A 57,671-nucleotide genomic window follows, 5' to 3' on the forward strand; every position below is an offset into this window, starting at 1 on the left:
ATGCTCCTTCAAGATGCCAATGATCTGTTCTTCTGAGAACCGTGACCGTTTCATTGCCTGTCTCCTTCGTTGAGGAACAGGCTAACCCAAAATCGGGAACATCTCAGGGGAGCAGGTCACCCGCTTTCAAGGAAAGCCTGCGCCTCTTTGCGTGTAGCAAAGCTCTTGTAGGCGTATCCGGACTTGGTTGACCTGTCGGAATAGCGAACTTGATAGGTGGTGCCTTTGGCCCCTTTTCTTTTTCTAATATCGGACATTCGAATATTATTGTATTATATATTACAGAACACAAAGTATTAATTCAGTTTTTCTCAGCTTCTATATGCAACTCGCGATATATGCGCACAAGCGTACCGCGCTCTATTTTCAGACGCCCTTCAATCGGATCGACGAAGAATGGCAATTTACGTTTGCCGTGAGCGTCCTTGTCGGCAGCGCGCTTCATCTGCCGTTCGCTGAGGTCAACGCCCATTTCTGAGAGCAATGCGCGGGCTTCGTTCAGGTCGATGTAACAAGGTAGCTTCATCAAGGCCTCCTATAGATCGTAGTCTTTGCAGGCTGGCCGATAATGGTGGGTGTCGAGATAATGCACGCTGCCTCCGGTTGGACGGATCACGTTCAGCTGCTCGCCATATTCGTTGGTGGCGATGATTTTGAGGCGTGAGCCGCGCACATACTGGATATTGTAAATGTCGCGAAGCGCGTGAACGTCTTCGAGAACCGCATGCGCCAGCTCTTGAATGCTGATTGTTCCTAACGCAGCATAGTTCACAGTAAGGCCGTGCAGACCGAATGTATTTTTCCCTTTGCTCATTCCTACCTCCAAGCGAAGCGGCACCCCTCTCTCCATAATACAACTAATAGTTGTATATACATACGGATGTATTCTAAGGGCGCAGGCGGTGACCAATGCGTGCTCACGCCCTTCTCGGCGTCTGCTGCGATGCTGCGCGCAGCACTCAGCGAAAGCCGACGTCATGGAATTACGAACGAAACTGCTATTCACCTACGAGGAAGCGGCTGCCGCACTCGCAATGTCGCGGGCGGCCCTGCGCGATCTCGTCTACAAAGGGCGTGGCCCAATCGTAACGAAGATCGGTCGCAGAACGTTCTTCGCGCTGAGTGACCTCGAAGCCTTCGTCACCAAACACCGGGTTCTAACGGGACCGGTTATTGAACACCACGTCGAACGGTCGCGCCGCAAGCGTGGCCGCCCGACTATCGCTGAAATGATGCAATCCCAATCCGTTGTCCTGCACTAGCCCGATTGCGCTGCCTGTGCCACTTTCCCTGCGCCACCGAGCTTGGCGAGTTCGTCGGCAAGATGCTCGGTGGTCAGGTTAGCGTAGCGCTTAACCGACTTCGGGTCCTTATGCCCCGTCTGGGCCATCACCTGAACCATCGACCAACCTGCCTCGAATAGGCTCGATGTGCGCTCGTGCCGGGCGTCGTGAAGCCGGAAGTGCGGAACACCGGCGCGCTCCCGTGCCCGGTTGAATGCAAGGCGGAGGGCATTCGCTGTGATTGGGAACACCCGGTCGTTGTCATTGGCTGCGCCGCTCATGCTACGGAGCTGGTCAAAAACCTCCACGGCGCGGGGCGATAAGGCAACCGGATGGTCAATGACCGTTTGGGGGGGGCGGCTGTTCTTGACCCCGCGCAAGAGTGCTCTGCGAGCCGCGATGTCCACGTCCTTCCATTCAAGCCGCAGCAGATTGCCGCGCCGCGCGCCTGTCTCGAATGCTAACTCCACAAACGGCCGGAGCCACTTGACACGGGAGTTAGCGCAGGCGTCGAGAAAGCGCTCGATCTCCTGTGGTGACAACCTGATATCACGCTCGTCGTTGACGGCCGGACGCTTCACGTCGTCAGTGTTGACCGGATTGACCAAAATGCCGAGACGGCGCTTGCGGTAATCGATCACGCGCTTGATGAGTGTGAGTTCGCGGCGAACGGTTCCCGGCGCTATTGTTTTGGGCGGCTTGCTCGACTTCTTGCCCCTGCTCACGGTCTGTCTCAGGCGACGATCACGATAGGCTTCAAAATGCTCCGGCGTCAGGTTTGCGACGGCATAGGAGCACAACTCCTTTTCCTCCCGCAGAAGGCGCTTAAGGCGTGCACGTTCCGCAACGCGGGAGTCTTCTCCAGGGCGCTGGGCCGTGACCTCCCGCAGGTAGATTTCAATGAGATCGGCCAGCGTCGTGCTTTGCGCGGCGCTCTGGTCGATGAACTGGCCCCGGTCCATTTCGGACTCGACCTTTCGTGCCCAGGCCTGCGCGTCCTTCTTGGTTCGGAAGGTTGCGCTCTGGTTCGGCCAGCCTTTGCGCCGGATTTGTACCGCCCACTGGTAAGGGCCTTTTTCGCGGATACTCGCCATCTGGATCGCTCCCGTGCTGTGACGGGTGTGCCAAATGTGTGCCAGAAAATCGTGAGCACGGTCTGGTCACGCCAGACGCATCATGCAAAATATTGATTTTCATGGGGTTTTTGGCGCACCCGACAGGATTCGAACCTGTGACCTCTGCCTTCGGAGGGCAGCGCTCTATCCAGCTGAGCTACGGGTGCTGGCCGTGGCGGAGGCGGCGAAGCGCCAGCGCGTCGCTTTCATAGCCGAAGCATTCGCATGCATCAACGATGAAATGAATGTTCCGGCAATCCGATTGAAAAGTCGGGGCAGGGCGCGTGGATTTTCTCAATCCGCGTGGGACGGGCTGACCGACAGTCGTTTCCTCGATGCAGGAAGCAGTGTCAGCATTCCTGTTCGGGCGTTTGAGCGTTGACCAAGAAACGGAAGCCGGTTTTCGGGCATTCCGGTGTCCGGTTGATCGTTCAACTTGCCCTTGGCGCGCCCAAACGGACGGTGGCGATCTAGCGCTCGGCCTGTTCCATCATCATGAAGTCAACCAGCCGGTCGGGGTCGCAGATGTGGCGGCGCATTTCGGTGGCTGCGCGGGCGCCGTCGCCGGCCTCGATTGCTTCGAGGATCACCGCATGCTCGTTATGCGACTGGCGCATGCGGTCGAGACGGCGCAGAAGCCAGCGGCGGTAGGGGGCGAGCTTGGTGCGAAGCCCCTCCAGCTGCTCCAGCAGATAGGGATTGCCCGCGCCTCGATAGATAGCCTGGTGGAACTGGAAGTTCAGCCGGTCGAAACCATCCCGGTCGCCGGCATCCACGATGGCCGCCGTTTCCTCGTGTATGGAGCGCAGCTGCTCGATCTGCTGCTGGTTCATGCGCCGCGCCGCGCATTCGGCGGCGAAGGATTCGAGCCCGGACAAAACCTCGAACATCTGCGCCAGGTTCTGCGCCGTGAGCGAGCGCACGATGGCGCTGCGGCGCGGGCGAAGCTCGATCAGACGCTCCACGCCAAGCCTGCGCAGCGCTTCGCGGATCGGCGTGCGCGACACGCCAAAACGCTCCGCAAGCCGGCGCTCGTCCAGCTCGTCGCCCGGCCTGATAACGCCGTCGATGATTTCCTGTTCAAGTTGCCGCGCCAGCCCCTCGGCCAGCGGCTTGTCGTCGGAAACAGTCCTGTGCCTTGCCGTCACCTTGCACCCGCCACCTTGCACCCGCATCCATACCCGGTTTCGAATCTCTTGGCCCTTCTTCCGGCTATTGACAAGCCGGAGCGCCCCAAACTACGTTTTGGTATACCAGATTTAATATCTGGTGTTCAAATGGGAGCGAGAGCCGGGAAACCGGCGGGAGGAGATTTATGAACAGATTCATGGCGGCAGCGCTTGCCTGCGCCGCTTCGGTCATCGCCGTGGAGGCGGCGTCGGCCGAAACCGTTCTGCGGCTCAGCCATTCCTACACCGATGGCGACACACGCGATCTGTGGGCCGATCGAATCGCCGAAATCGTGGCCGAGAAGACCGGTGGCGAGGTGAAGGTCGAGGTCTATCCCAACCAGCAGCTCGGCAAGGCGCGGGCGCAGGCCGATTTCGTGGCGCGCGACCGGATCGATATGGCGATCTACCCGCTGCCCTGGCTCTCGGGAAAAGTGCCGATGGCGGAAATCGGCGCACTTCCGGGCCTCGTCGCTTCCCCGCAGGACGGGCTGGTGTGGCGCGAGCGGGCGATCTGGCCGATGCTGGAGGAGGCAGTGTCGGAAGCAGGTCTGGTGTTCGCCGGCGGTGGCTGGGCCATGGGCACGATCGGCAACAAGGGCGAGGCAATCGTCCTGCCCGAGGATCTGAAGGGCCACAAGGTGAGGGGACTTGGCAAGGCCACCGAGATCATGATGAACGGCTATGGCGCGACGATTACATCGCTGCCAGCGTCCGAAATCTACCAGTCGCTGCAGACCGGTGTTCTGAGCGGGGTGCTGACGATCTATGCGTCCTTTGAAGGGTACAATCTGCAGGAGGTGATCGATCACCTGATGGTCGGGCCGGGTTTTGTGGGCGCGATGCATTCGGTGCTTCTGTCGCCGGGCGTGGAAGAAAAGATCGGCGAGGCGCATTACGCAGCCCTTCTTGAGGCGATTGCCGAATCCGAGGCCTGGTTCGCCGACCAGACAATCGCGGACAACAGGCAGATTGCCGATGCCTTCCGGGAGGCCGGTGTCAGCGTGCACGAGCTCACGGAAGAGCAGGTGGCGCAGTGGCATGATGCGGCGCGTGAGCACGCCTGGGCCTATTTCCGGGAAAGCGTGCCCAATGGCGATGCCGTTCTGAAGGCGGTGGACCAGCCGCGGCAATGAACGCGCTCGATGAAGCAAAGTCAGATTATGGCGGTGCGCCCGAAGGGGCGCCCGCAGCGCAGTCGCCGTTCCTGAAGCTGCTTTTCAGGGTGCGTGCAGTGCTGCACCGCGTGTCGGCCGCCGCAGCCATGGTGTCGGCGGTCGGCGTCGTGGTGGCGTCCGTGGTCATTACCTGGGCCGTGTTTGCGCGCGGCCTGCTTGGCGTCAACACGATCTGGGAGCTGGAATTCAGCGTCTACCTCCTGATCTATGCGGCCTTCCTGTCGGCGGCCTTTACCGATCGCAGCGGCGGTCAGATCAGCGTCCAGATTCTTGCCGGATATCTGAAGGGCCGCGCCGCGCGGGCGCACACCGCCCTGCTTGAGTTCCTGGCGCTCTGTCTTTTCGTGCTGGTCACCTATTCCGGCTGGAACATGTTTCTCCATTCCTGGGAAACCGGCTGGCGCTCGGAAACCCTGTGGGGGCCGCCGCTCTGGGTGCCGCATCTGGCGATCCCGCTCGGCGGAACGCTTCTGGTCATGTCGCTGGCAGTGGATCTGACGATCCGGCTGTGCGGCGGGCGGCTTGATGTGCCGCAGGGAGGGCATCACTGATGGATCCGGTCACGCTTGCCTTCGTATCGGTTGGCATTCTTCTTCTTCTCATTCTGGCAGGGCTGCCCATCGGCTATGCGCTGCTGGGCGCGATGGTGGCCTCTTCCGTTATGGTGGGGGAGCCGCGGGAACTGCTCTACATCGCGGAAACGGCCTTCCAGTCGCTCGATTCCATCGAGCTGGTGGCATTGCCCATGTTCATCTTCATGGGCGCGGTGGTGGCGGTCAGTCCGGCCGGCGCGGATATCTATTCCGCCCTGAGCAGGCTTCTGCCCGTGCCGGGCGGTCTTGGCATGTCGACCATTGCCGGCTGCGCCATGTTCTCGGCCATTTCCGGGTCGTCACCGGCCACGGTGGCGGCGATGGGCTCGTCGGGCGTGCCGGAAATGCTGGCGCGGCGTTATCCGCCGGGGCTCGCCTGCGGCATCGTCGTCGGTGGTGGAACGCTGGGCATCCTCATCCCGCCATCCATCGTGCTTCTGCTTTATGGCGTGGTGACGAAAACCTCCATTGGTCAGCTCTTTCTTGCCGGCATTCTGCCGGGGCTGATGCTGGTGGCGCTGTTCTCGCTCTACACCTGGTTCGTCATGTGGCGGCACCTGAAGCGGCTGACGCCCGGGCAGCGCGCAGAATTCGAAGCACTGGGCGCAGAGCGCGCGGCGAATGGCGGGAATGGCAGCTTTGGGCGTGTCATTCCGTTCTTCGCGCTGATGGCCGGCATCATGCTGGCGCTCTATGGCGGCTGGGCCACGCCTTCCGAAATCGCCGCCGTGGGGGCCACCGCCTCCATCCTCCTGGTTCTGGTGATCTACCGGATCACGAGCTGGTCGGTATGGCGCGAGCTTTTGCTCAAGACGGTGCAGGACACGTCGATGATCCTCATCATCGCCGCCTTCGCCTACACGTTCTCGCAGTTTCTCGCCTTCCACGATGTCGTTTCCGCGATCACCAGCCTGCTGGTCGATGCGTTCGACAATCGCTGGGTGACGCTGTTTGCCCTGTGGTGCGTGATGCTGGTTCTGGGCTGCTTCCTGCCGCCCTTTGCCATCGTCGTGATCGTGGCGCCCATGTTCCTGCCCTTCGTGCTCAGCGCCGGTTTCGACCCGGTCTGGTTCGGCGTCTTCGTGACCCTGAACATGGAGATGGGCTGCATCACACCGCCTCTGGGCATCAATCTGTTCGTGGTCAAGGCCATCGCCCGCAAGGTCGACATGCGCGAGATCATGATGGGTTCGCTGCCCTTCCTGGCGATCCTGGGCATCGGCACGCTGCTGATCACCCTGTTTCCAGAGATCGTCCTTTTCCTACCTTCGCAGATGATGAGATAACCATGTTGCAGTCGCCTTCGGCACAAGCGCGCGCCATCACGCGCATCCAGAGCTACGCTCTCAACATACCAGCCGAGATCACGGCGGCGGGCGTGACCCGCAGTCTCGATCTCTCCGCCGTGGTCTGTACGGTGGAAACCGCCGATGGCCATGTGGGGCACGGATTTACCGCCATCACCGAGGAACGCACCGTCGCCGAGGCCATTCGCGAAGTGGCGGCGCCCGCGCTGGAGGGCATGGACCCGCTGGCGATGGAGGCGATCTGGGAAAAGCTCTTCTGGCTCATGAGCCCGCGCGGCCAGACTGGCTATGCAGCGCATGCGATCTCCGCCGTCGACACGGCGCTGTGGGATCTGAAGGGAAAGATCCTCGGCCAGCCAGTGTGGCGGCTTCTGGGCGGCGCGCGCCGGGACGTGCCGGTCTATGTGACCTGCGGCTTCAATTTCCTCAGCATCGACCAGCTGGTGCAATCGGCGCAGTTCTGGGTGGATGCCGGCTTCAAGCGTCTCAAGATGACGGTGGCGCCCGAGGCGACCCGCCGCCGCGATGTGGTCGACGTTGCCGAAATGATTGCGGAGGATGCGCGCCGGGTGGCCGCAGTGCGTGAGGCGGTCGGGCCGGAAGTGCAGCTTTTCATCGACGCAAACTGCAATCTCGATCCGCACAGCGCGTTCAAACTGGCGCAGGCGGTTGCGCCCTACAGGGTCGACTTCTTCGAGGAGCCGCTTTTGAAAAACGACATCGGCTGGCTTGCGGATCTGCGCCGGCGCTGCCCGGTGCCGCTGGCAGGCGGGCAGAATGAAGGGCTTTCCTACCGTTTCCGCGATCTGCTGGTCGAGAAATGCGTCGACGTTTTGCAGCCGAATGTGGTGATCGGCGGTGGTTTTACGCAGGCCCAGAAAATCGCGGCGATGGCCGACGCCTTCGCAACGCCCATCGCCAATGGCGGCGGCTGGCCGTTCCACAATGCGCATCTGCATGCCGGTGTGTCGAATGGCGGGCTGGTCGAGTATCACGTGCCGGCGGTCAATGTGTGCGAGAAGATCTTCACCGGGCTACAGAAGCCGGAACGCGGCAGGATGAGCCTTTCAGAACGCCCGGGCCTCGGCTTCGATCTGAACATGGAGGCAGTCGAGGCGTTCGCTGCGAGACCGTCGGCTGCCGGTCATGGCAAGGGGTGAGGGGATGGGCGGCAAACCGGTAATCGGCATGATCGTTCCACCGGCGGCGGGCGCTGTGCCGCCGGAACCGCTGGCGCTTTATGCGGGACGGGCTGAATTCATCGCCGAGGGGCTGGCGCTGAAGGCGCTCTCGCCGGAAGGCTATGATGCGGTGATCGAGCGGGTGGAGGAATTGTCCGCGCGTCTGGCGGAGCGGGGCGCGCAGGCAATTTCGCTGATGGGCACATCGCTGAGCTTTTATCGTGGCGCTGCATTCAATGCGGAGCTGATCGCGACGATGGAGAAAGCGTCGGGATTGCCCGCAACAACGATGACCGACAGCGTGCTCGAAGCGCTTGCGGCCCTTGGCGTGCGCCGGCTCGCGGTGGCGACTGCCTATCGCAGCGCCGTCAATGACCGCCTGAAGGCCTATCTGGAGGCCGCCGGATTCGAGGTGACGGTTCTGCGCTCACTCGACATCGAGGATGTGGACGCGATTGCATCCGTGACCAGTGAAACGCTGATCGATCTGGGAGCGGAAACCTGCCGGGCTGCGAAAGACGCAGAGGCGCTCTTCATTTCATGTGGCGGTCTGCAAACGCTTCCGGTGACGGAGCCGATCGAGCAGCGTTGTGGCCTGCCGGTCGTCTCGAGCGCTCTGGCCGGGGCCTGGGGCGCGATGGGGCTTCTTGGCCTTGACCGGCGCGCCGACGGGGCCGGGCGTCTGTTCCAGACCTAGCCTGTCGCAGAAACGAAAACCGCCCGCGAGGCTCGACCACGCGGGCGGTTTGCAGTCTGAAAAGGCCTGTGCCCAGGGTCCTGTCTCTAGAGTGCGTTCACCGCTTCAAGGGCGCGGGCGAGGTCGGCCTGCAGGTCCTCGACATCCTCGAGCCCGATTTGCAGGCGCATGACCGGGCCTTCCTTGGGCGCATGCGCCACGGTGCGGTCGTTGAGCTGCACATGCACGGCGAGGCTCTCATAGCCGCCCCAGGAATAGCCGAGACCGAAATATTGCAGCGCGTCGAGGAAGGCATGGGCTTCCTTCTCGCCCCCGCCATCGAGCACGATGGAGAAGAGGCCGCTCGCGCCGGTGAAGTCGCGCTTCCAGATTTCATGGCCCGGATGCGATTCGAGGCCCGGATGCAGCACGCGCGCCACGCCTTTCTGGCCTTCCAGCCAGCGGGCGAGCGTGAGCGCGCTTTTCTGGTGGCGTTCAAGGCGCACGCCCATGGTGCGCAGGCCGCGCAGCACCTGATAGACATCGTCGGGCGCAGCACACATGCCGAGCGCTCCATGCGTGTCCAGAAGCTGCTCCCAACAGGCTTCATTGGCCGAAACCGTGCCGAGCAAAATGTCCGAATGGCCGCCCGGATATTTGGTCGCTGCCTGGATCGAGATATCGACACCGTGATCGAGCGGACGGAAGAAGAGGGGGGTGGCCCAGGTGTTGTCCATCATGACGATGGCGCCGCCCTTGTGCGCAGCCTCGACGATTGCCGGGATGTCCTGCATCTCGAACGTGCCGGAGCCGGGCGCTTCCGTCAGAACCACCTTGGTGTTCGACTGCATGACCGAAGTGATGTCGGCCCCCAGATGCGGATCGTAATAGGTGACCTCCACGCCAAGCCGCGCCAGCATCGTGTCGGCGAAATAGCGGGTCGGGTGATAGACCGAATCGACAATCAGCACATGGTCGCCCGCCGAAAGGAAGGCGAGCATGGGCACCGTTACGGCCGCAAGCCCCGTGGGGACGATGACGGTTCCGGCAGATCCTTCAAGCTCGTTCATGGCCGCTGCAAGCGCGTCGCTCGTCGGGGTGCCGCGGGTTCCATAGGTGTATTTCTGGTTCCGCGTCGCCATGGTGTGTGCGTCGGGGAAGAGCACGGTGGAGGCGTGCACCACCGGCGGATTGACGAAGCCGTGGAAGTCGCGCGGATTGTTGCCCATATGGGCAAGGCGCGTGTTGTCTCCGACTTTAGTATTAGTCTTGTCGTTCATGGAACCCTGTCGCTTGATTGTCTGCGGCGCTTGCCGGAAGGCCAGGAGCGTTGAAATGCGCCGGAAAAGGCGGGCGGATGGAACGCGATTGTGCGCTGCACGTCAACCGCAAACGGGCGTCTCCTTTGCTTCTGGAACAAGCCTCTTTCACACTTGACCCAAAAGAATTTATCGCATTCGATGGCTGCAGTGCGTGGGAGAGGAAGCGCGTGTCCGTTCGCCTTTTGGGTATTGAAGCTCCACTTCTGGAGTATGCTGCCCGAAGAGCCCGGTGGTCGGCATTCGCCTGCTTCCGCACTGAAAAGTGTCAGGGGATAAGCCCAAAAACAGAAAAAGGGTTCTGAATCATGAAGAAATTAGTCAAAGCGTTGCTCGGCTCTGCCGTGGTCGCAGTCATGGCCGCGCCGGCTTCTGCCGCTACGCTCGACGATATCAAGGCGAAGGGCCATGTGCAGTGCGGTGTGAACACCGGTCTGATCGGCTTCAGCGCGCCCGATGATGATGGCAACTGGACCGGCCTCGATGTCGATTTCTGCCGTGCGCTGGCTGCGGCCATCTTCGACGATCCGGACGCCGTTCAGTTCTCGCCGCTCTCCGCAAAGGACCGTTTCACCGCGCTCCAGTCGGGTGAGGTGGACGTTCTTTCGCGCAACACGACCTGGACCATCAGCCGCGACACCGCGCTGGGTCTCAACTTTGCCGGCGTCACCTATTATGACGGCCAGGGTTTCATGGTGAACGCCAAGAACCTGCCCGACATCAAGTCCGCGCTGCAGCTTTCCGGCGCGACGGTCTGCGTGCAGGCCGGTACCACGACGGAGCTGAACCTCGCCGACTACTTCAAGGCCAACAACATGGAATACAATCCTGTTGTGTTCGAGAAGTTCGAAGAGGTGAATTCGGCCTATGACGCAGGGCGCTGCGACGTCTACACGACCGACCAGTCGGGCCTCTATGCCGTGCGCCTGAACCTGGCCAGCCCGGGTGATCACATCGTGCTTCCGGAGATCATCTCCAAGGAGCCGCTTGGCCCGGCAGTGCGCCATGGCGACGATCAGTGGCTCGATATCGTCAAGTGGACCTATTACGCGCTCGTCAATGCTGAAGAGCTGGGCGTGAACAAGGACAATCTCGAAGAGAAGATGCAGTCCGACAATCCGGAACTGCGTCGTCTTCTGGGCACCGAAGAAGGTGGCAAGCTCGGCACGGATCTCGGCCTGACGAACGACTTCGCTGTCCGGATCGTCAAGCATGTCGGCAACTATGGCGACATCTTCGAGCGCAATGTTGGTGCGGAAAGCCCGCTCAAGATTTCGCGCGGCATCAACGCCCTTTGGACCAAGGGTGGCCTCCAGTACGGCATGCCGATCCGCTGATCGCAGATCGGATTCCGTCAACATAATGCGTGAAAGGCGGTACGCACCGCCTTTCACCATTCCTGGTGAGGATAGCCATGGCCACCCAGCACTCAACTGCGGAGGGCGCGGCGCCTCGTGTGCCGCTGCTCTATGATCCGCGCGTTCGAGGAATTGCCTATCAAGTCCTGGTGTTCGTAGGCCTGTTTGCCCTGGTCTACTGGATCGTCGGCAACACGACAGCCAATCTTCAACGCGCCAACATCGCTTCCGGTTTCGATTTCCTCAAGGGACGCGCCGGCTTCGATATCGGCGACAGCCTGATCGAGTATTCATCCGATTCCACTTATGGCCGCGCGCTGTTCGTCGGCTTTCTCAACACGCTGCGTGTTGCGATTGTGGGCATCATTACAGCGACCGTGATCGGTTTCATCATCGGTATCGGACGTCTTTCGAAAAACTGGCTGATCAACCGGATCTGCCTCGTCTATGTCGAGGTTTTCCGCAACATTCCGCCGCTTCTCGTCATCTTCTTCTGGTATTTTGGCGTTCTTTCGGTGCTGCCGCTGCCGCGTGAGAGCATCGACCTGCCGCTCGGATCCTACATCAACGCACGTGGTCTCTTCGTGCCTGCCTTCCAGTGGGGGCCGGGCGCATGGCTCGTTCTTGTGGCTTTTGCGGTGGCGCTTGTCTTCGTCTTCTTCGTGCGTCGCTGGGCACACAAGAAGCAGATGGCGACCGGCGAACAGTTTCCGGTGTTCTGGACGAGTGTCGGCCTGATCATCGGGCTTCCGGCGCTGGCGTTCATCGTCACCGGTTTCCCGCTGAGCTTCGAGTTCCCCCAGCTGTCGACCTTCAATCTGCGTGGCGGCATGCAGATAAGGCCTGAGTTCCTGTCACTCTATCTGGCGCTGTCGTTCTACACCGCGGCTTTCATTGCGGAGATCGTGCGCGCCGGTGTGGTCGGCGTGAACCGGGGGCAAAGCGAGGCGTCGCATGCGCTGGGCCTGCGCTCGGGCCAGACAATGCGGCTGGTCATCATTCCGCAGGCGCTGAGGATCATCATCCCGCCGCTCACGAGCCAGTATCTCAACCTGACGAAGAACTCTTCGCTGGCGGTGGCCATCGGCTATCCGGATCTGGTTGCAACGGGCGGCACCACGCTCAACCAGACAGGTCAGGCCATCGAGGTCGTCGCGATCTGGCTGATTGTCTATCTCGGGCTCAGTCTGGGAACGGCAGGTCTGATGAACTGGTACAATGCGCGCATGGCGCTGGTGGAGCGGTAAGATGCAAGAACACGATCTTTCCTTCGTCCGCGCCGAAATGGTCGCGAACCAGCCACCCCCCGCCTCCAATCAGGGGGTGGGCTCGTGGCTGCGCAAGAACCTGTTCGCCAACCCCGTTGACACGATTTTCACGCTCATCGGCATCATCCTGGTCCTGTTGATCGTGCCACCGATCATCCAGTGGGCGTTCATCAACGCACAATGGACGGGTTCGGACCGTTCCGTCTGCGCCACGGTGGCGCAGGGCGGCGTCCAGCCGGATGGCTGGAAGGGGGCCTGCTGGGCGTTTGTCGACGCCAAGTTCAAGCAGTTCATGTTTGGCCGCTATCCGGTGGATGAGCGCTGGCGCGTTTATCTGACGGGCGCGATCTTCATCTCGCTCCTGACGCCCCTTCTGCTTCCCAGCGTGCCGCGCAAGGGGCTGAATGCGCTGCTGCTTTTCGTGGCGTTCCCGATTGTGGGCTTCTTCCTGCTTTCGGGCGGCATCTTCGGGCTGACGCCCGTGCCGACGCCGCTGTGGGGCGGGCTTCTGGTGACGTTGGTGCTGGCCTATGTGGGCATCGCCGTTTCCTTCCCGCTCGGCATTCTGCTGGCGCTCGGGCGACGGTCGAAAATGCCGGTGGTGAAGCTTGTCTGCGTGGTCTTCATCGAGACCATTCGCGGCGTGCCGCTGATCACCATCCTGTTCATGGCGAGTGTCATGCTGCCGCTCTTCCTGCCGCCGGGCACCTCGTTCGACAAGCTGCTTCGCGCACTGGTCGGCGTGGCGCTGTTTGCTTCCGCCTATATGGCCGAGGTGATCCGCGGTGGCCTGCAGGCAATCCCGAAAGGGCAGTATGAAGGTGCGGATGCGCTGGGTCTCAGCTTCTGGAAGAAGATGAACCTCGTCGTTCTTCCACAGGCGATCAAGCTGGTCATTCCCGGCATCGTCAACACGTTCATCGGCCTGTTCAAGGATACGAGCCTGGTCTACATCATCGGCATGTTCGACCTTCTGGGGGCGGTGCGTCAGAACTTCTCGGATGCGAACTGGGCGTCGCCCCAGACGCCGATTACCGGTCTGGTATTTGCCGGTTTCGTGTTCTGGCTGTTCTGCTTCGGCATGTCGCGCTACTCTATCTTTATGGAACGCCGGCTCGATACCGGTCACAAACGCTAGAGAGCAATTCCGGGAAAAGCGGGAACCGGTTTCCCGTCCGGAATTGCGCAAGGACCAATAAATTGGAGCGTTTTCGCGATTCAATAAAAAGCGGAAACGCTCTGGGCCGAGAGCCAAGGGGAATTGAACAAAATGGCATCAGAAAACGCCGTTAAAGCAGACGAGCTCCATGCTGACCGGAGCAAGATGCAGATCTCCGATACCGACGTCGCAATCGATATTGTGGGCATGCACAAATGGTATGGCGATTTCCACGTTCTCAAGGACATCAATCTGCGCGTGATGCGCGGTGAGCGCATCGTCGTGTGCGGTCCTTCGGGGTCTGGCAAGTCGACCATGATCCGCTGCATCAACCGTCTGGAGGAGCATCAGAAGGGCAAGATCGTCGTGGACGGGATCGAGCTCACCAACGATCTGAAAAAGATCGATGAGGTGCGGCGCGAAGTCGGCATGGTGTTCCAGCACTTCAACCTGTTTCCGCATCTGACCATTCTGGAAAACTGCACGCTCGCCCCGATCTGGGTGCGCAAGACGCCCAAAAAAGAGGCCGAGGCGACCGCGATGCACTTTCTGGAGCGGGTCAAGATCCCTGAACAGGCGAACAAGTATCCGGGCCAGCTTTCGGGCGGCCAGCAGCAGCGCGTGGCGATTGCCCGCGCGCTGTGCATGAACCCGCGCATCATGCTGTTCGATGAGCCGACCTCAGCACTTGATCCCGAGATGATCAAGGAGGTGCTCGACACCATGGTTGATCTCGCCGAAGAAGGCATGACGATGATCTGCGTGACCCACGAAATGGGCTTTGCCCGTCAGGTGGCGAACCGCGTGATCTTCATGGATCAGGGGCAGATCGTCGAGCAGAACACCCCGGCGGAGTTCTTCGACAACCCGCAGCACGAGCGCACAAAACTGTTCCTGTCGCAGATCCTGCACTGACCGCAGGCGCTCCGGCGCAGACACCAAACGCCGCGTTTCCTCACGGGAGCGCGGCGTTTTGCATTTTGGGGGATGAACCGGGAAGAGAGCGGCGGGCAGGGGCTGTCAGCCCGCCTCAGCTTTCAGGAGCCGCTTCTGCGTCGAAACCGTAGAGCCAGTCGAAATCCGCCATCAGCGCTTCCTGGCTGCGTGTCTTGAGCACAGCATCGCGCACAAGCGCCACGGGACCGCTGGCGTGCCAGGTGAAGCGGTTGAACGCGCCGCGTCGGGCGACGCGGCTCACGCGCGGTTTGCGCTGCGCCTCATAGGCCGCAAGCGCCACAGAAGGCGCATCGCGGTGCTTCGCGACAAGATTGGCAAGCACGGTCGCATCTTCAATCGCCATGCCGGCGCCCTGCGCCGCAAAGGGCGGCACCGCATGGGCGGCATCACCGATCAATGCGAGGCCCTCGGGCTTTGTCCAGGCATCGGCCGCGTCCACCTGATGGATGGGCCAGACGGTCCAGGAGGCATGTCTGCTGGCGGCCAGCCGGGCAAGGGCGGGATTGGCGCTGGCGAGCGTCTTTTTCAGCGGCGCGTCGTCAGCATCCTGCGCCCAGGCGTTGAGCGGCACTTCGCCCGGCACAATCGCAACCAGATTGATCGCCCTGCCGCCACTGATCGGATAGGCGACCAGATGGAATTTCGGGTGCATGAATGCCGTAACCTGGTCAGGCTGGATCGCACCGTCGCCGGCAGCCAGCGCCTCTTCGACGGGGACTGTCGCGCGCCAGGCGACGTAACCGGTAAAGCGGCTGCGCACGGCGGTGCGGGCGAGGCGACGCAGATGCGACCAGACCCCGTCTGCCGCGATCAGGAGGGGCGTGTGCACCTCTTCGCTTTCGCCGTCCCGCAGGATCTGAAGGCGTGGACGACCGGCGTGGAAAACGGCTTTCTCGGCCAGTGCGCCGGTGACGATCTCGATCAGCGGTTGCTGGCGCGCACGGTTCAGAAGGGCTGCCTGCAGATCGGCGCGGTGCACCACAAGATAAGGTGCGCCCCAGCGGGCCTGTGCGGCCGCACCGAGCGGAACATGGGTGAGGGGGGCGAGTGTCGCAGCCTTCTTGAGAACGACGGCCTGCGGCTCCACGGCCGAAGCGCGCAGTTCCTCAAGCACGCCCAGCCTGTCGAGCAGGCGGGTCGCGTTGGGCGAAAGCTGAAGGCCGGCCCCCACTTCGTGGAGTTCCGGCGCACGCTCATAGATGCGCGAGGCAAGACCATGCCGCGCCAGGGCAAGTGCTGCCGTCAGCCCGGCAACGCCGGCGCCGACGATGATTGCTGCTGGTTCGTCCGTCATCGGCCTGCGGGCCGATCAGGCCGCTTCGTCGTAAATGCAGCCCTCGGGCTTCGTGTCCGTCGCCTTCAGCGCCGGATTGTAGCGGTAAAGCGTCGAGCAATAGGGGCAGACCCGCTCGTTCTCATCGCCCATGTCGATGAACACATGCGGATGATCGAAGGGCGGATTCGCACCGACGCACATGAATTCCTTCACGCCGATTTCGATTGCCTGGTGTCCGTTGGTGTTCTGGAAATGGGGAATGGCTGATCCGGCCATCATCTTCTCCCGCTTGGAATGCGTTGGAAAGTCGCTTGCGTTTGTAGCATAAACTGCGTCTTTGCAAGCCTCTGATATGAAACTGTCATAAAACCATGTCACGAGGTACACTGGGCCACCAGTAGACAACGGCCCGTGCTGTGGAAATCAAGGGGCGCAGGCAGGATCATGAACCAGTTGAAGCCGGTCACGAAAGAATTTTCCGTTGATGGCGGACCGACTGGGCAGATCGCCGCCGTGGGGCCGGACCGTTTCGTCAATCGCGAATTCTCCTGGCTACAGTTCAATCGCCGTGTTCTCGGCGAGGCGCAGAACGAAAACCATCCGCTGCTTGAGCGGCTGCGTTTCCTGTCGATCTCGGCCGACAATCTCGATGAGTTCTTCATGGTGCGCGTCGCCGGTCTTGCCGGTCAGGTGCGCGAGCACATCGCCACGCGCAGCGCCGATGGCCGCACGCCGGAAGAGCAGCTTGAGCATGTGCTGCGCGAGGTGGCCGGACTGCAGAACGACCAGCACGCCAGCCTGAATGCACTGCTTGACCTTCTGCGCAAGGAAGGCATTGAACTGGTGCGCGCCGATGCGCTGAACCCAGTCGACATGCAATGGCTCGAAGATCACTTCATGGAAGCGATTTTCCCGGTTCTGACGCCGCTTTCCATCGACCCGGCGCACCCGTTCCCGTTCATCCCGAATCTCGGCTTCTCCATTGCGCTCGAACTCCAGCATGAGGGCGAACTGGAGCCGATGACGGCGCTTCTGCGCCTTCCGGTGGCGCTCAAGCGCTTCATCCAGCTTCCGGTGCACAATGGCACGGTGCGTTTCATCACGCTGGAAGATGTCGTCAACCTGTTCATCGGCAAGCTGTTCCCCCGTTACAAGGTCATCGGTTCGGGCACGTTCCGCCTCATTCGCGACAGCGATATCGAGGTGGAGGAAGAGGCCGAGGATCTGGTGCGCCTCTTCGAATCGGCGCTCAAGCGCCGCCGCCGCGGCTCGGTGATCCGGATCGAGTTCGACGACGAGATGCCCGAAGGCCTGCGCGACTTCGTCGCCAGCGAGCTGGGCGTTGCCGAAAACCGCATCACGGTTCTGGAACGGCCGCTGGCGATCAACCAGATTTCCGAGATCGTGAAGGTGCCGCGCGAAGACCTGCTCTTCTCGCCCTACAATCCGCGTTTCCCGGAGCGCATTCGCGAGCATAATGGCGACTGTTTCGCCGCCATCCGCGAGAAGGACCTTATCGTCCACCACCCGTATGAATCCTTCGATGTCGTGGTGCAATTCCTGCGCCAGGCGTCGCTGGACCCGGAAGTGGTGGCCATCAAGCAGACGCTTTACCGCACCTCCAATGACAGCCCCATCGTGCGGGCGCTCATCGAGGCGTCGGAGGCCGGCAAGTCGGTCACGGCGCTGGTGGAGTTAAAAGCCCGCTTCGACGAGGAAGCAAACATCCGCTGGGCGCGCGATCTGGAGCGTGCCGGCGTGCAGGTCGTGTTCGGCTTCCTCGAACTGAAAACCCACGCCAAGATGTCGCTCGTGGTGCGCCGCGAGGAAGGCAAGCTGCGCAACTACTGCCATCTGGGCACGGGCAACTATCACCCGATCACCGCGCGCATCTATACGGATCTGTCCTATTTTACGGATGATCCGGAAATCGCGCGCGACGTGGCGCAGGTGTTCAATTTCATCACCGGCTACGCCGAGCCCGATGGCGAAATGCGCATTGCCGTGTCGCCATTCTCGCTGCGCAACCGATTACTGGACCACATTCAGGCAGAGATCGAGCATGCCCGGTCGGGCCGTCCGGCGCAGATCTGGATGAAGATGAACTCGCTGGTTGATCCGCTGGTGATCGATGCGCTCTATGAAGCAGGGCAGGCGGGTGTCGAGGTGGATCTCGTGGTGCGCGGCATTTGCTGCCTGCGCCCGCAGGTGCCGGGGCTGTCCGAGCGCATTCGCGTGAAATCCATTGTCGGCCGCTTTCTGGAGCACAGCCGGATCTACTGTTTCGGCAATGGCCACGGCCTGCCGTCGGATGAGGCGATCGTCTACATCTCGTCCGCCGACATCATGCCCCGCAATCTGGATCGGCGGGTAGAAACCATGGTGCCGATCACCAACCCCACCGTGCATGAGCAGGTCATCGGGCAAATTATGCTCGGAAACATCATGGACAATCAGCAAAGCTTTGAAGTATTGCCGGATGGAACTTCGCGGCGCATTATGCCCGACGAGGGAGAAGAACCGTTCAACGCTCAGGAATATTTCATGACGAATCCGAGCCTATCCGGTCGCGGCAATGCCTTGAAGTCCCATGCGCCGAAGCGGATCACCGCTTTCAGAAAGCGCAGGAAAGCGGACGTCGGGCCCGGTTCACCAACGGACTGACGAGCGCTTACTCTTGGGCATAGCTAATTCTCAGGGCCGGCTTCAGGACCGGCGTCCCGTTTCGGTCATCGATATCGGGTCAAACTCGATTCGCCTCGTGATCTATGAGGGAATCGCGCGCTCTCCGAGTGTGTTGTTCAACGAAAAAATGCTTGCCGGCCTCGGCAAGAGCATCGTCACGACCGGGGAACTGGATCCCGAAGGCGTGACAAGGGCTGTTGGCGAATTCCGCCGCTTTCGCGCGCTGTCCGAGCAGGCCGGCGCGCAGTCTCTCCATGTGCTCGCCACCGCGGCTGCGCGTGAGGCGAAGAACGGTCCGGACTTCATTCATCGGGCCGAAGAAATCCTGGGCACGGACATTCGCGTGCTCACGGGCCGCGAAGAGGCGAAATACTCCGCCTACGGCATCATGTCTGGCTTCCACAAGCCAAGCGGCATTGTCGGCGATCTGGGCGGCGGCAGTCTCGAACTGGTGGATGTCGAGGGCTATGACCTGGAAGACGGCATCACATTGCCGCTGGGCGGCCTCCGGCTCAAGGAGATGTCCGACAACTCCGTCGCCAAAGCGGCGCGTATCGCCCGCGATGAGCTGGCCCGCGCCCCGTGGATGACAGACGGGGCCGGGCGACCCTTCTACTGCGTGGGCGGCACCTGGCGAAATCTCGCCCGCCTGCACATGCTGGAGACCGGCTATCCGCTCGAGGTGATGCACCACTACGAGATGGACATCGAGCAGTCGGTCGATTTCCTCAAACGCGTTGCCGGCGGTGTGGACCGTTTTGCCGGCATCAGCCACATCTCCAAGAACCGCCGCGCGCTTCTGCCTTATGGCGCAACGGTGCTGCAGGAGATCATCCGGTCCTCGCAGCCTTCCAAAATCGTTTTCTCCGCGCTCGGCGTGCGCGAGGGGTATCTCTATTCGCTGCTCGAAAAGGAAGACCGCAAGCGCGATCCGCTGCTTTCGGCGGCCGAGGAGCTGGCGGTGCTGCGTTCGCGCTCTGTCACCCATGCACGGGAGCTCGCGGAGTGGAGCGGACCGGCGATGAAGGCGCTCGGCATCGAAGAAACCGAGGAAGAGGCGCGCTACCGCAGGGCCGCCTGTCTTCTAGCCGATATTGGCTGGCGGGCGCACCCCGAATATCGCGGCACGCAGTCGCTGAACATCATCGCCCACGGCTCCTTCATCGGCATCGATCATCCGGGGAGGGCCTTCATTGCGCTTGCCAATCTGTTCCGGCATGAGGGGCTGTTTGACGATGCGCTGTCACCGCGCATGCGCCAGCTTGCAACGCCGCTTTATGTGGAGCGTGCGCGCATTCTGGGCGGCCTGCTGCGGGTGGTCTATCTGCTCACGGCCTCGATGCCGGGCATCATGCCCAAGCTGAAATGGGAAAAGCGCGATGACGGCACAACCGTGCTTCTCATCCCGCATTCGCACAGGGCGCTGATGGGTGAGCGCCCGGTCGGCCGCATGGCGCATCTGGCCAGGGTGACGGGGCTCAAGCTCGCGCTGGAAGTGGCCGAAAGCTAGAGTTTTTGCAGTCAGACGGTTTTGCCTGAAACCTGCATAAATTCGGAAAATCAAAAAGATAGAGCGGAGAGCTGAATCAACTCTCCGCTCGCAATATTCCTTGGGACAGGACGTCCGTTGAGGTGCCTGGACTATTCAGCCGGTTCGCGCTGAGCGCCCGCCGCAGGCTCGAATATCTCGATCTTGCGCCTGTTGAAGCGCAGGGCGAGTTCGCCGCGCACCAGTTTCAGTGCTTCATCGCCGAACACTTCGCGCCGCCAGCCGGACATGGCCGGAACGTCGGCATCCTCGCCGTCAGCGGCAATGCGGTCGATATCATCGCTGGAGGCCAGCATCTTGGCGGCAACGCCCTGACGGTCGGCGACAAGCTTCAGGAAGACCTTTAAGAGCTCTGCTGCGGCTGCGGCGCCTTCCGGCGCCTGCGGTGGGCGCGGCAGGCGGGGAAGCTCTTCCTTCGGCAGCGCCATGGCCTTGGCGACCGCGCCCAGAAGACCGGCGGCAGCGCCCGAGCGCTCCCAGCCTCTGGGGATCGTGCGAAGCCGGCCGAGTGCTTCCGCATCACGCGGCTGCTGCTGTGCCACTTCGTAGAGCGCATCGTCCTTCACGACACGGCCGCGCGGCACATTGCGTTCGCGCGCTTCGCGTTCGCGCCAGGCCGCAACGTGCTGGAGAATGGCCAGCTCGATGGGTTTCTTGACGCGCAGCTTCAGGCGACGCCAGGCGTCGTCCGGATGCGGATCGTAAGTCTCGCGGGCGGTCAATACGGCCATCTCCTCATTGAGCCAGTGGGCGCGGCCCTCGCGCTCCAGCTGCCCCTTGAGGTGCTGATAGACATCAATCAGATGCGTGACGTCGGCCAGCGCATAGCTGAGCTGCTTGTCGGAGAGGGGGCGTCTACGCCAGTCGGTGAAGCGCGACGACTTGTCGATGCGCGCACCGGTGATCTTGGCGACGAGCTGATCGTAGGAAACGCTGTCGCCGAAACCGCAGACGGATGCCGCCACCTGCGTGTCGAACAGCGGGTGCGGGATCAGCTTGCCCAGATGGTAGACGATCTCCACATCCTGACGCGCGGCGTGGAACACCTTGACGATGTTCTCGTTGGCCATCAGCTCGAAGAAGGGTTTCAGATCCAGCCCGTCGGCAAGCGGATCCACCAGCGCCGTGACACCGGGTGCGGCCATCTGGATCAGGCAAAGCTCTGGCCAGAAAGTCGATTCGCGAATGAATTCGGTGTCGACGGTGACGAAATCGGACTGCTTGAGCGCGGTGATCGCGGCTTCGAGGTCTTTTTGCGTAGTAATCAGCTGCATTCTGCTTCTTTAGGTCATGCGGAGGAAAAAGGAAAGAAAACGCTGTGCAACACGGCTTATCCGTCGTTCGCAGGGCGGGAGTTCCGGCTGCGCCGGGCCATGCGCATGAAAATGGGCGAGGTGCGCAGGAGCGCTGCAAAGCGCGGGCGATGCGCCCTCGGCACGGCCGGGCGCGCGCGCATCCGGTAGATCGTGACGACGATGAGAACCGCATAGATGAGGGCGGTATAGGCAAACAATGCATGCGGGCCGAAACGCTGCATGAGAAGCGAGGCGAGCAGCGGGCCTGCCATGGCCCCGACCGAATAGAAGAAGAGCAGTCCGGCCGCCAGCTGCACGAACTGGTCCTTCTTGGCGTGATCGTTGGCATGGGCCACGGACAGCGAATAGAGCGACATGGCGAACGCGCCGAACAGGAAGACGAGCAGCATGTTCGCCGTGCGGTCATCGCCCGCAAACCAGACGATGATGAGCGCGGAGATCAGCGCACCAATGGTGGTTCCCAGCAGGATCTGCCGCCGGTCGCGCCGGTCTGAGAGCGCGCCCAGCGGATATTGCATCACCGCGCCGCCGATGATGCCCGCGCTCATGAAAGTGGCGATCTCCGACACGCTCAGGCCGATGGACTGGCCGTAAATCGGGCCGACGATGCGGAAGGCGCTGTTGGTGAGACCGACGGAAAGGCAGCCAAAGGCGGCAAGGGGCGAGATGCGCCAGACGGCCGGCAGGTTCAGGCTGAACTCGGCCGGGGGCTTGGGGTTGGAGCGGTCGGCCATGGAGACCGGCACCAGCGAAAGGGTGATCATCATGGCCATCACCGCGAAGACCGTGAACCCCTCAATGCCGAGCGCGGGAAGCATGTATTGCGAGCCGGTCACAGCACCGATGTCGATGATGCGATAAACGGCCAGAAGGCGGGCGCGGTTGCTGTTGCTCGCAGCCGAGTTGAGCCAGCTCTCGATGGTGGTGAAAAGGCTCGAAAAGCAGATCCCCGAGAGAAAACGTATGGCGATCCACGCGATGGGATCGACGAACAGAATGAGAAGCAGGGAGCCTGCCGCTCCCATCGCCGCGAGCGCCGCAAAGGCGCGGATATGGCCGACGGCCCGCAACAGGCGCGGCACGCACAGGCAGCCAATCAGAAACCCGGCGAAATAGGCGCTGCCCATAAGGCCGATCAGCGTTTCGGAAAAACCTTCTTCCGCTCCGCGCAGCGCGATCAAAGTGCCCTGAAGCCCGTTGCCCGCCAGCAGGATGCCTGCAGCGATGAGAAGCGGGATCAGCGGGCGAAGGCTGGACATGGCGGAAGGCCCGGTATTGGCGGCGCGGCCGGTCGCGCCCTTCATGATCGAGCTATAGGCCGGGCTGTGCCAATTCTCTTGAGCCAGGCGGGTGGGCCGATCATCCCAGCCGCCTCATTCGCGTCAAACGTCGCCGTGCGTCGTCGGGCGTCAGTCGTCGTCGGCGTCCGCCAGCATGCCGTCCACCAGATGGATGCGCCGGTCCATGCGCGCCGCCATGTCCAGATCGTGCGTTACAGCCACGACCGTCTTGCCGCGCTCGGTAACCAGGTCGCGCAGGGTCTGGAACACCTGTTCGGAGCTTTTCGAATCGAGGCTGCCTGTCGGTTCGTCGGCGAAAACCATGGGCGGATCATTGGCGAGCGCCCGGGCGACGGCGACACGCTGCCGCTGGCCGCCGGAAAGCTGGTAGGGTTTCTTGTCGCAATGGTCGGCGAGGCCGAGCATGGCAAGCAGATCGCCGGCGCGGTCGCGCATCTGCCGCCGCGAGAGCCTGCCGAGCTTGCGCATCGGGATCTCGACATTCTGACGGGCGGTGAACTCGGGCAGAAGGAAGTGGAACTGGAAGACGAAGCCGAGCATCTCCAGCCGTGTGCGGGCAAGCTCGGCATCGTTCATGGGGCCGGTGTCGCGGCCCTCGATGGTGAGCGTACCACTGGTTGGCCGGTCGAGCAGGCCAAGCAGATAGAGAAGCGAGGATTTGCCAGAGCCGGAGGGGCCGGTAATGGCCACGAATTCGCGCTCGGCAACGGTTAGCGAGACATCCCTGACCAGCGTCACCGGGATGGTTTCCGGCAGGATGCGGGTCAGATTGCGGGCTTTCAGAAGCGCGGTCATGAGGCCCCCCGAATGATGTCGACCGGATGAAGCCTTGCCGCCTTGCGCGCGGGCAGATAGCCGGCAATCGCAGCCGAGCCCAGCGCGAAGGCCGAGGCGATGGCATAGTGCAGGGCGCTCCAGGCTATCGGCAGTTCGGTCATCTCCTGGCCGCCGGCATCGAGTTCGAAACGGATTGAGGAGAGGGCGTAGGTGAGGGCAAAGCCCAGAACCCAGCCCAGAATGGAGCCGGCAGCGCCAATGGCGATGCCCTCGATCACGAACATGCGCTGCATGTCGCTGCGGCTGAAGCCGAGGGATTTCATGATGGCGATGTCGCGCGCCTTCTCATGGGTGATGGTGGAGACGATGTTGAAGATGCCGAAACCGGCCACCAACAGGATTGCCGCCACCACCGCATACATGATGACATTGCGCACCACGAAAGCCTCCATGATGGCCTCGTTCGCCTCCTGCCAGGAAACGGCCTTGTAGCCGAGTTCCGCCTCAATGCGCTGGGCGGCTGTCGTTGCGGCGTAGGGATCGCGCAGTTTGATGCGAATGTCGTTGATGGCGTTGGTCCGCTCGGAGAGGATCTGAGCATTCTTCAGGAGGAGATAGGCCTCGCCCTCGTCGCGGGCCGTGGTGCCGGTGTGAAACAGGCCGGTGATGCGGAAATTGCGCGTCAGGCCCGAAGACGAGACCGCCGTGACCGTGTCGCCGAGATCCGCCCCCAGCTTGTCGGCCATGCGGTCGCCCATGACGATGTTGTTGCCGCCTTCGGACAGGGTGGCGAAACTGCCACGGGTGAAATCCTCGACAATGGGCGAGATGGTGCGTTCCGTTTCCGGTTCGACCCCGACAAGGGCGGCGCCCGCCTCGCGGCCCTGATAGCGCACCACGCCCTGTGTTCTGAGGCTCTGCGCGACATTGCCGGGCACCCAGCCTTCCAGCCAGGCCAGCGCCGCAGTGGGGTTGATGATGCCGCGCCGGTCGTCGGGCGGGCGCAGGCCGGATATCGCGGCCGCATCGAACGCATCTTCGGCCGGCTGGCGGCGGGCGCTGCGGCGCTCGTCGGTGATCTGCACATGCGGCATGGTGTCGATGAGCTGTTCGACGAAATCGTCCTGGCCACCCTGCATGAGCGCCGCCATGGCGATGGAAAAGCCGACACCGACCGCCACACCGATCACCGCCACGAGCGTCTGTCGCCCGCGACCGACGATGTGGGTCATCGCGATGTCGAGGATGAGGCGCATGTTATTCGGCCTCTATGGTGACGGGCGTTCCGTCTTCCAGCGTATCGGGGTAGGGGGTGATGATCTGCGCCCCGGCATCGAGGCCGGAGAGGATCTCGATCCGCTCGGTCCCGCGAATGCCGGTCTCGACCGTCACCCGCTTCGCTGCGTCATTCTCGACGACGAAAAGGTCATTGCCATGGAGCGTCAGCGCCGGCACGAGGAGCGTGTCCTTCACCACGCGGGTGATGATGTTGGCGTCGACGGACATGCCGATCATGAGCGGCGTGTCGTCCGGCAGGGCGAGGCGCACGCGATAGGTGCGGGTAACGGGATCGCCCTTGGGGGTAATGCTGTCGACTATCGCTTCCAGTTCGCGGCCCGGAAAGGCGTCCGAGCGGATCAGCACGTCCTGATCGGGCTCTATGCTCGGAATATCCTCCTCATTGACCTCGGCCACCACAATGCGCGGCGTGAGCCGTCCGACCCAGAACAGGACATGGCCGGGCTCGGCAATCTCGCCGATTTCCACGTCCTGACGCAGAACCATGCCGTTGCTTGGTGCGCGCAGCGTGTAGTCCTCAAGACGCGCGGTCTGGCCGGCGATCAGCGCTTCCACCTGACTTACTTCCGCGCTGGCGCGTTCCAGCGCCGTCACACTGGTGACATTGCGTTCCACGAGCAGGGTCAGCCGGTCGCGCTCATCCACCGCCAGCTTGTAGCGGGCCTTCAGTTCGGTGAGGATGGCTTCGGCCTCGGTGGCGTCGAGCCGCGCCAGAATGTCGCCGGTCTCAACGCGCTCGCCCTCGCAATTGCAGACTTCGACGATGCGTTCGCGCACCAGCGAGGTTACCTTGGCCCAGTTGCGCGGCTCCACCACCCCGGAAGCGAACACGATGTCGGCGGCGCTGCCCCTTTCAGGACCGGTCACTGCGACAGGGGCGGGCTGGTTGTGATACCAGAAAGCCGCACCGGCAGCCGCGGCAAGCAGAATGGCTGCTAGAAAGAGGCGGAGGAATGTCACGTCGTTCTCCCTGACAGCCGCAGGAGGCGGCAAAATAAATACGATGCATATCTGTATCGAAATTATTTCGGTCGTACAATTGCCTTTCTCATGCTGAGAGAGGCTTCGCTTTGATCTGACGCAACGATGGAGAAGAACCCTGTCCGGCGACACGCAAAATTCGCAGGGTAAGGCACGCGGCCCGGGCCGCCCCCGCGATCCGCAGACCGACGCGGCCATACTCGATGCCGCGCTCGGGCTTTTCGTGGCCAACGGGCTCGATGGCGCGAGTTTTGAGAAGATCGCGCGCGAGGCCGGTGTAACCCGCGCCACCATCTATCGGCGCTGGTCGACGCGCGAAACGCTGATCGCCGATGCGCTGGGGCGGCTGAAGGAAAATGCCGAGCAGGATTTTGGCGAATGGCGGGCGCTGCCGCTGGAGGTGCTGGTCGGCATGATGATCGATTACGGGCCGAAGGGGTGGGTGGAGCACGATGCGCGTCGGCTTCTCGCCCGCATCATCGGTTCCGTGCCGGATGCGCCCGACCTGCTCGGCGTCTTCTGGGAGGTTTATCTCGCGCCACGCCGCGCCGCCTTCAATGTGATCGTGGAGCGCGCACGCGATGAAGGCGCGCTGCCGGCCGACACGGATGTGGACATGTTTCAGGACATGTTCAGCGGCGCACTGATGTATGAGCTTCTCTTGAAGCCCGGGGCGAAGACGGAGGAGGGGCTGCGAAGCTACTTCACCCGCCTTCTCAAGGAACTCGGTCTGGGCGATGCGGTCGCCCGCCATCTGGCGAACGCACAAAGTGCTTAAAGCGCCCCCTCATTCACCATCGACATGACCTCGGAGACGATGCCGCGCGACACCAGACAGCGCCATGGCGCGCGATTGGGGCCGACGCCGACCATGACCAGCGTGTTCGCTTCGGAGAATTCCGAGCTCAGCACCGTCACCGTGTTGTTGGTCTGTTGAGCCACGGCGGCGAGGCAGGCCTGCTCGTCCTGCGGGCTGCCGGTGCGCATGGCGGCAGCCGTGCTGCCCGACATTGATGTGCTTTCGGATTGTGTCGTCTGGTTGCATCCGGCGAGCCCGGCAGCCAGTGCTGCGAGCGCGGCTACTCTGTAGAGTGCATGCATTGTCCCGGTCCCTTCATCGCTTGTTGTTGAAGTCTCTCCTCAAGGACACGGGGGCAAGTGTCGCATGGGGGCAGGGGACCGGCAATTCCTGCATTCGTAGGATGCAGGCTCCGGCGGGGAAGCGGAATGGCGCGGGCGGCGGAGGTTTTACGGGCGGGTTTTTGGCCGGCGCAGTGCCCGCGCGGGCGCGACACCTTGACAAATCGCACCTCCCATGCGCTTTTCCCGCCGACCTTCTGGCCCTTTTTCCACGGGGCCTGAGCAAGAATTCCAAGACACGGATGATATGACCATGCATCGCTACCGCAGCCATTCCTGCGCCCAACTGAGAAAATCCGATGTCGGCGCCAATGTGCGCCTGTCCGGCTGGGTCCATCGTGTGCGCGACCATGGCGGCCTGCTGTTCATCGACCTGCGCGACCATTACGGCATCACCCAGATCGTCGCCGATCCCGATTCTCCGTCTTTCCAGGTGGCCGAGACCGTGCGTGGCGAGTGGGTCATTCGCGTCGACGGCGAGGTGAAGGCCCGCACGGACGAGACCATCAACGCGAATCTCCCCACCGGTGAAGTCGAAATCTTCGCCCGTGAGATCGAGATTCTGTCCTCGGCCAAGGAACTGCCGCTGCCGGTGTTCGGCGAGCCGGACTATCCGGAAGATATCCGCCTCAAATACCGCTTCCTCGATCTGCGCCGCGAAACGCTGCACAGGAACATTGTGCAGCGCACGAAGATCATCGCCGAGATGCGTCGCGCCATGGGCGAGGTCGGCTTCACCGAATATTCGACGCCGATCCTGACGGCATCCTCGCCGGAAGGCGCGCGCGACTTCCTCGTGCCGTCGCGTCTGCATGAGGGCCAGTTCTACGCGCTGCCGCAGGCGCCGCAGCAGTACAAGCAGCTCATCATGATGTCGGGCTTCGACCGCTATTTCCAGATCGCGCCGTGCTTCCGCGATGAGGACCCGCGCGCCGACCGCCTGCCGGGCGAGTTCTACCAGCTCGACCTGGAAATGAGCTTCGTCGAGCAGGAAGATGTGTTCCAGACGATGGAGCCCGTCATGCGCGGCATCTTCGAGACGTTTGCCAATGGCAAGCCGGTCACGGATGTCTTCCCGCGCATTCCCTACGACGAGGCCATGCGCAAATATGGTTCCGACAAGCCGGACCTGCGCAACCCCATCGAGATGGAAGACGTTTCCGAGCATTTCCGCGGATCGGGCTTCAAGGTGTTCGCCAACATTCTGGCCAATGACGAAAAGGCCGAAGTTTGGGCCATTCCGGCCAAGACCGGCGGCAGCCGCGCTTTCTGCGACCGCATGAACTCCTGGGCGCAGGGCGAGGGCCAGCCGGGTCTGGGCTACATCTTCTGGCGCAAGGAAGGCGAGGGCCTTGAAGGCGCTGGTCCGATTGCCAAGAACATCGGCCCGGAGCGCACCGAGGCGATCCGCACCCAGCTTGGTCTGGAAGACGGTGACGCCTGCTTCTTCGCCGCTGGCGATCCGCGCAAGTTCGCCGGCTTTGCGGGCGCTGCGCGTACGCGCGCCGGTGAGGAGCTCGATCTGGTCGACCGCGAGCGTTTCGCCCTCGCATGGATCGTGGATTTCCCCTTCTACGAATGGAACGAAGACGAGGACAAGCTCGACTTCGGCCACAACCCCTTCACCATGCCGCAGGGCGGCCTTGAAGGGCTGGAAGGCGATGACCCGCTGTCGCTCAAGGCCTGGCAGTACGACCTCGTCTGCAACGGCTTCGAGATCGCATCGGGCGGCATCCGCAACCATCTGCCGGAAGTCATGGTCAAGGCGTTCGAGAAGGTCGGTTTCGATCAGCAGGAAGTGGAGGAGCGCTTTGGCGGTCTCTACCGCGCGTTCCAGTATGGCGCACCGCCCCATGGCGGCATGGCCGCCGGCATCGACCGCATCGTGATGCTGCTTCTTGGCGCGAAGAACCTGCGTGAGATTACCATGTTCCCGATGAACCAGCAGGCGCAGGATCTCCTGATGGGCGCGCCTTCCGAGGCAACGCCGGCGCAGCTGCGCGAGCTGAACCTGCGTCTCGCTCCGGTCAAGAAGGACTGACGCGCAGGGCGCTAAACCGCGTCTCCCAAACATCTTGAAAACGGCCTCGCCTTCACTGGCGGGGCCGTTTTCGTTTCCGCCCTGCTTCGGCTGCAGGCACAAAAAAGCCAGGCAGCTTGCGCTGCCTGGCCCGTTGGAGCGCCGTGCGTCCATTCGGATGCACAAAGGACGCCCTACCTATTGAATCGGCACATCGTGCTTTCCGAAAATCGATTTCGATTTTCGGGCCGATGCGTCAGGCGATGAGACGCCTCTTACTGGTTTGCCAGAACCTGCAGGCCAACCTGCCTGACGAACGCTTCAGCCGAGCCCATGTCGAGATCCTCCAGGATGGACAGCGATATCGGCTCTTCCGGCGCGATGCTGATCGTGAGGTTGCGCGGATCATCAACATAGGTGGTGACCGCCTTGGTGAGGCTCAGGGTCAGGTCCGGGCCGAGATACTGGCCGGCCATGAGCGGCACGATGGCTTTTGCCTGATTGGCCACATCTTCCGGCTTGGCGCCCTGCAGCGCAGCCAAATAGGCGATCAGCTTGCCGGTCAGCGACGCATCGGAAAAGCGGAAGGACGCGCCATGCAGGCTAATCTGCCCTAGGAGATTGGACATGGCCAGTTCAAGGGCCTGCCGCTCCTCCTTCGCGCTGTGTATAATCCGCCTATCCAGCCTATCCAAGTATACATCCTCGCGTGCCACATCTGCTGTGTAGCCGTCGAGTTCGAACTCGAGGGACAGTGTGCCTACATTGTCGAACTTGGTATCGAAGCGATCAAGGAGACCGCGACCGTTCTCCGTATTCCAGCTGCCAGCCACGTCAATACGGCCGGTCAGCTCACCATAGTCGTTCTCGTTCAGGAAGTTGCGAACAACATCATCGTCTGCGAGACTGGAGAGGTTGAGCCAAACCATCTCTGCTGCGCCGTCATAGGTGAGCGTCTCCCTGTCATCACCAAGTCGCGTATTCAAGCGCGCGTCCTTGATCACAAGGAGTGGTTTCTCGCCAATCTTGCCGACGCGCGCCTCCTCAAAGGTCAATTGGCGAACGTGCATAAAGCCGCCATAAGGCGGTTTCTCGATCGCTTTGGGCAGAACAACACCATTGAGGGAGAGGCCGATTAGCGCTTGATCATGCCGGGGGTTGGGAACGTCCATATCGCCCAGGGAAATATGGCCGATCTCGTAAAAGCTGTCGGTTTCGCTGACATCCTTCAAGACCAGTTCATCATATATCTTTGCAATGCGGCCGGACGGCAATGCGAGTGATGCACCCTCCAGAACAATTGAAGTGCCGTCCCTGCGGACGGAAGACCAAACCAGTTCTTTACCCTGATCATCGGTCAGCCTCTGGTAGCGGGCGGCAACCTCTTCCGCTTCCCATGCTTTCGCTGAGTGTAGTGCAGTTGCTGAAACGAGCGCGGTGAGTGCAAGCGATTTCAATATCTGTGCGTCGATGCGCATGAATAAAGCCTTCAATATGGATGTAAAATAATTAATAAAAAGAATGGTTTATGTTATTTTAGGAGCGTCGGTGACAATGCGCGCCCTCAGCCATGGTGTCAATTTCCAATGGACTGGATCAACTAGAAAAGAAGCAAATTTTGGAGAAGGCGCGGTACAAAAAAAGCCAGGCAGCTTGCGCTGCCTGGCCCGTTGGAGCGCCGATGCGCCAGGCGGTGAGACGCCTCTTACTGGTTCGCCAGAACCTGCAGGCCAACCTGCTTGGCGAGTGCTTCCGGTGAGCCCATGGCGGTGCCCATCAGAACGGCGAACGGCATCGGCTCTTCCGGCGCGATGCTGATCGTGAGGTTGCGCGGGTCATCAAGATAGGTGGTGACCGCTTTCGCGAGGCTCTGGGTCAGGTCCGGGCCGAGATACTGGCCGGCCATGAGCGGCACGATGGCCTTTGCCTGATTGGCCACGTCCTCCGGCTTGACGCCCTGCTGCGCGGCCACATAGGCGATCAGCTTGCCGGTCAGCGATGCATCGGAAAAGCGGATGGACGCGCCATGCAGGTTGAGCTGCTGCATGAGGCCGAGCATTGCGAGGCCCTGTGCCTGCTGCTGCTCTTCCGTGCCGTTCTCCATCTTCTCCTGCATTTCCTGCAGCGTGCGCAGGAATTCCGGCGTGTAACCGCTGATGTCGGCGGTGATGGCCAGCGTGCCGGCATTGTCGAGCTTCAGGTCGTAGCGGCTGACCTGCATGCGGCCGTCGTCCAGCGTCCAGCTGCCAGCCATGTCGACGCGGCCGGCAAGCTGTTCGTAGCCATATTCCTTGAGCTGCTCGTGGGCTTCCCTGCTGTCGGTGAGTTTCGACAGATCAAGCGAGAAGCTTTCTGCCGAGCCCTCGAACGACATTTTGTTGGCGCCGTCGCCGAGATCCGTATCGGCCACCAGATTGCCGAGCGTGAAGATCGGTTCATCGCCATTCTTGCCCACGCGGGCGCTTTCCAGCGCGAAGCGGCGATACTGCATCAGGCCGCCATAGGGAGCGTCTTCCGCTTCCTTGGGCAGAATCAGCCCCTCGATGGACACGCCCTTCAGAGCGATGTCGAAATCATCCTCGGACTGCTGGAAATCATCAACGGCGACGCGGCCGATCTCGTAGACGGTGTCGGTTTCGCTGACGTCTTCAAGAACCAGATCGCCAAGGTTCGCCTTTTTGTCGACGTCGGCGACACCGAACGACGCGCCCTCAAGCACAATCGAATCGCCGTCCTTGCGTGCGGCGGTCCATTCCGCCTCGACGCCCTGATCGCCGAGCAGCGTCTTGTAGCGCGCGGCAACCTCATCCGCTTCCCAGGCCTGGGCGGACTGCAGCGCCGTGGCCGAAAGCAGGGCGGCGAGCGAGAGGGTCTTCAGCTTGGTTGCATGGCTGAGCATGGGCAATTTCCTTAAAGTAACGTAAGATAACGGTTATCTGCTGGCATGGAGGCCGAGAATTACGGTCGGAGGATGGCCTTTGGGTAAACCTGTGTCAATTTTCACAGGCCAGTATTGCGTGTTATCCATGACGCTATGGTTGCTGAACCCTTGGAAAACGGGAGAGAGGTTGGGAATGCGGGCATTCGGGCATTTTGGGGCGAGCGCCTTTCTTTTGATTCTCTTCTCGTTCGCAGCGCAGGCGGTGGAGCTGCATGAAGGCATCACCTACCGAAGTGGCCTGAAACTCGACATTCACGCACCCGACACGCCCGGCCGGACCTCCCAGGCCGGCGTGGTGCGCATGAACCTGTTCTCCTTCGGCAGCCCCAAGGTTCCCGTGGTGATCTACGCCCATGGCGGCGGCTGGGTGAAGGGCTCGCGCAAGAAGGTCTATTCGCTTCCCGAATGGCTCACCCAGCGCGGCTACATGCTGGTCGCCATCGACTATCGAAAAGTGCCGCAGACCAACATTGACGGGCAGGTCAACGATCTGTCGGCGGCCATCTCCTGGGTGCGCTCCAACATTTCACGCTATGGCGGTGATCCGTCGCGCATCGTGCTGATGGGCCATTCGGCCGGCGCGCATCTGGTGGCGATGGCGGCGGCGCGCAATGTCGCCGGCGATGTGCGCGGTGTGATTCCCAACGACGTGCAGGCCTATGACATGGTGGCCTATGCCGGCATGCGCGGTTCGCTCGGCTATCCCTATATCAATGCCTTCGGCTCGGACCCGAATGACTGGGTGCGCTGGTCTCCGGTCACCTATGCGCGCCGCGGCTCGGGCTTTCCACCGCATCTCTTCCTTCACTCGGGTTCCAATGGCGAAAGACGCAGGGCGCTGACCAATGGGTACGCCAATCTGCTCAAGGCGCGCGGGGCGCGGGCGGCGGTTTTCGACGGCGGGCGCTACACGCACGGGTCGATTGCGCGCAAGCTTGGGGCTTCTGGCGATCCGGCCACGGTCACGATTGAGCGCTTTCTGGCGCAGGTCACGCGCTGACAGACGCAAAAACCAGGTCGCCCAGCATGCATAAGGACGATCTGCACTTTTAGTGGAGCACCGGAACAGACCGAAAACCGGTTTCCACTTTTCTGTCCTGTGGTCTAGCCACAGCCCTTTTGCCATAAAGGCTTGCCGCGAATCACCCGCTGGTCTAACCGGAAACCATGGGAAAAGATATGCTTCCGCCCGGTGGCGACGGTGGTGATGCCGTAGAGCCGGTCGATCTGAAAAAAGCGCTCGAAGAGCGCTACCTCGCCTATGCGCTGTCGACGATCATGCATCGTGCGCTGCCGGATGTGCGCGACGGGCTGAAGCCCGTGCATCGGCGCATCGTCCACACCATGCGTCTTCTGCGCCTCAGTCCCGATCAGGGTTTCGCCAAATGCGCCCGCATCGTCGGCGACGTGATGGGCAAGTTCCATCCGCATGGCGACCAGTCGATCTACGACGCGCTGGTGCGTCTCGCGCAGCCTTTCGCCATGCGTTATCCGCTGGTCGACGGGCAGGGCAATTTCGGCAATATCGACGGCGATAACGCGGCTGCCATGCGCTACACCGAAGCGCGCATGACCGAGGTTGCCTCGGAGATCCTGACGGGCATCACCGAGGATGCCGTCGATTTCCGTCTGACCTACAATGAGGAAGACGAGGAGCCCATCGTGCTCCCCGGCGCGTTCCCGAACCTGCTCTGCAATGGTTCTTCGGGCATCGCCGTGGGCATGGCGACCTCGATCCCGCCGCACAATGCGGCAGAGGTCTGCGATGCGGCGCTCGCCATCATCGACAATCCGGATGTCGATCCGGAACGTCTGCTCGATTTCGTCAAGGGACCGGATTTCCCGACCGGCGGCATCATCGTTGAGGGGCCGGATTCCATCCGCGAGGCCTATGCGACCGGACGCGGCGGTTTCCGCGTTCGCGCCCGCTGGCACAAGGAAGAACAGAGCCGCGGCGCATGGACGGCCGTGGTCACCGAAATTCCCTATGGCGTGCAGAAATCGCGGCTGATCGAGAAGATCGCCGAACTGATCATCTCGCGCCGCCTGCCGCTGCTGGAAGACATTCGCGACGAAAGCGCGGAGGATATCCGCGTCGTTCTGGTGCCCAAGAGCCGCGCCGTCGCGCCGGAATTGCTGATGGAATCGGTCTTCAAGCTGACCGATCTGGAGAGCCGTTTCCCGCTCAACATGAACGTGCTGTCGCGCGGCAAGGTGCCGGGCGTCCTGTCGCTCAAGCAGGTTCTGCGCGAATGGCTCGACCATCGCCGCGATGTGCTCCTGCGCCGCTCGCGCCACCGGCTGGCGGAAATCGAGAAGCGGCTGGAAATCCTTGCCGGCTATCTCGTCGCCTATCTGAACATCGACGAGGTCATCCGCATCATCCGCGAGGAGGATGAGCCGAAGAAGGTGATGATCGCGCGCTTCGAGCTGACGGACACGCAGGCCGAGGCGATCCTCAACATGCGGCTGCGCGCCCTGCGCAAGCTCGAGGAATTTGAGATCCGCAAGGAGTTCGACAAGCTTTCCGAGGAAAAGGAAGGCATCGAAGCGCTGCTCGCCTCCACCGAGCGCCAGTGGAAGACCGTGCGTTGGGAAGTCGCCAAGGTGCGCCAGACCTTCGACCCGGAGAAGAACCCGGGTCTTGGCGCGCGCCGCACCACCTTTGCCGAAGCGCCAGAGCACGATCTGGAAGACGTCCACGAGGCGCTGATCGAGCGCGAACCCATCACGGTGGTTCTGTCCGAAAAGGGCTGGCTGCGCGCCATGAAGGGGCATCTGGCCGACTTCTCCTCGCTCTCCTTCAAGGAGGGGGACAGCCTCAAGATCGCCTTCCACGCCCAGACGACCGACAAGATCCTGCTCTTCACCACGGGCGGCAAGGTCTTCACGCTTGGCGCGGACCGTCTGCCCGGCGGGCGCGGCCATGGCGAGCCGGTACGCATCATGGTCGACATGGACAATGATCAGGCTATCGTCACCGCCTTCGCGCATGATCCCGAGCGCAGGCTCCTGGTCGCATCGCATGCGGGCAATGGCTTCGTGGTCGCCGAGAAGGAAATCATCGCCAACACCCGCAAGGGCAAGCAGGTGATGAATGTGAAGGCTCCGGACGAGATGAAGCTCTGTCTGCCGGTTTCGGGCGATCACGTGGCCGTGGTCGGCCAGAACCGCAAGCTGCTCGTCTTCCCGCTTTCCGAAGTGCCGGAGATGACACGCGGCAAGGGCGTGCGCCTGCAGCGCTACAAGGATGGCGGCGTTTCCGACATCAAGACCTTCGCCATGGAGGAGGGGCTTTCGTGGAAGGATTCCGCCGATCGCACCTTCGTCAAGTCGCGCGAAGAACTGCTTGAATGGATGGGCAACCGCGCGGCCGCGGGTCGTATGGCGCCGAAAGGATTTCCACGCACCGGAAAATTTGGGTAAGCGCCGCAACACAGGCGCGAAGGCCAGGGTGCAAGCAGAGGAGGGGTGATATGCTGCACTGGAATGGGAAGGGCCTTCGGGCCGCAACGCTGGCGCTGGCCGGCTTTGTCGGGCTGGCGCAGCCGTCTTCGGCCGAAGACCGGCTGTTGAGCGATGCGGTCGAGTTTTCCGGTCAGATCCTCTATCTGCAGACCGATGTGCCCGGTCTTGTGATCGGCGCGGTGCGCAATGGCGAGACCGCCGTTTTCGGCTTTGGCGAAACCGCCAAGGGAAGCGGCAAGACGCCGGACGGCGACACGCTGATGCGGGTCGGCTCCGTGACCAAGGTGTTCACCGGCGCGGTTCTGGCGAGCCTCGTCGCCGATGGCTCGGTGAAGTTCACAGATCATTTGCAGGAGCGCATTGGCTGGGATGTGACCGTTCCGGCGCTGGACGGCAAGCCAATCCGGCTGATTGACCTCGCCACACACACGTCCGGTCTGCCGCGGGAGGTCGACCGCGAGCCCGGTCCGGAGAATGATCCGTTCTCCACGCTCACGAAAGAGACCTACGCGAAGGCCTTCACCAGCGATGTGCAGCTCTTCCCGGCGGGCACGGGCGGGCTCTACTCCAATTTCGGCTTCGACATGCTGGCCGTTGCGCTGGGCTCTGCCGCAGGCAAACCCTATGACGCACTGCTTGCCGAGCGGGTTCTTGAGCCGATCGGCCTCAAGGACACGACCTTTGCGCCGGCCGAGGCCGACCGCGACCGGCTGATGCAGGGCCACAGTTTCGATGGATCGCCGCTGCCAGACGTGCCCAACACGCCGGTCATGTCGGGCGCGAGCGGGCTTTATTCCACCGCCAACGACATGGTGACCTGGCTGCAATGGCATCTTGACCGCTTCTCGCCGGACATGGCCGAGATGCGGCTCCTCGACCACGCCTCCTATGTGCAGCGCGATGCGCTCGATCCCACTTATGGCTTTGACGAATCCGGTCATATGGATTCCATGGGGCTTGGCTGGATCGTCATGCAGCCCGAGGGTGACCGTCCGCTGATCCTGCAGAAGGCCGGCGGCCTGCAGGGCATGTTCGTCTACCACGCCTTTGCCCCGACGCGCGGCGTTGGCGTGTTCGTCGCCATCAACGAGTTCGATTTCTCGGCTTCCATGCTGATGGCCGAAGTGGTGAACGGCCTGATCTCCGACCTCGCTCCGCGTTAAGGGGCGAGGGGGCTGTCGGTGCAGGGTGCGCGCTGCATTTTCCCCTTGGTCTTGTGCGGCGCGCGGGAGCGCTGTGCGTCCTTCGACAAGCTCAGGATGAGGGGGGAGGCTCAGGATGAGGGATGTTGAGAATGACGGGGAGGGCACGCGAGAGTTACGCTCGCTCTCCTCGGCCTTGAAGGGTTGGTTGTAGGCTTTTGCCTGCTTCGCTGAGATCTGCGCGCATCTCCCCACTCTGAGAAGCTGCCTTCCTTGCAGTGAGCGCATGTGCGTTCTCCCGAGCACCCAGACACTCTATCCCATACACCTGACCCGAAATCCGGCTACCTACCTTCCTCATCCTGAGCTTGTCGAAGGACGCACAGCGCTCCCGCTCGCCAATCCGCGCCTCACGCCCCCACCATCCACCGCGATCACGCCCGCGACTGTGGAAAAGCCACTCTTGTGAGGGGCAGGGGGCGGCGAATGACACTATCTTCGCCGGGTTCACAGATTCAGGAATTCGCATGTCAGCTGACGTCAAACGCATCGCCGCCCTTATCGCCACCGAGATCACCGCCCGGCCGGAGCAGGCTCAGGCGGCCATTGGTCTTCTGGATGAAGGGGCGACCGTTCCGTTCATCGCGCGCTACCGCAAGGAAGTCACCGGCGGCCTTGATGACACGCAGTTGCGCACGCTCGCCGAGCGGCTCTCCTATCTGCGCGAGCTCGATCAGCGCCGCGACACGATCCTCGGTTCGATCCGCGAGCAGGGCAAGCTCACGCCGGATCTGGAAACCAAGATCGTCACCGCCGCCACCAAGGCGGAGCTGGAAGACATCTACCTGCCCTACAAGCCCAAGCGGCGCACCAAGGCGCAGATCGCCCGTGAGCGCGGGCTCGGGCCGCTGGCCGAGGCCATTCTGGCGGATCGCTCCAAAGTGCCGGCCGAACTGGCGAAGGATTATCTCGGCGAAGAAGTCGCAGACGAGAAGGCCGCGCTCGACGGCGCGCGCGACATTCTGGCCGAGCAGTTCGCCGAAAACGCCGATCTGGTCGGGAAGCTGCGCAATCACATGAAGGAACGCGCCGTCCTGCGCGCCCGCGTTGTCGAGGGCAAGGAGGAGGCGGGCGCGAAGTTCTCCGACTATTTCGACCACTCCGAGCAATGGTCGGGCGTTCCGAGCCATCGCGCGCTTGCCATGCTGCGCGGCCGCAACGAGGACGTGCTGGCGCTCGACCTGGAAGTGGATGCGGACGACACCAGCCCGCTCAAGCCCGCGGTGCGCATGATCGCGGCTGCCTATGAGATCGGCGGCCAGCGTCCCGGTGACCAGTGGCTGATGGAGGTTGCCGGCTGGACATGGCGCGTAAAGCTCTTCCTGCACCTCAACCTCGATCTGATGCGCGATCTGCGTGAGCGGGCCGAGGAAGAGGCGATCAATGTGTTCGCGCGCAATCTGAAGGATCTGCTTCTGGCGGCACCCGCCGGCACGCGGGCAACGCTCGGGCTCGATCCGGGCATTCGCACCGGGGTCAAGGTGGCCGTGGTCGACGCCACGGGCAAGCTGCTCGACACCTCCACGGTGTACCCGTTCCCACCGCGCAACGATCTGCGTGGCAGCCAGGCCGAGCTGTCGGCGCTGATCCGCAAGCACGGCGTCGAGCTGATCGCCATCGGCAACGGCACGGGAAGCCGCGAGACCGAAAAGCTCGTGGCCGACATGCTGTCGGATATGCCGGCGCCCAAGCCGCTCAAGGTCGTGGTTTCCGAGGCCGGCGCATCGGTTTATTCGGCGTCGCCCACGGCGGCGGCCGAATTCCCCAATCTTGACGTCTCGCTGCGCGGGGCTGTCTCCATCGCGCGCCGCCTGCAGGACCCGCTGGCGGAGCTGGTGAAGATCGAGCCGAAGTCCATCGGCGTCGGCCAGTATCAGCACGATGTGGATCAATACCGTCTGGCAAAGGCGCTCGACGCCGTGGTGGAAGACGCGGTGAACGCGGTCGGCGTGGACCTGAACACGGCATCCTCATCGCTTCTGGCGCGCGTTTCGGGCCTTGGCGCGTCGATTGCCGAGGCCATCGTGGCGCATCGCGACGCCAATGGCGCGTTCTCCAGCCGCAAGCAGCTTCTGGAGGTGGCGCGGCTTGGCCAGCGCACCTTCGAGCAGTGCGCCGGCTTCCTGCGCATCCCGAACGGCACGGAGCCGCTGGACGCGTCGTCAGTTCACCCGGAGGCCTATGGCGTGGCGCGCAAGATCGTCTCGTCCTGCGGGCGCGATGTGCGCTCGCTGATGGGCGACGCCGGCGCGCTCAAGGCGCTCGACCCGCGCGTCTTCGTGGATGAGCGTTTTGGTCTGCCCACGGTGCGCGATATCATTGCCGAACTTGAAAAGCCGGGCCGCGACCCGCGCCCGGCCTTCCGCACGGCCACCTTCGCCGAGGGCATCGACGACATCAAGGATCTGAAGCCCGGCATGAGCCTGGAAGGCACGGTGACCAATGTTGCCGCCTTCGGCGCGTTCGTGGATATCGGTGTTCATCAGGACGGGCTGGTGCATGTCTCCCAGCTTGCCGACCGCTTCGTGAAGGACGCGCATGAGGTGGTGAAGGCCGGCGATGTGGTGAAGGTGCGGGTGCTTGAGGTCGACATCAAGCGCAAGCGCATCAGCCTCTCCATGCGCAAGGATGCCGGCGGAGCCAGCGGTGGCGCAGATACCGGTGCTGGCGCTGGCCGTCCGCGCGATGGCGGCAAGCCGTTCCGTGGCGGGCAGCAGCGCAGTGGCGGTGGCAAGCCGGGCGGGCGCAGCAGCGAACCGCAGGGCGCACTCGCCGCCGCACTGGCTCAGGCCATGAAGAAGAAATAGGGGCGTTCTTTACCCAGCCCTCATGGTGAGCCCCCTGAGCTTGTCGAAGGGCGAACCACGAGGGCTAAACAGGATGGCGCAGTGCGGCCTGCGCGCGCCGCCGCTTGCGCCCGGAATGAAGCTGCCAGAGCGAGTGGGCGACCAGCGTGACGATCAGGATCGTGCCGCCGATCAGCGTCGCGCGGCTCGGCACTTCCGAGAAAATCAGCCACACCCAGACGGGCGCAAGCACGGTTTCCAGAAGATAGAACATCGCCACTTCCGGGCCTGAAATGTATTTCGGGCCGTTGGAGAGGCAGAAGAACGAGATCGGCATGATCACTGCGCCGTTGAGGATGATCCACCAGGGAGCCTCGATGCGGTAGCCGGTCTTGGCGGTCATGATCACGGCGACGATGAAGGGTAATATGACGGCGACCAGCGCCGTAAAGCCCATGTCGCGCCCGCTGCCGCGCGTGATGGTGATGGCGGTCGCCAGCAGGAAGGCCGCGCTCAGCGCCATCACGTCGCCGAACAGATTTCCAGCCCCGATGCCGCCGCCGACAATGATCAGCACGCCGATCAGCATCACCCCCATGGCAATCAGCGTGGCCGGTTTCGGTCGCTCCTTCAGGAACAGCCAGGAGAGCAGCGCTGCGAACATGGAATTGAAGGCGAGGATGAACACCAGATTGGCCGTCGAGGTGTTGTAGACGGCGGTGATGAAACAAAGCGCGGAAAGCGCGTAGAGCGCCGCCACGACGAGGCCGACACGACCGGGCATGAGCGGTGGCACATTGCGTGAAAAGAGACGCCAGACGAACCAGACGGCAAGCGCCACGGCAACCGTCAGCGCGCTGCGCACCATCAGGATCGGCCAGGGATCGCCATCGGCAAGCCGAATTAAGGGAATGTCGATGGTCAGCGCCATGCCGCCAAACGCGGTCAGTGCGAGGCCTTTTGCATGCGAAGAAGAGGCTGGGTCGGACACGGGCGGCAATCCTCTGAAAAAGGGGAATGAAGATGTGCCGTCTTGGCAGACCCTGTCCGGGTGGCGCGCGCTAGTCTACGCGCTCCCACCCCTGCGGGCCGAGATGTTCCTGCGGCTTGAAGCGTACCTTATAGGCCATTTTGCGCGATCCATTGACCCAGTAGCCCAGATAGACATGCGGCAGACCGGCAGCCACGGCGCGGTTGATGTGGTCGAGAATCATGAATGTGCCGAGCGAGCGCTCGGTCAGCGCGGGATTGAAGAAGGAATAAACCATCGACAGCCCGTCACCCATCAAGTCGGTCAGGGCCACGGCCATGAGCTCGCCTTCGCCCTTGCCGGTGATGAAACTGTCCGGGCCGCGGCGGCGATACTCGATCACCTGGGTGCCCACATGGGTGTCCTCAACCATCATCGCATAGTCGAGCACGGTCATGTCCGACATGCCGCCCTTCTTGTGGCGGGCGTCCAGATAGCTGCGGAACAGCGTGTACTGTTCGGTGGAGGGCTCGGCCGACTGGGCGGTGCCGATCAGGTCCGCATTCTGCCTCAGAATGCGTTTCATGTTCTTCGTCGGCTGAAACTCCTGCGCCAGAATGCGCACGGAAACACAGGCGCGGCAGGTTTCGCAGGCAGGCCGATAGGCGATGTTCTGAGAGCGGCGGAAACCGCCCTGGGTCAGCAAATCGTTCAGTTCGGGCGCCTTGTCCCCGACCAGATGGGTGAAGACCTTACGCTCGAACTGCCCTTCCAGATAAGGGCAGGGCGAAGGCGCGGTCAGAAAGAACTGCGGCGATTGGGCGGGTTGCTGCGTCATGTCGGTAGGGCGTCACTCCTGTCCTGAAGCATCGGACCGAAACGTGGAATCCGGTTTTCGGGATAGTCCGATGCTCCATCAATAATTCAGATCGTCCTTTGTGCGTCAGAATGGGCGCACGCGATCTAAAGCCCATAATACCATGGCCCGACAAACGAAAACGTCAACCAAATTATCGCCACCAGCGGCATGCCGGCCTTCATGAAGTCGCGGAAGGAGTAGTGACCCGGCCCCATGACCATCAGGTTGGTCTGGTAGCCGATGGGGGTGGCGAAGGAACAGTTGGCGGCGAAGATCGTGGCCGCGATGAAGGCTTCCGCCGGCGCGCCAATGGCGGCCGCTATGCCAAGCCCGATGGGTGTGAACAGCACCGCCGTTGCATTGTTGGACAGGAAATTGGTCAGCACGGCCACGACGGCGAAATAGCCCGACAGGATGATGGCGGGGCTCTGACCGTCGAGGAGCGCCACCGCGCTGTCGGCGATCAGGTTTGCGCCGCCCGTGCGTTCCAGCGCCGTGGCGGCGGCAATGGCCGAGCCCACCAGAAGGAATATCTGCCGGTCGAAGGCGCGGCCGGCCTGCGCCAGCGTCAGACAGCCGGTCGCGATCATGGCGAAGGCGCCGGCGATTGCGGTGGCGACGATCGGCGCGATGTCCAGAGCGGCGGTCACCACGATGCCGGCAAAGATGACGAAGGAGATCCAGGCCTTGCGACGCTGCGGCACGGGTTCTGCCGACCATTCGAGAACGAGCAGGTCATGGCTTTCGCGCAGATCCTCGAAGGCGCGGTCGGTGCCGCCGACAAGGATCGTATCGCCGGGCTCCAGCCGGATGTCGGAGACAGGCGTGCGGCCCATGCGGCTCTTGCGCTGGACGCCGAGCATGTGAACGCCGTGCTCGGTCTCAATGCCGGCATTGCGGATGGTGCGCCCTGCATGGCGCGAACCCGGCGGGATCACGGCTTCGGCGATGTGATAGTCCGGGCCGACCCGCGCCGCCTCGGTCTGCCCCTCGGCCATGTGGCCGGCCGCCCCATGCGAAAGCGCCTGGGTGAAGGCGCGGCGGGTGGCCGTCACCATCAGCCGGTCGCCTTCGGAAAGCACCACATTCTCGAACGGGGGATGAAAGCTCATGCCGCGCCGTATGATGAGGCGCGGGGTCAGATCGCCGAGCCCCTGAAAGAGACCGGCTTTCGATTCCTTGCCGATGAAGGGGTGGCCGGGCACGATGCGGATTTCACCGATGAACTGCGTGCCCGACTGCACTTGCCGGAAGGTCTTCTCATTGCTCGAATCGCGCAGGATGCGCGGCATGAGAAAGAAGACATAAAGCGCGCCGGCTGCGGCCAGCATAAAGCCCGGCAGGGTGATGTCGAAGAATCCGATTCCGATGCCCGCCTTGGCGGCAACACCGGCAACCAAAAGGTTGGTGGACGAGCCGATCAGCGTTGTCATGCCCCCCAGAATGGTCATGAAGGAAAGCGGCATCAGTGCCTTGGAAACCGGGAAATTGCGCTGCGCGGCAAAGACGATCAGCACCGGAATGAAGATCACCACCACCGGCGTGTTGTTCAAAATGGCGCTGAGCAGGGCTGCCGTCACAAGCGTGATGATGATCGTGCGGGTGCTCGACCCGCCGGCCGATCTGGCGAGAATGCGCGCGGGCTTGTCCAGCGCATCGGTGGCAAACAGGCCCTGACCGACGATCAGGAGCGCGAGAACCGTCGCGAGCGCCGGATTGGCGAATCCTGAAAGAAGTTCTTCGGGCGGCAGGCCGCCGGATGCGTTCTCGTAGGGAATGAAGGCGAAAAGCGCGAGGAACGCCACGAGGCTGCCAAGGGCGACAAGCTCGAGCGTGAAGCGTTCGCTGATATAGGCGGCGACCGTGGCGAAAATGATCGCGTAGGTCGCCCAGAGATGGAAATCGGCCATTCAGCTCCCGCCGCTTGAAACTGTCCCCGCAGGCCATACCCAATGCCTGCCTGCAAGGTCAGGAGAATAAGCACGAGCGGTCGCGCCGCAAGCATGGATTTGCCGATGCCGGCAAAAGGCGGGCAAAGGAAAGGCTTTCGCGTCTTCCGACGGGAAAGGAATTTGCTTGTCGCAGGAGGGCCGAAGCGCGGCATGCGCCGCGTTTCAAAAAGCCGTCGTCAGTCGGTTCTCACCATCACCGTATCGAGCAGCCGGTCATGCACGGTCTGCCTGTGCGAAAGAAAGAATGCGGCAAGCAGAATCAACGGGCTGAAGAGCGTGCAGAGAGCGACTGCTAGCAGGGTATGTGCGGTTGCGTAGCGGGGTGTGATCTCGACGCTGTCGAGCCGTTCCAGTCGCAGACTGAACACGCGCATGCCGAGGGTCGCCTGGTAGCGCCCGCCGAGCGTCGCCCTGATGTAGAGAATGACGGCGACCAGCGTTGCCATTCCGGCCGCGGCCTTGGAAAGCGTATAAAGAGCAGTCGGTATGTCTCCCGGCGTCCGGTCGGGCGCAATCCAGTGCAACACGACATACTCCATGAGCATTGTTGCCAGAACGGACAGAATAACGGCCAGCAATGCATACAGGGCGTAATCCAACAGAAAGGCAAGGCATCGCCGCAAATGCAGCCACGTGCCCTGTCGCACGATGAAATCTGGTTGCCGGTCTCCGGGCGGTGCGGTCAGCTGGGGGCTAAGGTCAAATGTATTGGTCATCAAAGTCGCTCGCATAATCAATCAAGGGTTCGAAAACGCCTCACGATAGCGAGCGATCTTGTTTTGAAAAATCAGAAGTGTATAGCGTCGTTAAAGATGCAACTTTTGCGATAATTTCGATTATCAGCTCGTTCGCACCACAACCGTGCCCAGAAGCAGATCATGGACGGTGCGCTTGTAATCGAGGAACAGGCTTGCGAGCAGGATCAGCGGCGTCAGAACCGCATTGCCGGCCCAGAACAGAACCGTGTGAACCACGGCCAGCATGGAATCGACGCGCCCGCCATCGAGACGAACAAGTTTGACGTCCATGAACTGCATGCCGAGCGTCGCCTGTCTGCGACCGCCAAGCGTCATGGCGACGTAGAGAAGGGCGGTCAGCGGGGCGAGGATGCCGAACAGGAGCCAGCCCAGTCCCAGCGTCATCACGCCCAGAAGGGCCACGATGATTGCGACGGGAACCATCATCAGCCCGATCAACAGGTAGTCGATGCAGAACGCGAAAATGCGCCGCGTGCGAACGCCGCGGTAAAGATGCCAGTCATCCCGTGCGGGATCGATGATTTCGCCGTCGAGGGGCCTTGTGGCCGTCATGAACGTTCCTTCATTGGTTTGTCGAACAAATGAAAAATGGGTGCGTTCACACGGCGCTTCAAGATTTTCCGAGCAAAATCAGAGCAATTCAGCAACTTCGGCGGCAAAATAGGTGAGAATTCCGTCGCAGCCCGCGCGCTTGAAGGAAAGCAGGCTTTCCAGCATGGCGCGCTCGCCGTCGATCCAGCCATTGGCGGCTGCCGCGCGGATCATCGCGTATTCGCCGGACACCTGATAGGCGAAGGTCGGCACGGAGAACGTGTCCTTCAGCTGGCGGACAATGTCGATATAGGGAAGGCCGGGCTTCACGATCAGCATGTCCGCACCTTCCTGAAGATCCTGCTCGGCTTCGCGCAGCGCTTCGTCGGAATTGGCCGGATCGATGTAATAGGTCTTCTTGTCGCCCTTCAGCAGACCGCCCGTGCCGATGGCCTCGCGATAGGGGCCATAGAAGGCCGAGGCGAATTTCGTCGCGTAGGACATGATCGCCACGTTCTGGAAGCCGTTCTGGTCGAGCGCGTCGCGAATGGCGCCGATGCGCCCGTCCATCATGTCGGAGGGGGCGATGATGTCCGCGCCGGCTTCAGCCTGGCCAACGGCCGCAGCCGCGATCTGGGCGACCGTTTCATCATTGATGATCTCGCCATCGCGCAGGATGCCGTCATGGCCATGGCTGGTGAAGGGGTCGAGCGCCACATCGGTGATGATGCCGATCTCCGGCACCGCTTCTTTGATGGCGCGGGTGGCGCGGTTGATCAGATTGTCCGGGTCGAGGCTGTGGGAGCCGGTCTCATCGCGGCGCGCGGGATCGATATTGGGAAAGGTGGCGATGGCCGGAATGCCGAGCTTTGCGGCGTATTCGGCCTGCCGGACCGCATGGTCGACCGTATGGCGCATGACACCGGGCATGGCGGAAAGCGGTTCCTGCCGGTTCTCGCCCTCCATGAGGAACAGCGGCCAGATCAGATCGTCGACCGTCAGATGGTTCTCGCGCACGAGGCGGCGCGACCAGTCGGCCTTGCGCGTGCGGCGCAGGCGGCGGCTGCCGGTGATCTCATCGACGGTGCGGCGTGTGGCGGGGCTGTTCATGGTGCGGGAAAACTTGTTCACGGCTTCGACTCCAGTGTGGCGCCTCTCTATCATGCAGGCCCTGTGGGTCCAAGTGCGGGTCCGGTGTCCTGTGGTCGCAGTTCCTTATAGCATTGACGGGGCGAAAAGCGGCTAATAATCAGCTAGAAAGGCCTGCGCGTGGTTGCAACGTTCTGGGGGGTGGCTGTGAAAGTCGATTTCGGTGGCGCTGAGGAAATCCTGTTCGAACAGGTCGGATGTGCCGGGATCGTGACGCTCAACCGGCCTTCTTCCCTCAATGCGGTCAATCACGGCATGGTGCGGGCGCTCGCCCGCGCGCTTTCCGCCTGGGAGACGGACGACACGGTCAAGCTCGTGATCATTCGCGGGGAGGGGCGCGCCTTCTCCGCCGGCGGCGACATTCTTGATGTTTACAAAGCCGGGCTTGCCGGCGAGGCAAAGCCGGATTTCTTTGCAGACGAGTATCGGCTCAATGCGGCAATTGCCCGTTTCCCCAAACCCTATGTGGCGCTGATCGACGGCATTGTCATGGGCGGCGGTGTTGGCGTCTCCTTCCATGGTTCGCATCGCGTGATGACGGAAAACGCCATCTTCGCCATGCCCGAGGTCGGTATCGGCTTTTTCCCCGATGTCGGGGGCAGTTTCCTGCTTTCGCGCCTGCCGGGCGAATTCGGCATGTATCTGGCGCTCACCGGAAACCGCATTCGCAGGGGTGACGCCTGCGCGACGGGGCTTGCCACGCACGCGGTCGATGCGGCGGAACTGCCGGCATTGACCCAGGCCCTGTGCGAGGGCGGTGATGTGGATGCGACGCTGGCAGCATTTGCCGGAACTGCGGAACGCGAAATGGATGACGGCGCGCTGCATGCGATTGCCAGCCATTTTTCTTTCGGCACGCTTGCGGAGGTCCTGCAGTCGCTTGGCGAGGATCAGGACGAATGGGTGCAGAAGACTGCTGCGACCATCGCCAGGCGTTCGCCCACCAGTCTTCATGTCGCGTTTCGTCAGGTCCGCGCCGGCGCGATGCTGACCATGGACGAGTGCATGCATATGGAATTCCGCATCCTGAACCGCATGCTCACCGGGCACGACTTCTATGAAGGCATCCGCGCGGTTCTGGTGGAGAAGGGAAGCACGCCCCACTGGAAGCCCGATACGCTCGACGGCGTGAAGGATGAGGACATTGACGCCTATTTCGCGCCCCTGCCGGGCAAGGAGCTGGCGCTGTGAAAGTTGAAACGCTCTCGGGTCTGCCTTCGGCGCGGCCCTCCCAGCTTGAAGCAGCCTATTACGCGTTCCACCGTATTGTCGCGCTCGTCTGCCTCGTCATGGGGCTTGTGTACTGGGTGCGGCTGCTCGGTTTTTATCCCGGGCTCATGTGGCGGTTCGACCTGATGCCGATCCACTGGCAGGTGGCGAGCATCGTTCTGGCCGTGCTTTATCCGTTTGCGTCCGTCGGTCTCTGGCTGGTCGCGCCATGGGGAGCGGTCATCTGGTTTCTGTGCGCCGGCGCGGAAGTGGCCATGTACGGCTTCATGCCAGAGATGTTCGGGCACAATTATCCGCTGTTGGGTTTTCACCTTCTCGTGGCGATTACCTATGCCGGTTTGCGCATTGCGCGCTACCGCCGCAAGCGGCAGGCGATGCTTTAGGGGCAGGCCCGGTTTCAGGCCACAAGCCGCATCCCCTTAATCTCTAAAGCTTTCATCGAATGTCCACAGGCGGGTTTACTGCCTGTTAGCCGTATTAGCAGCGTTGGCTTTTGTAAGGCGTTGTTAAGGCTAGTGTTTAAGTCGAATTTTAGATGCCTTCGCTAGGTTCGGGTCAAGGTGAGACAAAAAACAAAAATCACCGGCGTCAAACGAGAGGCTTTAGTTATGAATACTTCGCGACCCGCGGCGAAACCTGCCGCTTCGAATGAAGAACGCTCGGATGCACTGCGTTCTCTTTATCTTGAATCCCTTCAGCTTGTGGAGCGCCTGCACCGCCGTCTGCTCGACGTCATCAAGGACGAGTTCGAGCGCAACGGCCGCAGCGACATCAACGCCATTCAGGCGCTGCTGCTCTTCAACATCGGTGACACGGAACTGACGGCAGGCGAGCTGCGCTCGCGCGGCTACTATCTCGGCTCCAATGTTTCCTACAACCTCAAGAAGCTGGTTGATCTCGGCTTCGTCAACCATCAGCGCTCGCGCGTCGACCGTCGTTCGGTGCGCATCAGCCTGACGCCGAAGGGTGTCCAGGTGGCAAAGGTTGTCGAAGGTCTCTACAACCGTCATATCGGCTCCATCGAGCAGGTCGGCGGCATCAGCGCCGATGAGTTCAGCCAGATGAATCGTGCCCTCCAGCGCCTTGATCGCTTCTGGAACGATTCCATCGCCTACCGTATGTAGTCTCGCCTTGATCACCTGACTGCGCGCCGGTGTGCAGTCATTCGAAGGCCGGCGTGGCGGGACGCCGGCCTTCACGCATCCGTTATTTTGCGATAGGTGACTGCTGGTCACGTTAAGGTCATAATCCGGTGGAACCTAAGGCGCGGGAGCCGCTTGGCGTGCGAGCGCCAATTTTGAATAAGGTTCGCGGATTCTTAACGCAGTCGCGGCATGGTCAGGCCGCAACACTGCCCGCAGCCCTCCCGGAGGGGTGCTAGCCACAGAGAGCTCGGACACGCGTATGAAGACGAACCGCCGTATGTTTTTAACCGGTGCCGGTGCTGCCGCTACGGCAGCGATGGCCGGAGCCGCCAACGCCCAGGACTTTCTTGACGCGATCATCCGTTCGCCAAGGCGTGGCGCCTGGAACGATCAGTTTGATGCTCGCGCCAGCGCCGGCGGCAAGGTTGCGACCAATCTCCCCATCTTCAGTCAGGAAACCGTTTCCTACCTTCAGCGCGCGATCATGGAATATTCCAACATCGTGTCACAGGGCGGGTGGCCGCGCGTTCCCGACAACAAAAAGCTTCAGGTCGGTGTGGTCGATCCCAATGTGGAGGTCCTGCGCCGCAGACTGATGGTGTCCGGCGATCTCTCGCCGCGTGCGGGCATGTCGCAGTCGTTCGATTCCTATGTCGAGGCGGCGGTCAAGCGCTTCCAGACCCGCCATGGCCTTCCTGCCGACGGCGTTACCGGACCGCACACCTTTGCGGCTCTCAATGTTCCGGCGGCCATTCGCCTTGGCCAGCTTCAGACCAATCTGGGCCGGCTCACCTCCATGTCGGGCTCCATGGGCAATCGCTATGTGGTGGTGAACATTCCCGCCGCCGAGATCGAGGCCGTGGATACGGGCCGCGTCGTGCTGCGCCACACCGCCATTGTCGGCAAGGTGGACCGCCAGACGCCGATCCTGAATTCGAAGATCAACGAAATCATCATCAATCCCTACTGGAATGCGCCGGTGTCGATTGTCCGCAAGGACATCATTCCGCTGATGCGCAAGAACCCCAGTTACCTGACCGACAACAATATCCGCCTGATCGCGCCCAATGGCAGCGAAGTGGATCCGCTGACGGTCGACTGGTCGACGGATGATGCCGCAAAATACCGCTTCCGGCAGGATCCGGGCCGGATCAACGCCATGGCGTCGATCAAGATCAACTTCCCGAACCCGCATGCGGTCTACATGCATGACACGCCCCAGCAGGGCATGTTCCGCGATCTCGACCGGTTCTATTCGTCGGGCTGTGTTCGCGTGCAGAATGTGCGCGACCTGGTGACCTGGCTCCTGAGCGAGACCGATGGCTGGGGCCGTCGCCGCATCGAGCAGACCATTCAGACCGAAGAGGATGTGCGCGTCGCGCTGTCCAATCCGGTGCCGGTCTATTTCACCTATATCTCCGCCTGGTCGACCGGCGATGGCGCCGTGCATCTGCGCGACGACATCTATGCCCGCGACGGGGCGAGCGAGCTGCAGATCTCGACGGCGCTTTAGCGTGTCGTCGTCGGGCTGCATTGCCTGACGGGCGCATGAGGGTGTCTTCTGAAACGAAGACGGGCAAGTGCGAGTCTGCCGAAAGCGACGGCTCGGCCCGAGCGCAATATCCTACGGTCAATTGCCGCAGCCGCCCGAAACCGGGCGGTTGCTTCGTTTTTGGAGGATAAATTTTCGTCTGCGGGCGTGGTGGCGGCGAGGGAAAAATGCTAGATGCCCGTCTTCCGCATTTGATCCATCATCGAAGGGAATAAACCGCCATGGCACTTGCGACCGCCGCCGCTTCAAGCGAGGCCGATGCCTTCTTCACCCGCCCGCTCGAAGACAGCGACCAGGAAATCTTTGCCGCAATCCGTCAGGAACTGGGCCGTCAGCGTCACGAAATCGAGCTGATCGCCTCGGAAAACATCGTTTCGCGCGCTGTGATGGAAGCGCAGGGTACGGTGCTGACGAACAAATACGCGGAAGGTTATCCGGGCAAGCGGTATTATGGCGGTTGCCAGTATGTCGATATCGTCGAGGAACTGGCGATCGAGCGCGCCAAGAAGCTGTTCGGCTGCGCCTTCGCCAACGTTCAGCCGAATTCCGGTTCGCAGATGAACCAGGCCGTCTTCCTCGCGCTTCTGCAGCCGGGCGACAGCTTCATGGGCCTCGACCTGAATTCCGGTGGACACCTGACGCACGGTTCCCCGGTCAACATGTCCGGCAAGTGGTTCAACCCGATCTCCTACGGCGTTCGCAAGGACGACCACCTGCTCGACATGGACGAGGTGGAGCGTCTTGCAAAGGAACACAAGCCGAAACTGATCCTTGCCGGCGGCACCGCCTATTCGCGCGTGTGGGACTGGAAGCGTTTCCGCGAGATCGCCGACGAGGTTGGCGCATGGCTCATGGTCGACATGGCCCACATTGCAGGCCTCGTGGCCGCTGGAGAGCATCCGTCGCCGCTGCCGCACGCCCATGTGGTCACGACCACCACGCACAAATCGCTGCGCGGCCCGCGTGGCGGCATGATCCTGACCAATGACGAGGCGCTGGCGAAGAAGTTCAACTCCGCCGTTTTCCCGGGTCTTCAGGGCGGCCCCCTGATGCACGTCATCGCAGCCAAGGCGGTTGCTCTGGGCGAGGCGCTTGATCCTGAGTTCAAGACCTATGCACGCAACGTCGTCACCAATGCCCGTGCGCTGGCCGAGAGCCTGAAGGACACCGGTCTCGACATCGTGTCCGGCGGCACTGACAACCATCTGATGCTGGTCGACCTGCGCCCGAAGAACGCCACGGGCAAGCGCGCCGAGGCTGCTCTTGGCCGCGCCAACATCACCTGTAACAAGAACGGCATTCCGTTCGACCCTGAAAAGCCCTTCGTCACCTCCGGCATCCGTCTTGGCACGCCGGCCGGCACGACGCGCGGTTTCGGCGCTGCCGAGTTCCGCGAGATCGGCCAGCTGATCGCCGAGGTTCTGGACGGCCTCAAGGTCGCCAATTCCGACGAAGGCAATGCTCAGGTCGAGCAGGCTGTGAAGGACAAGGTGATCGCGCTCACCGAGCGCTTCCCGCTCTACCCCTATCTGGGGTAAGCCTGTCACGAATGGATTCGTGAACAAGGGCCCGATATGCGCTGTCCGTACTGTCAGTCGGAAGACACACAGGTAAAGGATTCCCGCCCCGCAGAAGACGGGGCGGCAATCCGCAGACGGCGCGCCTGTCCCGATTGCGGCGGGCGCTTCACCACATTTGAGCGCATTCAGCTGCGCGATCTGGTGGTGGTCAAGCGGTCGGGCCGCAAGGTGCCGTTCGACCGCGACAAGCTGATGCGTTCCTTCGACATCGCGCTCAGAAAGCGCAATGTCGAGCCGGAGCGCATCGAGCGTGCGGTCACCGGCATCGTGCGCCAGCTGGAAAGCTCCGGCGAGACGGAGATCCCCTCCGACGATATCGGCCTTCTGGTCATCGATGCGTTGAAAGTGCTCGATGACATCGCCTATGTGCGCTTCGCCTCCGTTTATCGCAATTTCCGCGAAGCCAAGGATTTCCAGGACGTTCTTGGCGAGCTGAAAGGCAATGAGGAAAACGAGGGATAGAATGGACACCGGCAGGGCGTCGGCCAGCGATCTCGACCGGCGTTTCATGGCGGCGGCCATCCGGATTTCACGCCGGCATATGGGCCTTGCCGGAACCAATCCCTCCGTTGGAACACTGATCGTCCGCGATAATGGCGCCGGCCCGCAGATTGTCGGGCGCGGCGTGACGGCCATTGGCGGTCGCCCCCATGCCGAACCGCAGGCGCTGGCGGAGGCGGGCGAGGCTGCACGCGGCGCGACGGCCTATGTTACGCTAGAGCCCTGTGCCCATCATGGCCGCACGCCGCCCTGCGCCAACGCGCTGGTGAATGCCGGCATTGCCCGCGTTGTGGGCGCTGCCGCCGATCCCGACCCCCGCGTCAGCGGCAATGGCTACGCCATTCTGCGCGAGGCGGGCATTGAGGTCGTGGAGGGCGTTCTGGCCGACGAAGCGGCAGACATGCTGCGCGGCTATCTCATGCGCTCCGAGAAAAAACGCCCGGAAGTGACTCTCAAGCTTGCCTTATCGGCTGACGGCATGATTGGCCGCATGGGGGAGGGGCAGATCGCCATCACCGGTCCCGCTTCGCGCCGGCAGGTGCACATGATGCGGGCCGAAAGCGATGCGATCCTTGTCGGCATCGGCACGGCGCTGGCTGACGATCCGTCTCTGACCTGCCGCCTGCCGGGGCTTCAGGCGCGCTCGCCGCTGCGTATCGTTCTTGATCGCGACATGAAGCTGCCGACAAACTCGGCGCTGGCGCGCACGGCCCGCGATGTGCCGGTTCTTCTGACAGCCGCCAGTGATTGCCCGAGCGACAAACGCAGGGCGCTGGCCGGGGCGGGCGTCGATTTTCTTGGTGTCGAAGTACATGAAGGCCAGATTGCGCTGCCAGAACTTCTTGAAGACCTGGCGGCGCGCGGCATTGCAACGCTCATGGTCGAGGGCGGTGCCTTCACCGCCAGACGGTTCCTTGAAGAAGGACTGGTCGACCGGCTTGCGCTCTTTTCTGGGCCATCCGAAATCGGGGCTGGTGGAATTGCCGCGCCGGTTGATTTCGACCATATCCCCGAAGGTTTCGGCCTGCTGCGCGAGGCGCGGTTCGGCGAAGATGTTTACCGCGAATATGTGAAAGGCGGCTGATGTTCACCGGCATTGTCACTGATATCGGCACCGTGCAATCGGTCACCCCGCGTGATGAGGGCGTGCTCCTGCGCATCGAGACGAATTACGATCCGGCGACCATCGACATCGGTGCGTCCATCGCCTGTTCGGGTGTCTGCCTCACCGTGGTGAAACTGCCTGAAGAGGGCGCGAACACCCGCTGGTTCGAGGTGGAAGCCTGGGAAGAGGCGCTGCGGCTGACCACGGTTTCCGGCTGGCAGTCCGGCCAGCGCATCAATCTGGAGCGCGCGCTCAAGGTCGGCGACGAGCTGGGCGGACATATTGTCTCGGGCCATGTGGACGGCATGGCCGAAATCGTCGAGCGCCGGGATGAGGGGGAAGCGGTCCGTTTCGTGCTCGAAGCGCCGAAAGAGCTTGCCAAATTCATCGCGCCGAAAGGCTCGGTGGCGCTGGACGGCACATCCCTCACGGTCAACCGTGTCGAGGGTGTTCGGTTCGATGTTCTCCTCATTCATCACTCGCTTGGGGTCACCACCTGGGGGCAGCGCGCGGTGGGCGACCGGGTGAATATCGAGGTCGATACGATGGCGCGTTACGCCGCACGTCTTGCGGATGCCGCCAAAGAGGCTTAAGGCAGCGCTTCTCTTTCTGAATTGTTTGCCGTGCGGAGAATGACCATGGCCGATGCGCGCCCCCTGAGGCTGCTGATCGTCGAAGCCCGTTTTTACGACCACCTGGCCGATGGCCTGCTGGAAGGCGCGAAAGCCGCGCTTGAGGCAGCCGGTGCCGACTATGATGTGGTGACTGTGCCTGGCGCGCTTGAAGTGCCGGCTGCAATCGCCTTTGCCGCGTCCGGCAATGGTGGCCCTGTCTATCACGGCTATGTGGCGCTTGGCTGCGTCATCCGTGGTGAGACTTATCATTTTGACGTAGTGGCCAACGAGTCGAGCCGTGCGCTGATGGACCTTTCGGTGCAGCAGAACCTTGCCATCGGCAATGGTATCCTGACCGTCGAGAACGAAGCGCAGGCTCTGGCCCGCATCGAACAGAGCGAAGGCACCAGCGGCGAGAGCATGGGCAAGGGACATTTCGCCGCCGAAGCGGCACTGACGATGATTGCGCTCAAACAGCGCCTGGGAGCTTGATGTGACCGTACCGACCGCAGACGGCTTTCGCCCGGCCAACAAACGCGGCGCCGCACGGCTGGCCGCCGTTCAGGCGCTTTACCAGATGGATGTGGCCGGCACCGGCCTTCTGGAAACCACCGCTGAGTACGAGCTTTTCCGGCTCGGCAAGGAGATCGACGGCGAGCTTTATCGCGATGCCGATCCGCAGTGGTTCCGCGCCATTCTGGCCGGCGTCGTGGAAGACCAGAAGACCATCGACCCGGTGATCCGCAAATCGCTGACCGAAGACTGGCCGCTGTCGCGGCTCGATTCGACCCTGCGCGCCATCCTGCGCGCCGGCGTGTTCGAGCTGACGCGCCGCCGGGATGTGCCGGTCGCGGTAATCGTTTCCGAATATGTGGACATCGCCAAGGCGTTCTACACCGAGGACGAGCCCAAGCTCGTCAATGCCGTGCTCGACCGGGTCGCCCGGCGCAGCCGTGATGAGGGCAGGGGGAAAGACAAGGAATGACTGGAACGCGCGATGACCTGTACCGTGAGGCGAAACGCACTGCATTAATCCTCGCTTCCGCCCAGGCCATCGTCGGCTCCGCTGCCCCGATCGCCATTTCCATGGGCGGCCTCGCGGGCTTCTATCTCCTTGGCAGCGACAAGTCGCTCGCAACCGCGCCCGTCACCGGCTTCAATGTCGGCATCGCGCTTGGCGCGCTTCCCGCCGCAGCGCTGATGCGCGCCGTCGGTCGCCGCAATGGCTTCATGGCCGGCGGTCTTGTCACCGCCTGTGGCGGTTTCGTCGCGGCGAGCGCGCTCTTCCAGAGCAGTTTCTGGCTCTTTGCCTTCGGCTTGATGCTTGTCGGCGTCGGCAACGCCTTCCTGCAGCAATACCGCTTTGCAGCCGCAGACAATGCGCCGGCCGATTTCAAGCCGCGCGCCATTTCCTGGGTGCTGGGCGGCGGTGTGTTTGCCGCGATCATCGGACCGCAGACCGTCATCTACACGCGCGACCTGTTCGCGCCGATCATGTTCGCGGGCGCGTTTGCCGCGCTGATCGGTCTTGGTCTTTTAGGCACGGTCATCCTGTCTTTCCTGCGTCTCCCCAAGGAAGCGCCCTCGGCAACGCTTGACGATCATGAACCGGCAAGGCCGCTGGCGCAGATCCTGTTGCAGCCGCGCTTCCTGGTCTCGCTGTTCTGCGGCGTGGCTTCCTACGCGCTGATGAGCTTCGTCATGACCGGCGCGCCGCTGGCCATGGTTGGCTGCGGCTTCACGCCGGACGAGGCAACGCTGGGCATTTCCTGGCACGTCATGGCGATGTTCGCGCCGAGCTTCATCACCGGCCGGCTGATCGCCCGATTCGGCAAGGAAACCATTGTCGCGACGGGTCTCGTCACGCTTATCGGCTGCGCCATCGTCGCGCTTTCGGGCATTGAGCTGTGGCAGTTCTGGACGGCCTTGATCCTGCTGGGCATCGGCTGGAACTTCGGTTTCATCGGCGCGACCGCCATGGTTGCCGAGTGCTACCGCTCGTCGGAGAAGAGCAGCGTGCAGGGTGTGCACGACTTCATCCTGTTCTCCACCACTGCTTTCGCCTCCCTGATGTCGGGCCAGATCTACAACGCCTTCGGCTGGAACATGCTTGCCTGGATCGTTATCCCGGTTGCGGCCACATGCCTTGTGGCTCTTGGCATTCTGGCTATGAGCAAGCGCACGAAGCAGGCCGCCTGAGGCCGCTTCACCCGGCGCTGACATCTCCTGGAAAGCATCTGGTCTTTCCGGGAGGTGTGACAATTTATCCCAGCACAACCTTGACGGTGCGTCACGGCTTCGACCAAGCTGCGCGGATTGGGCCGGAGAGGGCGCAAATGCCGCCGGCCTTTCCAGCATGACCCGGGAGGGGGTTCCAACTGCGGGTCGAAATCAAGGGATAGATTGGCAATGAACATGCTTTTCGTGGTCATCGCCTGCGGCGTGCTTTCCGTACTCTATGCCATTTGGGCAACCCGGTCGGTGCTGGCCGCCGACCAGGGCAATGCACGCATGCAGGAAATCGCCGGCGCCATCCGTGAGGGGGCGCAGGCTTATTTGACAAGGCAGTACACCACCGTCGCCATTGTTGGCGTCGTGGTCTTCATTCTCGCATGGTGGCTGCTCACCGGCGTGGCGGCCATCGGCTTCCTCATCGGTGCGGTTCTTTCCGCCGCCGCAGGCTTCATCGGCATGCATGTTTCGGTGCGCGCCAATGTGCGCACGGCGCAGGCCGCATCCAACAGCCTCGCAGCCGGCCTCGACATCGCCTTCAAGTCGGGCGCGATCACCGGCCTTCTGGTCGCCGGTCTCGCACTGCTCGGCGTGTCAGTCTATTTCTGGATACTCACCGGCCCGCTCGGTCACGCACCGACGGACCGCATCGTCATCGACGCTATGGTCGCGCTCGGTTTCGGCGCGTCGCTGATCTCCATTTTCGCGCGTCTCGGCGGCGGCATCTTCACCAAGGGGGCAGATGTCGGCGGCGATCTCGTGGGCAAGGTGGAGGCGGGCATTCCCGAAGATGATCCGCGCAACCCGGCCACCATCGCCGACAATGTGGGCGACAATGTCGGTGACTGCGCCGGCATGGCCGCCGATCTGTTCGAAACCTATGTGGTGACGGTCGTGGCCACCATGGTGCTTGCCTCGATCTTCTTTACGGGCGAGACGGCGCTGACGCTGATGCTCTTCCCGCTGGTGATTGGCGCTGCCTGTGTCGTTACCTCGATCATCGGCACCTTCTTCGTGAAGCTTGGTTCCAACAATTCCATCATGGGCGCGCTTTACAAGGGCTTCTGGGCCACTGCCGGTCTGTCGGTCGTGGCGCTTGCGATCATCATCTGGGGCTGGCTTGGCGGCTCGACCGCGTTCTCGGCCAGCAATGGATCGGAGTTCACCGGCGCATCGCTCTTCTGGTGCGGCGTGGTGGGGCTCGGTGTGACCGGCCTCATCATCTGGATCACCGAATATTATACGGGCGTCGGCTATCGGCCGGTCCGCTCCATCAGCCAGGCGTCGGTGACCGGGCACGGCACCAATGTCATTCAGGGCCTCGCCGTCTCGCTTGAGGCGACGGCGCTGCCGGCCATCGTCATCATTGCCGGCATCATCCTGTCGTTCAATCTGGCGGGCCTGTTCGGCATCGCCATCGCGGTGACGACGATGCTGGCGCTGGCCGGCATGGTGGTGGCGCTCGACGCGTTCGGCCCGGTGACGGACAATGCCGGCGGCATTGCCGAAATGGCGGATCTGCCAAGCGAAGTGCGTCAGACGACCGATGCGCTCGACGCGGTGGGCAACACGACCAAGGCGGTGACCAAGGGCTATGCCATCGGTTCGGCGGGTCTCGGCGCTCTGGTTCTGTTCGCGGCCTATACGGAGGATCTCAAATTCTTCGCGGCCAATGCGGAGCCGGGCACCTTCTTTGAAGGCGTTACCGTCGATTTCTCGCTCTCCAATCCATATGTGGTGGTCGGCCTTCTGTTTGGCGGTCTGCTGCCATTCCTGTTCGGTGGCCTCTCCATGACGGCCGTTGGCCGGGCAGGGGGCGCGATCGTACAGGAGGTGCGCCGGCAGTTCCGCGAGAAGCCGGGCATCATGGAAGGCAGGGAGAAGCCCGATTATGGCCGGGCGGTTGACCTTCTGACCAAGGCGGCGATCAAGGAAATGATCATTCCTTCGCTCCTGCCGGTGCTTTCGCCGCTTGTCGCATTCGCCGTGGTCTATGCGATTGCCGGCAAGAACGAGGCCTTCTCGGCGTTGGGCGCAATGCTTCTGGGCGTGATCGTGACCGGTCTCTTCGTGGCGATTTCCATGACCGCCGGCGGCGGTGCCTGGGACAATGCCAAGAAATCCTTCGAGGACGGTTTCGTGGACGCCGATGGCGTGAAGCATGAAAAGGGCTCGGAGGCGCACAAGGC

51 protein-coding genes and 1 tRNA gene (1 of these 52 running past the window's edge) are annotated in these 57,671 nt (G+C 62.2%); 30 read left to right on the plus strand and 22 right to left on the minus strand.

The features are described from left to right. Positions 1–301 precede the first annotated feature (301 nt). Both JYP46_RS20755 and JYP46_RS20760 read right to left on the minus strand, forming a co-directional pair. Positions 302–526 carry a hypothetical protein gene (locus JYP46_RS20755; protein WP_206549197.1) on the minus strand — a complete coding sequence of 75 codons (225 nt, stop codon included), beginning with the start codon at positions 524–526 and terminating at the stop codon, positions 302–304. Between the two features lie 9 nt (positions 527–535). Further along, positions 536–814, minus strand: a complete 279-nt coding sequence (locus tag JYP46_RS20760) for a hypothetical protein (protein WP_206549198.1) — start codon at positions 812–814, stop codon at positions 536–538. A 163-nt stretch (positions 815–977) separates the two neighbouring features. Here JYP46_RS20760 and JYP46_RS20765 point away from each other — a divergent pair, with 163 nt between their 5' ends. After that, on the plus strand, positions 978–1,262 hold the full coding sequence (locus tag JYP46_RS20765; protein WP_206549199.1) for a helix-turn-helix domain-containing protein: 285 nt from the start codon (positions 978–980) through the stop codon (positions 1,260–1,262). On the opposite strand, the gene JYP46_RS20770 is transcribed toward JYP46_RS20765, so the two are convergent. From JYP46_RS20770 to JYP46_RS20780, 3 genes are all read right to left on the minus strand, one after another. Next, on the minus strand, positions 1,259–2,377 hold the full coding sequence (locus JYP46_RS20770) for a tyrosine-type recombinase/integrase (RefSeq protein ID WP_206549200.1): 1,119 nt from the start codon (positions 2,375–2,377) through the stop codon (positions 1,259–1,261). The two genes, JYP46_RS20765 and JYP46_RS20770, sit on opposite strands and share 4 nt — an antisense overlap. Before the next feature lie 111 nt (positions 2,378–2,488). Then, a tRNA-Arg gene (locus JYP46_RS20775) sits at positions 2,489–2,565 on the minus strand. Between the two features lie 303 nt (positions 2,566–2,868). Then, complete coding sequence (locus JYP46_RS20780; RefSeq protein ID WP_206549201.1) at positions 2,869–3,546, minus strand: GntR family transcriptional regulator; 678 nt, start codon at positions 3,544–3,546, stop codon at positions 2,869–2,871. Between the two features lie 167 nt (positions 3,547–3,713). Here JYP46_RS20780 and dctP point away from each other — a divergent pair, with 167 nt between their 5' ends. The 5 genes from dctP to JYP46_RS20805 are packed head-to-tail and all read left to right on the plus strand — an operon-like array spanning position 3,714 to position 8,523. After that, a complete protein-coding gene (gene dctP / locus JYP46_RS20785) occupies positions 3,714–4,703 on the plus strand; it encodes a TRAP transporter substrate-binding protein DctP (RefSeq protein WP_206549202.1) in 990 nt (329 codons plus the stop codon). Continuing rightward, positions 4,700–5,296 carry a TRAP transporter small permease gene (locus JYP46_RS20790; RefSeq protein ID WP_206549203.1) on the plus strand — a complete coding sequence of 199 codons (597 nt, stop codon included), beginning with the start codon at positions 4,700–4,702 and terminating at the stop codon, positions 5,294–5,296. Before dctP ends, JYP46_RS20790 begins: the two co-directional genes overlap by 4 nt. Further along, positions 5,296–6,624: a TRAP transporter large permease gene (locus tag JYP46_RS20795; protein WP_206549204.1), complete on the plus strand. Its 1,329-nt coding sequence runs from the start codon at positions 5,296–5,298 to the stop codon at positions 6,622–6,624. The genes JYP46_RS20790 and JYP46_RS20795 overlap by 1 nt, the downstream gene beginning before the upstream one ends. A 2-nt stretch (positions 6,625–6,626) precedes the next feature. Next, entirely contained in the window at positions 6,627–7,805 is a 1,179-nt protein-coding gene (locus tag JYP46_RS20800) for a mandelate racemase/muconate lactonizing enzyme family protein (protein ID WP_206549205.1), read from the plus strand. 4 nt (positions 7,806–7,809) lie between these two features. Continuing rightward, the gene (locus JYP46_RS20805) at positions 7,810–8,523 is read left to right on the plus strand and encodes an arylmalonate decarboxylase (protein ID WP_206549206.1); all 714 of its coding nucleotides are present in this window, start codon (positions 7,810–7,812) and stop codon (positions 8,521–8,523) included. Positions 8,524–8,609: 86 nt separating this feature from the next. On the opposite strand, the gene JYP46_RS20810 is transcribed toward JYP46_RS20805, so the two are convergent. After that, complete coding sequence (locus JYP46_RS20810; RefSeq protein ID WP_206549207.1) at positions 8,610–9,782, minus strand: cystathionine beta-lyase; 1,173 nt, start codon at positions 9,780–9,782, stop codon at positions 8,610–8,612. A 347-nt stretch (positions 9,783–10,129) separates the two neighbouring features. Between JYP46_RS20810 and JYP46_RS20815 the strand changes: the two genes are divergently transcribed. The 4 genes from JYP46_RS20815 (at position 10,130) to JYP46_RS20830 (ending at position 14,521) form a co-directional block, all read left to right on the plus strand. Beyond that, complete coding sequence (locus tag JYP46_RS20815) at positions 10,130–11,158, plus strand: amino acid ABC transporter substrate-binding protein (RefSeq protein WP_206549208.1); 1,029 nt, start codon at positions 10,130–10,132, stop codon at positions 11,156–11,158. 77 nt (positions 11,159–11,235) lie between these two features. Beyond that, positions 11,236–12,426 carry an amino acid ABC transporter permease gene (locus tag JYP46_RS20820; protein ID WP_206546726.1) on the plus strand — a complete coding sequence of 397 codons (1,191 nt, stop codon included), beginning with the start codon at positions 11,236–11,238 and terminating at the stop codon, positions 12,424–12,426. Between the two features lies 1 nt (position 12,427). Next, positions 12,428–13,585: an amino acid ABC transporter permease gene (locus tag JYP46_RS20825; protein ID WP_206546725.1), complete on the plus strand. Its 1,158-nt coding sequence runs from the start codon at positions 12,428–12,430 to the stop codon at positions 13,583–13,585. A 132-nt stretch (positions 13,586–13,717) separates the two neighbouring features. Continuing rightward, positions 13,718–14,521, plus strand: a complete 804-nt coding sequence (locus JYP46_RS20830; protein ID WP_113154863.1) for an amino acid ABC transporter ATP-binding protein — start codon at positions 13,718–13,720, stop codon at positions 14,519–14,521. A gap of 115 nt (positions 14,522–14,636) precedes the next feature. On the opposite strand, the gene JYP46_RS20835 is transcribed toward JYP46_RS20830, so the two are convergent. Next, complete coding sequence (locus JYP46_RS20835; RefSeq protein WP_206549209.1) at positions 14,637–15,857, minus strand: FAD-dependent monooxygenase; 1,221 nt, start codon at positions 15,855–15,857, stop codon at positions 14,637–14,639. 15 nt (positions 15,858–15,872) lie between these two features. Beyond that, a complete protein-coding gene (locus JYP46_RS20840; RefSeq protein WP_113156251.1) occupies positions 15,873–16,115 on the minus strand; it encodes a zinc-finger domain-containing protein in 243 nt (80 codons plus the stop codon). A 168-nt stretch (positions 16,116–16,283) separates the two neighbouring features. Here JYP46_RS20840 and JYP46_RS20845 point away from each other — a divergent pair, with 168 nt between their 5' ends. Then, entirely contained in the window at positions 16,284–18,503 is a 2,220-nt protein-coding gene (locus JYP46_RS20845) for an RNA degradosome polyphosphate kinase (protein WP_206546723.1), read from the plus strand. Between the two features lie 13 nt (positions 18,504–18,516). After that, positions 18,517–20,034, plus strand: coding sequence for an exopolyphosphatase (gene ppx, locus JYP46_RS20850; protein WP_206549210.1), 1,518 nt, complete (start codon positions 18,517–18,519; stop codon positions 20,032–20,034). Between the two features lie 131 nt (positions 20,035–20,165). Here the strand turns inward: ppx and rnd are convergent, their stop codons facing one another. From rnd to JYP46_RS20875, 5 genes are all read right to left on the minus strand, one after another. Continuing rightward, the gene (gene rnd / locus JYP46_RS20855) at positions 20,166–21,347 is read right to left on the minus strand and encodes a ribonuclease D (protein WP_206549211.1); all 1,182 of its coding nucleotides are present in this window, start codon (positions 21,345–21,347) and stop codon (positions 20,166–20,168) included. A gap of 56 nt (positions 21,348–21,403) precedes the next feature. Next, on the minus strand, positions 21,404–22,648 hold the full coding sequence (locus JYP46_RS20860; protein ID WP_206549243.1) for an MFS transporter: 1,245 nt from the start codon (positions 22,646–22,648) through the stop codon (positions 21,404–21,406). Between the two features lie 150 nt (positions 22,649–22,798). Beyond that, positions 22,799–23,485 (minus strand): ABC transporter ATP-binding protein, encoded by a 687-nt coding sequence (locus JYP46_RS20865; protein ID WP_206549212.1) that lies wholly within the window; start codon positions 23,483–23,485, stop codon positions 22,799–22,801. Then, entirely contained in the window at positions 23,482–24,723 is a 1,242-nt protein-coding gene (locus JYP46_RS20870) for an ABC transporter permease (protein ID WP_206546720.1), read from the minus strand. The genes JYP46_RS20865 and JYP46_RS20870 overlap by 4 nt, the downstream gene beginning before the upstream one ends. 1 nt (position 24,724) lies before the next feature. Then, entirely contained in the window at positions 24,725–25,726 is a 1,002-nt protein-coding gene (locus tag JYP46_RS20875) for an efflux RND transporter periplasmic adaptor subunit (protein ID WP_206546719.1), read from the minus strand. Between the two features lie 217 nt (positions 25,727–25,943). Here JYP46_RS20875 and JYP46_RS20880 point away from each other — a divergent pair, with 217 nt between their 5' ends. Continuing rightward, positions 25,944–26,525 carry a TetR/AcrR family transcriptional regulator gene (locus JYP46_RS20880; RefSeq protein WP_317090346.1) on the plus strand — a complete coding sequence of 194 codons (582 nt, stop codon included), beginning with the start codon at positions 25,944–25,946 and terminating at the stop codon, positions 26,523–26,525. Here the strand turns inward: JYP46_RS20880 and JYP46_RS20885 are convergent. Beyond that, positions 26,522–26,848, minus strand: a complete 327-nt coding sequence (locus tag JYP46_RS20885) for a hypothetical protein (RefSeq protein WP_206549213.1) — start codon at positions 26,846–26,848, stop codon at positions 26,522–26,524. The two genes, JYP46_RS20880 and JYP46_RS20885, sit on opposite strands and share 4 nt — an antisense overlap. A gap of 292 nt (positions 26,849–27,140) precedes the next feature. Here JYP46_RS20885 and aspS point away from each other — a divergent pair, with 292 nt between their 5' ends. Beyond that, the gene (aspS, locus tag JYP46_RS20890) at positions 27,141–28,928 is read left to right on the plus strand and encodes an aspartate--tRNA ligase (protein WP_162742288.1); all 1,788 of its coding nucleotides are present in this window, start codon (positions 27,141–27,143) and stop codon (positions 28,926–28,928) included. Between the two features lie 254 nt (positions 28,929–29,182). Here aspS and JYP46_RS20895 read toward each other — a convergent pair whose 3' ends face one another. After that, positions 29,183–30,385 carry a hypothetical protein gene (locus JYP46_RS20895; RefSeq protein WP_206549214.1) on the minus strand — a complete coding sequence of 401 codons (1,203 nt, stop codon included), beginning with the start codon at positions 30,383–30,385 and terminating at the stop codon, positions 29,183–29,185. Positions 30,386–30,612: 227 nt separating this feature from the next. Further along, positions 30,613–31,806, minus strand: coding sequence for a hypothetical protein (locus tag JYP46_RS20900; protein ID WP_206549215.1), 1,194 nt, complete (start codon positions 31,804–31,806; stop codon positions 30,613–30,615). Positions 31,807–31,981: 175 nt separating this feature from the next. On the opposite strand from JYP46_RS20900, the gene JYP46_RS20905 reads away from it, so the two are divergent. From JYP46_RS20905 to JYP46_RS20920, 4 genes are all read left to right on the plus strand, one after another. Further along, complete coding sequence (locus tag JYP46_RS20905) at positions 31,982–32,848, plus strand: alpha/beta hydrolase (protein ID WP_206549216.1); 867 nt, start codon at positions 31,982–31,984, stop codon at positions 32,846–32,848. 167 nt (positions 32,849–33,015) lie between these two features. Then, on the plus strand, positions 33,016–35,274 hold the full coding sequence (gene parC, locus JYP46_RS20910; protein ID WP_206549217.1) for a DNA topoisomerase IV subunit A: 2,259 nt from the start codon (positions 33,016–33,018) through the stop codon (positions 35,272–35,274). Between the two features lie 50 nt (positions 35,275–35,324). Continuing rightward, positions 35,325–36,479, plus strand: coding sequence for a D-alanyl-D-alanine-carboxypeptidase/endopeptidase AmpH (gene ampH, locus JYP46_RS20915; RefSeq protein WP_206549218.1), 1,155 nt, complete (start codon positions 35,325–35,327; stop codon positions 36,477–36,479). A gap of 506 nt (positions 36,480–36,985) precedes the next feature. Further along, a complete protein-coding gene (locus tag JYP46_RS20920) occupies positions 36,986–39,325 on the plus strand; it encodes a Tex family protein (RefSeq protein WP_206549219.1) in 2,340 nt (779 codons plus the stop codon). A 64-nt stretch (positions 39,326–39,389) separates the two neighbouring features. On the opposite strand, the gene JYP46_RS20925 is transcribed toward JYP46_RS20920, so the two are convergent. The 6 genes from JYP46_RS20925 to hemB all read right to left on the minus strand — a co-directional run bounded on the left by JYP46_RS20925 (position 39,390) and on the right by hemB (position 45,505). Next, on the minus strand, positions 39,390–40,235 hold the full coding sequence (locus tag JYP46_RS20925) for a DMT family transporter (RefSeq protein ID WP_210346652.1): 846 nt from the start codon (positions 40,233–40,235) through the stop codon (positions 39,390–39,392). A gap of 130 nt (positions 40,236–40,365) precedes the next feature. Next, the gene (locus tag JYP46_RS20930) at positions 40,366–41,112 is read right to left on the minus strand and encodes an arginyltransferase (protein WP_206549221.1); all 747 of its coding nucleotides are present in this window, start codon (positions 41,110–41,112) and stop codon (positions 40,366–40,368) included. Between the two features lie 125 nt (positions 41,113–41,237). Further along, complete coding sequence (locus tag JYP46_RS20935; protein WP_113154881.1) at positions 41,238–43,043, minus strand: SLC13 family permease; 1,806 nt, start codon at positions 43,041–43,043, stop codon at positions 41,238–41,240. A 218-nt stretch (positions 43,044–43,261) separates the two neighbouring features. Next, a complete protein-coding gene (locus JYP46_RS20940) occupies positions 43,262–43,801 on the minus strand; it encodes an RDD family protein (RefSeq protein WP_206549222.1) in 540 nt (179 codons plus the stop codon). A 123-nt stretch (positions 43,802–43,924) separates the two neighbouring features. Further along, positions 43,925–44,395, minus strand: a complete 471-nt coding sequence (locus JYP46_RS20945) for an RDD family protein (protein WP_206549223.1) — start codon at positions 44,393–44,395, stop codon at positions 43,925–43,927. Positions 44,396–44,473: 78 nt separating this feature from the next. Continuing rightward, positions 44,474–45,505 carry a porphobilinogen synthase gene (gene hemB / locus JYP46_RS20950; RefSeq protein WP_206546708.1) on the minus strand — a complete coding sequence of 344 codons (1,032 nt, stop codon included), beginning with the start codon at positions 45,503–45,505 and terminating at the stop codon, positions 44,474–44,476. Positions 45,506–45,670: 165 nt separating this feature from the next. On the opposite strand from hemB, the gene JYP46_RS20955 reads away from it, so the two are divergent. The 12 genes from JYP46_RS20955 to JYP46_RS21010 all read left to right on the plus strand — a co-directional run. Next, complete coding sequence (locus tag JYP46_RS20955; RefSeq protein ID WP_206549224.1) at positions 45,671–46,714, plus strand: enoyl-CoA hydratase/isomerase family protein; 1,044 nt, start codon at positions 45,671–45,673, stop codon at positions 46,712–46,714. Further along, positions 46,711–47,136 (plus strand): DUF6163 family protein, encoded by a 426-nt coding sequence (locus tag JYP46_RS20960; RefSeq protein WP_206549225.1) that lies wholly within the window; start codon positions 46,711–46,713, stop codon positions 47,134–47,136. The genes JYP46_RS20955 and JYP46_RS20960 overlap by 4 nt, the downstream gene beginning before the upstream one ends. Positions 47,137–47,361: 225 nt before the next feature. After that, positions 47,362–47,877: a transcriptional regulator LdtR gene (ldtR, locus tag JYP46_RS20965; protein ID WP_113154886.1), complete on the plus strand. Its 516-nt coding sequence runs from the start codon at positions 47,362–47,364 to the stop codon at positions 47,875–47,877. A gap of 280 nt (positions 47,878–48,157) precedes the next feature. Beyond that, positions 48,158–49,411: a L,D-transpeptidase family protein gene (locus tag JYP46_RS20970; RefSeq protein ID WP_206549226.1), complete on the plus strand. Its 1,254-nt coding sequence runs from the start codon at positions 48,158–48,160 to the stop codon at positions 49,409–49,411. Positions 49,412–49,671: 260 nt separating this feature from the next. Further along, positions 49,672–50,988 carry a serine hydroxymethyltransferase gene (glyA, locus tag JYP46_RS20975; RefSeq protein WP_206549227.1) on the plus strand — a complete coding sequence of 439 codons (1,317 nt, stop codon included), beginning with the start codon at positions 49,672–49,674 and terminating at the stop codon, positions 50,986–50,988. Positions 50,989–51,024: 36 nt separating this feature from the next. Beyond that, positions 51,025–51,492 carry a transcriptional regulator NrdR gene (gene nrdR / locus JYP46_RS20980; RefSeq protein WP_113154889.1) on the plus strand — a complete coding sequence of 156 codons (468 nt, stop codon included), beginning with the start codon at positions 51,025–51,027 and terminating at the stop codon, positions 51,490–51,492. 1 nt (position 51,493) lies between these two features. Further along, on the plus strand, positions 51,494–52,615 hold the full coding sequence (gene ribD, locus JYP46_RS20985) for a bifunctional diaminohydroxyphosphoribosylaminopyrimidine deaminase/5-amino-6-(5-phosphoribosylamino)uracil reductase RibD (RefSeq protein ID WP_206549228.1): 1,122 nt from the start codon (positions 51,494–51,496) through the stop codon (positions 52,613–52,615). Further along, positions 52,615–53,229: a riboflavin synthase gene (locus JYP46_RS20990; protein ID WP_206549229.1), complete on the plus strand. Its 615-nt coding sequence runs from the start codon at positions 52,615–52,617 to the stop codon at positions 53,227–53,229. Before ribD ends, JYP46_RS20990 begins: the two co-directional genes overlap by 1 nt. A 45-nt stretch (positions 53,230–53,274) precedes the next feature. After that, positions 53,275–53,742 (plus strand): 6,7-dimethyl-8-ribityllumazine synthase, encoded by a 468-nt coding sequence (ribH, locus tag JYP46_RS20995; RefSeq protein WP_206546703.1) that lies wholly within the window; start codon positions 53,275–53,277, stop codon positions 53,740–53,742. Between the two features lies 1 nt (position 53,743). Next, entirely contained in the window at positions 53,744–54,235 is a 492-nt protein-coding gene (nusB, locus tag JYP46_RS21000; RefSeq protein ID WP_113154893.1) for a transcription antitermination factor NusB, read from the plus strand. Next, complete coding sequence (locus JYP46_RS21005; protein WP_206549230.1) at positions 54,232–55,449, plus strand: MFS transporter; 1,218 nt, start codon at positions 54,232–54,234, stop codon at positions 55,447–55,449. The genes nusB and JYP46_RS21005 overlap by 4 nt, the downstream gene beginning before the upstream one ends. Positions 55,450–55,659: 210 nt before the next feature. After that, positions 55,660–57,671, plus strand: the 5' portion of a protein-coding gene (locus JYP46_RS21010; protein ID WP_206549231.1) for a sodium-translocating pyrophosphatase. Its footprint extends 121 nt past the window's final position; 2,012 of the gene's 2,133 nt are visible here — the first part of the coding sequence; the start codon lies at positions 55,660–55,662; its stop codon lies beyond the right edge, outside the window.

Origin of the sequence: Nitratireductor aquimarinus, from assembly GCF_017255295.1 — a bacterium.
Taxonomy (GTDB): Bacteria; Pseudomonadota; Alphaproteobacteria; order Rhizobiales; family Rhizobiaceae; genus Nitratireductor; species Nitratireductor aquimarinus.

Bases quoted from the DNA above. Each gene is read 5' to 3' on its own strand.
- JYP46_RS20820 (WP_206546726.1), top strand. From the start codon at position 11,236: ATGGCCACCCAGCACTCAACTGCGGAGGGCGCGGCGCCTCGTGTGCCG.
- glyA (WP_206549227.1), top strand. From the start codon at position 49,672: ATGGCACTTGCGACCGCCGCCGCTTCAAGCGAGGCCGATGCCTTCTTC.
- ldtR (WP_113154886.1), top strand. From the start codon at position 47,362: ATGAATACTTCGCGACCCGCGGCGAAACCTGCCGCTTCGAATGAAGAA.
- parC (WP_206549217.1), top strand. From the start codon at position 33,016: ATGGGAAAAGATATGCTTCCGCCCGGTGGCGACGGTGGTGATGCCGTA.
- rnd (WP_206549211.1), bottom strand. From the start codon at position 21,347: ATGCAGCTGATTACTACGCAAAAAGACCTCGAAGCCGCGATCACCGCG.
- JYP46_RS20930 (WP_206549221.1), bottom strand. From the start codon at position 41,112: ATGACGCAGCAACCCGCCCAATCGCCGCAGTTCTTTCTGACCGCGCCT.
- JYP46_RS20895 (WP_206549214.1), bottom strand. From the start codon at position 30,385: ATGCGCATCGACGCACAGATATTGAAATCGCTTGCACTCACCGCGCTC.
- JYP46_RS20835 (WP_206549209.1), bottom strand. From the start codon at position 15,857: ATGACGGACGAACCAGCAGCAATCATCGTCGGCGCCGGCGTTGCCGGG.
- JYP46_RS20755 (WP_206549197.1), bottom strand. From the start codon at position 526: ATGAAGCTACCTTGTTACATCGACCTGAACGAAGCCCGCGCATTGCTC.
- ribD (WP_206549228.1), top strand. From the start codon at position 51,494: ATGGACACCGGCAGGGCGTCGGCCAGCGATCTCGACCGGCGTTTCATG.
- JYP46_RS20810 (WP_206549207.1), bottom strand. From the start codon at position 9,782: ATGAACGACAAGACTAATACTAAAGTCGGAGACAACACGCGCCTTGCC.
- JYP46_RS20800 (WP_206549205.1), top strand. From the start codon at position 6,627: ATGTTGCAGTCGCCTTCGGCACAAGCGCGCGCCATCACGCGCATCCAG.
- JYP46_RS20845 (WP_206546723.1), top strand. From the start codon at position 16,284: ATGAACCAGTTGAAGCCGGTCACGAAAGAATTTTCCGTTGATGGCGGA.
- JYP46_RS20760 (WP_206549198.1), bottom strand. From the start codon at position 814: ATGAGCAAAGGGAAAAATACATTCGGTCTGCACGGCCTTACTGTGAAC.
- JYP46_RS20790 (WP_206549203.1), top strand. From the start codon at position 4,700: ATGAACGCGCTCGATGAAGCAAAGTCAGATTATGGCGGTGCGCCCGAA.
- JYP46_RS20990 (WP_206549229.1), top strand. From the start codon at position 52,615: ATGTTCACCGGCATTGTCACTGATATCGGCACCGTGCAATCGGTCACC.
- aspS (WP_162742288.1), top strand. From the start codon at position 27,141: ATGCATCGCTACCGCAGCCATTCCTGCGCCCAACTGAGAAAATCCGAT.
- JYP46_RS20905 (WP_206549216.1), top strand. From the start codon at position 31,982: ATGCGGGCATTCGGGCATTTTGGGGCGAGCGCCTTTCTTTTGATTCTC.
- nrdR (WP_113154889.1), top strand. From the start codon at position 51,025: ATGCGCTGTCCGTACTGTCAGTCGGAAGACACACAGGTAAAGGATTCC.
- JYP46_RS20970 (WP_206549226.1), top strand. From the start codon at position 48,158: ATGAAGACGAACCGCCGTATGTTTTTAACCGGTGCCGGTGCTGCCGCT.
- JYP46_RS20765 (WP_206549199.1), top strand. From the start codon at position 978: ATGGAATTACGAACGAAACTGCTATTCACCTACGAGGAAGCGGCTGCC.
- JYP46_RS20935 (WP_113154881.1), bottom strand. From the start codon at position 43,043: ATGGCCGATTTCCATCTCTGGGCGACCTACGCGATCATTTTCGCCACG.
- JYP46_RS20805 (WP_206549206.1), top strand. From the start codon at position 7,810: ATGGGCGGCAAACCGGTAATCGGCATGATCGTTCCACCGGCGGCGGGC.
- JYP46_RS20920 (WP_206549219.1), top strand. From the start codon at position 36,986: ATGTCAGCTGACGTCAAACGCATCGCCGCCCTTATCGCCACCGAGATC.
- JYP46_RS20870 (WP_206546720.1), bottom strand. From the start codon at position 24,723: ATGCGCCTCATCCTCGACATCGCGATGACCCACATCGTCGGTCGCGGG.
- JYP46_RS21005 (WP_206549230.1), top strand. From the start codon at position 54,232: ATGACTGGAACGCGCGATGACCTGTACCGTGAGGCGAAACGCACTGCA.
- JYP46_RS20865 (WP_206549212.1), bottom strand. From the start codon at position 23,485: ATGACCGCGCTTCTGAAAGCCCGCAATCTGACCCGCATCCTGCCGGAA.
- JYP46_RS20795 (WP_206549204.1), top strand. From the start codon at position 5,296: ATGGATCCGGTCACGCTTGCCTTCGTATCGGTTGGCATTCTTCTTCTT.
- JYP46_RS20900 (WP_206549215.1), bottom strand. From the start codon at position 31,806: ATGCTCAGCCATGCAACCAAGCTGAAGACCCTCTCGCTCGCCGCCCTG.
- JYP46_RS20940 (WP_206549222.1), bottom strand. From the start codon at position 43,801: ATGACCAATACATTTGACCTTAGCCCCCAGCTGACCGCACCGCCCGGA.
- dctP (WP_206549202.1), top strand. From the start codon at position 3,714: ATGAACAGATTCATGGCGGCAGCGCTTGCCTGCGCCGCTTCGGTCATC.
- JYP46_RS20830 (WP_113154863.1), top strand. From the start codon at position 13,718: ATGGCATCAGAAAACGCCGTTAAAGCAGACGAGCTCCATGCTGACCGG.
- JYP46_RS20945 (WP_206549223.1), bottom strand. From the start codon at position 44,395: ATGACGGCCACAAGGCCCCTCGACGGCGAAATCATCGATCCCGCACGG.
- JYP46_RS20860 (WP_206549243.1), bottom strand. From the start codon at position 22,648: ATGTCCAGCCTTCGCCCGCTGATCCCGCTTCTCATCGCTGCAGGCATC.
- ribH (WP_206546703.1), top strand. From the start codon at position 53,275: ATGGCCGATGCGCGCCCCCTGAGGCTGCTGATCGTCGAAGCCCGTTTT.
- JYP46_RS20925 (WP_210346652.1), bottom strand. From the start codon at position 40,235: ATGGCGCTGACCATCGACATTCCCTTAATTCGGCTTGCCGATGGCGAT.
- JYP46_RS20840 (WP_113156251.1), bottom strand. From the start codon at position 16,115: ATGGCCGGATCAGCCATTCCCCATTTCCAGAACACCAACGGACACCAG.
- ampH (WP_206549218.1), top strand. From the start codon at position 35,325: ATGCTGCACTGGAATGGGAAGGGCCTTCGGGCCGCAACGCTGGCGCTG.
- JYP46_RS20770 (WP_206549200.1), bottom strand. From the start codon at position 2,377: ATGGCGAGTATCCGCGAAAAAGGCCCTTACCAGTGGGCGGTACAAATC.
- JYP46_RS20815 (WP_206549208.1), top strand. From the start codon at position 10,130: ATGAAGAAATTAGTCAAAGCGTTGCTCGGCTCTGCCGTGGTCGCAGTC.
- JYP46_RS20825 (WP_206546725.1), top strand. From the start codon at position 12,428: ATGCAAGAACACGATCTTTCCTTCGTCCGCGCCGAAATGGTCGCGAAC.
- JYP46_RS20885 (WP_206549213.1), bottom strand. From the start codon at position 26,848: ATGCATGCACTCTACAGAGTAGCCGCGCTCGCAGCACTGGCTGCCGGG.